The organism is Devosia sp. GW821-FHT12F11 (assembly GCF_058806655.1).
In genome coordinates this window covers 844,829-902,499 of record NZ_JBXAPX010000002.1, presented here as the reverse complement: position 1 = coordinate 902,499, position 57,671 = coordinate 844,829, and the positions used below count along the sequence as shown (strand labels likewise).

Sequence of the window (57,671 nt, the reverse complement as noted above, 5' to 3'; positions counted from 1 at the left end):
ACGGCGACGGCGACCACGACGACGCCACCGCCGATATCGGCCTCGCCTTCAAGTTCGAGGACGATGGTCCGTCGATGGATCTCAGCGGCACGCCGCCGCCGACGCTCGTTACCGACGACACCGACATCACCGACACCGACTCAGCGGACTTCTCCGGTGTGTTCGATCCGTCGTTCGGCAATGATGGCGCCGGAGCCGACACCACCTACGCGCTCGACGTCAGCGCGCCCGACGCCGATAGCGGTCTCATCGACACGCTGACCGGTGAAGCGGTACTGCTGAACCTGGTCGGTGGCGAAGTGGTTGGCACGACGGCGCTTGGCGGCGACGAGGTGCTGCGCATCTCGGTCGACGCCGATGGCAACGTGACGCAGCAGCAGAGCCGTGCGGTCGTCCACGACGATCCCGACGACACCGAGGAGAGCTCGTCACCGTCGACCTTCTCGGCTGCCAGCCTCGTCACCCTCACTGCCACCGCCTATGACGGTGACGGCGATCACGACGATGCCACCGCCGATATCGGCCTCAGCTTCAGCTTCGAGGACGATGGTCCCTCGATCGAGCGCAACGCCGACCCGGCACCGGATCTGATCGTCGACGAGACCTTGTTCGGTAGCGATGCCGCCGACTTCTCGGGCCTGTTCACCACGCTGTTTGGCAATGACGGGCCCAAGGACGCGGACGATGACGACGTGCCTGATGCCGACGCCATCACCTACGCGCTGTCAATCAGCGGGCAGGGTGACGATACAGGGCTCATCGACTCGCTGACCGGCGATGCCGTGGTGCTCGATACCGACGGCCTCGACATCATCGGCACCGTGGGTCTGGGTGGGCCGGAAGTGTTCCGCGTTTCGGCCGATCCGGATACCGGCGAGGTGACTTTGACGCTGAGCCGGGCCGTCAAGCATGACGATCCGCTCGACCCGGACGAGGAGACTTCGCCGGCCATCTTCACCGCCAGCAACCTCGTCCACCTGACGGCGACCGCCTACGACGGCGATGGCGACCATGACAGCGCCACCATCGACATCGGCGGCAGCCTGAAGTTCGAGGACGACGGCCCCGCTATCGGGCCGATCTCCGGCGGCATGGTGGACTTCGTCAATGGCGACACCGTCTCCAACCTGCTTGGAGCGGTTCCCGGTGCCGACGGCGCCAATGCCAAGATCACCGACTTCACCGAGAGCTTCGACTTCGGCTTCGCTACGGTGGTGGGCGTGCAGGAAGACGACCAGACCGTCACCTACTACGAGGATGAGAACGGCAACGGCTCGATCGACCCGGGTGAGGACAATGCGTACTTCCGGCTGAGCCTCGACACGGACGATACCGATCCGGCGAACTGGAGTTACCTGTTTGAGACGCTGCAGGATCCATCGCCAGTCAGTATCGACTTCGACTTCGACGAACTGCCCTCCGGTGCGAACCTGTTTGGTGTGGTGGGCGAGTCCGACTCTGATCCGGCAATCCTCGTCTTCGGCAAGAAGGTCGTCGTTAACGCCGCCGGCAACTACACCAACAAAAGCGACGTGATCCACACCTCGCAGGGCGGCACCGGAGCGACCATCGGCGTCAACAACCAGATGTTCGACCCCGGCGATGGCGCTTACTTCGTCTACATCGACGACCCGGTGGCGAATTACCTGTCCGGCGTACCCGGCGGGCTAAGTTCAACCGAAGCGGACGATGCCGACAACGTCCAGTACACCGGTGGCACCGTGGACGTGACCACGGCCTCGATTACCATCTCGCAGATGCAGGGCAACAAGGGCGCTACCATGAAGCTCACGACCTTCCTCGGCACCGCCGAGCAGGGCCGCGACATGGTGCTCACCCCGGATGGAACCTCGCCCAATATCGTCACAGTACGGGTGATCAAGCCGGACGGGACGGTCTATGAGTTCGATGCCGACTCCGATCCTGCCATCGGCTTTGTCGATGTGACCGGCCTCGGCACCACTTCGGTGGTCGTCTCCGGCCTCGACAAGGGCTACACGGTGGAATGGGACACCGACACGCTGCACAACCGCGTCCTGGTTGAAGGCGTGGCCGGCAAGTTCGACGTCGGCAAGTTCAGCATCGGCGAGGCCGGGGTTACCCCGGACGCCGAGCTCGACTTCCAGGTCACCATCGAGGACTTCGATACGTTCGGCGATACCGCGGTGGCTGATTTCACCATCGGTATCGACGGCGACCTCGACGGGGCGATCACCGTCTAGCGGCAACAAGCCTTAGCCGGCCGGGCAATCCCCGGCCGGCGTCTTTCGCGGCGCGTTCCTTGCCAAGGCGGTAGCCATGCCCAAGACCCTCTACGAAACCATCATCGATCGCGTCCGGAACGAGCTTCCGGCGCTTATCCTGTTCAGTTGCCTCGTCAACCTGCTGCTGCTCGTCACCGTGTTCTACATGCTGCAGGTCTACGATCGCGTGCTGTCGACCGACTCGCTCGATACGCTGATCTGGCTGACCCTCGGCACGCTCGCCGCCATCATCGTCTACGGCCTCATCGAGCATGCCCGGCGGTTGATGCTCACCCGTACCGGCGCCTGGCTCAATCTCGAGCTCACCGGCCCGGTGATCCGTCGGGCGATGGAAGCCCGGCTTGCCGGCGCCGGCCTCGAAGCCGGACCGCGCGATGTGTCCGACCTGCGCGCCTTCTTCGATGGCGATGGTCCGCTCGCCTTGCTCGATACGCCCTGGGCCGTCGTCTTCATCGCCTTCATCTGGCAGTTGCATCCGGCGCTCGGCCTCATCGCCATCGGCGGCGCCCTGGTGCTGTTCGGTCTGGCCGTCGGCAACGACATCGCCACCCGGCCGGCGCAGAAGCGCTCGATCGCCGAGTTGCGCGCCAACCACGACGCGGCGCTCCGCTATATCGATGGCGGCGAGACGCTTGCGCCGCTCGGCATGGCGCAGCCGATCATCGAGCGCTGGCAGGAACGCGAACAGCTCGCCACCGACCGCCAGCAGCACCTCGCCGAGGACACCGCGACCGTCGTCAGCATCTCCCGCGCCATCCGCATGGCGCTGCAGGTGCTGATCCTGGGCGCCGGCGCTTATTATGTGCTCCAGGGGCAGCTCACCGGCGGCGCCATGATCGCCGCATCGATCATCCTGGCCCGGGCGCTCTCGCCCATCGAGCGCTCGATCAGCGCCTGGCGCCGGCTGCTCGCCGCCGCCGCGGCGCATCGCAACCTCAAGGCCCTGTTCAAGGGCTCTGCCCCCGACCGCGAGGCGGTGCAGCTGCCACGGCCGCTCGGCCGGTTGTCCGTCGAGGCGGTGAGCTTCGCCGCGCAGGCTCGGCACGAGCCGATCCTCTCCAATGTCAGCTTCAGTCTCGAACCGGGCAGCAGTTGCGCCATTGTCGGTCCGTCCGGGGCGGGCAAGTCGACCCTCTGCCGCCTGCTGGTCGGCGCCGCGCGCCCCAGCTTCGGCCATGTGCGCATCGATGGCGCCGATGTCTTTGCCTGGGATTCCGACGATCTTGGCCGCCACCTCGGCTACCTGCCGCAGCAGGTCGAGTTGTTCCCCGGCACCGTCGGCCAGAACATTGCCCGCTTCCGCCCCATCGACAGCGACAAGCTGGTCGAAGCAGCCCAGCTTGCCGGTGTGCACCAGCTGGTACTGGGCCTGCCCGGCGGCTACGAGACCGACATCGTGGCGACCGGCAACCGGCTGTCGCAGGGCCAGCGCCAGCGCATCGGTCTCGCCCGCGCCGTTTACGGCGATCCGGCCGTGCTGGTGCTCGATGAGCCCAACGCGAACCTCGACAGCGATGGCGACCTCGCCCTCACCAAGGCGCTCGCCGAGCTCCGGCGTCGCCGCCGCACCGTGGTGATCGTCACCCATCGGCCGGTCGACCTGCAGGCCGTCGACAAAATCCTCATCATGCGCAACGGCACCGTCACCCGTTTCGCCGACCGCGACGAGGTGCTTCGCCCCTCCGGCGTTCCCGTCGAGGGCGAGGAGCCGCGGCGCATCCCGCAGCCGACGCGGAAGCTCCCCCGAGCTTCGTCCCCGGGCGTTTCACCGTTTCAATGAACCGGTGAAACGCCCCAAGTCATTGATTATATCGCGCTTTCGAACCGGAAAAGTCTGCAACTTTTCCTGAAAGCACTCCAGGAGGTCGCCGCCATGTTCGAGAACCCGACCAAGCTCTGGCAGATGGCATTGGACTGGTGGCAGGCCGAGGCCCTGCCGCTGGTCGACCAGGCCTGGACGGCCACGCACCACGCCGGTCTCTCCCCCGAAGGCGTGCTCACTGCGGCCGCCACCGTGGTTGCACTGGGCATCCTGCTGCTCATGCTCGGCCAGCGTCGCCGCCGAATCAGACCGCGGGTCGAACTGTCCCGCGCTACCCGGGGTCCGCGCTGGCTGGGCTATATCGCGGCGGTGCTGCTGGTCGGCGGCTTCGGCACCTGGGCTTATGGCGCCCGGCTTGCCAGCGCCGCCATCGCATCGGGCGTGGTGAGCCCCGATGGCTACCGCAAGACCATCCAGCATCTGGAGGGCGGGATCGTCCGTACCATTCATGTCAAGGAGGGGGACGTGGTCGCCGCCGGCGACCCCCTGGTCACCCTCGACGACACCCAGGCCCTGGCCCGCCGCCAGGAGCTGCGCGACCGCTACATTGACCTGCGCGCCCTCGAAGCACGCCTCCTCGCCGAAATGCAGGGGCGTGATGCCATCACCATCCCGGCCGAGCTGCTTGCTTTCCCGGCGGCTGACTATGCCCGAGCCATCGACGACCAGCGTGCCCTTTTCGCGAGCCGCCGCGCCTCGCAGAACGGCCGCGAACAGATACTCGACCAGCGGGTGAAACAGGTGGACGAGCAGATCGCCGGCCTGAGCGAGATGATCGTCGCCGAGGAAGAACAGATCGGCCTGCTCGAACAGGAAGCAGCGAGCGTCAAGCAGCTCTATGACAAGGGTCTCGAACGCCTGCCGCGCCTGCTCGAGCTGCAGCGCGAGGCGGCCAGCGTCGAGGCCCAGCGCGCCGCCAATCGCGCCGCCATCGCACAGAACCGCCAGTTGATCGGCGAAACCCAGATGCAGCTGCTCGCGCTGCGCGACGAAATCGTCGAGAGCGTCAGCGAGGACTTGAGCAAGGTCCGCGGCGAACTCGCAGAACTCGCGAGCCAACTGGCCTCGCGCGAGGATGTGCTGGCCCGCACCGTGGTCACCGCGCCGATCGCCGGCACCGTCATGCATGTGCGGGTCACCACCGTTTCCGGCGTGGTCAAATCCGGCGAGCCGATCCTCGAGATCGTGCCTGAGGGGTCGAAGCTAGTGATCGACGCGCGGCTCAGGCCGCTCGATATCGATGCCGTCCATCCCGGCATGCCGGCCCGCGTCATCCTCACCGCCTTCCGGCAGCGCAACCTGCCGCAGATCCACGGTGTGTTGCGCTCGATCTCGGCCGATAGCCTTATCGACGAGCGCACCGGCAGCGCCTACTTCCTCGCCAAGGTCGAAGTCGACCGGGCGAGCCTCGACGCGCTGGGGGAGGGGATCAGGATGCTGCCCGGCATGCCGGCCGAGATCATGCTGATGGGCGACGAGCAGACCCTCCTCGACTATCTGGTGAGCCCGATCACCGCCTCGCTCGACCACAGCTTCCGGCAGTAGAGCGCGATCAGGAAAAGTTGCAGACTTTTCCGGCTCGATCGCGCGACCAAGCAAAGACTCTACCAGCATACGACTTTCGGCCTACTCCCTCGGGCCCGATCGGCGGTTGCCAACGCTGCCTCGGGCTGTAACCTGATGTACGTCCCTCGGGGAGGACCGCGGGACGACAGGCTAGGGAGAGGCAACGTGAAGATCACTTCGGTGAAGACGGCGGCGACGAGCGGCCATTGCATGCATCTATGGGTCCGCATCGAGACCGACGCCGGCATCACCGGGCTCGGTGAATGCGTGCATGGCGGCTACCAGGCCATCGCCATCATCAAGGAGCTGGAGGAGCGCCTGATCGGCCGCGACCCCTTCGCCATCGACGCGATCTTCGAGGAAACCCGCCGTAGCCTGGTGTTCGAAGGCGGCTTTGCCGGCGCGCTGATCACCGCGCTCACCGGTATCGAGATCGCGCTGTGGGACCTGAAGGGCAAGGCGCTCAAGGTGCCGATCTATGAGCTGATGGGCGGCAAATTCCGCGACGACATCCGGGTCTACTGCGATTGCGAAGTCTCGCCCGGCATGAACATGGACGAGGTGCAGGCCGAGGTCGACAAGGTGCTCGAAGCCGGCTTCAGCGCACTCAAGGTCGATCTCGATATCCGCGCCTATGGCCACACCGGCTCGGAAACCGGCTGGTACGAGAAGGACAGGTTCAACATGACTCCCAACAAGTGGGAGCATGACCGCATGGTGCAACTGGCCGAGATGGTGGTGAAAGCCGCCGGCAAAGAGGTCGAGGTCGCCTGCGACCTGCACACCCGGCTCGACAAGCACTCCGCCATCCGCCTCGCCAAAGACCTCGAGCATTTGCAGCTGATGTGGCTGGAAGAGCCGATCCCGCCCGAGAACATCGACGCCATGGCCGAGATCACCCGCTCGACCAGCGTGCCGATCTGCGGTGGCGAGAACCTCTACCTGCGCCATGGCTTCCGGAAAGTCTTCGAGCAGCAGGCGCTCGACATCATCATGCCCGACATTCCGAAATGCGGTGGGCTGTCGGAGTGCCGGAAGATCGCCGAGATGGCCGACCTCTATTCCATCCCCTTCGCCCCGCACAATGTCAGCTCGCCGATCGGCACCATGGCCTCGGCCCAGGTCTGCGCCACCGTGCCGAACTTCCTGGTGCTGGAGTTCCACTGGTTCCACCGCGACTACTGGAAGACCATCACCGATGGCGGCGAGATCATTGAGAACGGCCGCATCAAGCTGACCGATCGGCCGGGCATCGGGCTCGAGCTGAACGAAGAGGTGGCGAGGCAGCACCAGTATCCGGGGACGACCTGGTTTCAGTGACCGGGACTTCCGAGCTGGCTGCCCCACCCCCTCCCAGCCTCCCCCATCAAGCGGGAGGTGCCCCGCCGGCGGGCGGGGCACGATACAGCCAAATACACCAGCCCCACCTCCCCCTTGATGGGGGAGGCAAGCGAAGCTTGGCGGCTTGCCGCCTGGCGCAGCTCGGAGGGGGGCGCCCCACGCTCGGGGCTTGCGGCTCAGCGCACCAAAGCCGGCCGCTTCGCGTCAAAGCTCCAGCCGCTGATCAAATACTGCATCGCCGCCGCATCGTTCCGGCTCCCCGCCGGCAGTGAACGATAGCGCTGGTGCGCCGCCTCGAGCTGCGCCTCGTCGATCTCCACCCCCAGCCCCGGTCGCTCCGGCACGGCGACGTGCCCGTCACGGATCAGCGGCGGCTCCACCGTCAGTCGCTGGCCGTCCTGCCAGATCCAGTGGGTATCGAGCGCGGTGATCGTCCCCGGTGCTGCGGCGCCCACCTGGGTGAACATCGCCAGCGAGATATCGAAATGGTTGTTCGAGTGGCTGCCCCAGGTGAGCCCCCAGCGCTGGCAGAGCTTTGCCACGTCGATCGAGCCGCGCGGCGTCCAGAAATGCGGGTCGGCCAGCGGGATATCGACGCTGCCGAGCGTCAGTGCGTGCCCCATCTGTCGCCAGTCGGTGGCGATCATGTTGGTCGCGACTTTCACGCCTGTCCGCAGCCGGAACTCCGCCAGCACCTCGCGGCCGGAAAAGCCGGCCTCCGCCCCGCATGGGTCCTCGGCATAGGCAAGGATCGGCTTCAGCCGGGTCGCCAGCTTCACCGCTTCATCGAGCGACCACGCCCCGTTCGGGTCGACCGTCAATCGCGCCTCGGGGAAGCGCTCGGCCAGCGCCTCGATCGCCTCGGCTTCCGCCTCGCCGGCCAGCACGCCGCCTTTCAGCTTGAAATCGCGAAACCCGTAGCGGGCCTCCGCTGCCTCGGCGAGCCGCACGACGGCCGCCGGCGTCAGCGCCACCTCGTCGCGCACTCGCTCCCAATCATCGCCACGCGCCGCGGTGCGGTAGCCGAGCGGCGTTCTGGTGCGGTCGCCGACATAGAACAGGTAGCCCAGCATCTCGACCCGGTCGCGTACCTGGCCGTCGCCGAGCAGCTCCGCCATCGGCACGCCGAGGAACTGACCCATCAGGTCGAGCAGTGCGCATTCGAGCGCCGCCACCGCATGGATGGTGACGCGCAGGTCGAAGGTCTGCGCCCCGCGCCCACCGGCATCGCGACTGGCGAAGGTTTCGCCAATCTGCCGCAGCATCGAGCGATAGGCGCCGATCTCGCGCCCCACGACCAGCTCGCGGCTATCCTCCAGCGTCCTGGCGATCGCCTCGCCACCTGGCACCTCGCCCAGCCCGGTACGACCGGCGCTGTCGGTGAGGAGCACGATGTTGCGGGTGAACAATGGCCCATGCGCGCCGCTCAGGTTCAGCAGCATGCTGTCCTCGCCGGCCACGGGCACGACGCGGAGGGCGGTAATGGTAGGGGTGGCGTGCGTCAACTTACTCTCATCTCTGCTCGGATCGCTGTCCCACCCACGGAGTCATTCCGGCGAAGGCCGGAACCCATCCTGAGATCTGGCGATGAACGCTAATATCTCAGGATGGGCCCCGGCCTTCGCCGGGGTGACGCCGTGGCTGTGGCAGGTATGGCGCCAGATGCGCTCGCCGCTACCCCTTCACCGCCCCGACGGTCAGCCCGCCGACCAGGAAGCGCTGGGCGTACATGTAGAGCACCGCCACCGGGATTGCCGTCAGCAGCGAGGCCGCCATCAGTTCGCCCCAGGGCAGGATGTCGCCCACCACCATCGACTGCAGGCCGATCGGTAGTGTCCTGAGCGATTCCGACGTGATGAACACGAAGGCGAACAGGAACTCGTTCCACGCATTGGTGAAGGCGAACAGCGCCACCGACAGCAGTGCCGGCGCCGCCAGCGGCAGGGTGATGCGGATGAAGGCATAGAGCCGGCTCGCCCCGTCGATCATCGCAGCTTCTTCGAGCTCCACCGGGATCGAGCGGAAATAGCCGATCAGCACCCAGGTGGCGAAGGGGACGAGGAAGGTCGGGTAGGTGGTCAGCAACGCGCCATAGCTGTTGATCAACCCCAGATCGCTCAGCGTCTGGTAGAGCGGGATGAAGATCAGCGTTCCGGGCAACAGGTAGGTGATCAGGATCGCCGTAGTCAGCAGCCCGGCGCCGAGGAACTTGAGCCGGGTCAGGGCATAGGCGGCGAGGGCCGCGATCGCCACCGAGATGATGGTGCTCAATGCGGCGATCAGGATCGAGTTGCCGAGCCAGTGCAGGAACGGCGAGCCGAACAGCAGCTCCTGGTACTGGTTGAGGGTCGGCGGGTTCGGCCAGAAGATCGATTGCCGCTGGCTGATCTGCGTCGTGGTTTTGAACGAGGTGATCAGCACCCAGTAGAACGGGAACAGGACGAACGCCATGATCGGCAACAGGATCAGGATACGGATACCGATCCCCATGCGTTCGCGGCCCTGCGGCTTGAACACCGGCTTCTCCGGCGAACCGGTCATCCGCTTGCGCAGCGATCGGCCCAGCTTCTCGATGCCGCGGTTCAGCATGTCGAAGGGCCAGAAGAAGACGTCGAGCACGGCGCTGAACAGCCGGCCGAAGAACTTGCCGATGCCGAGCCCCTTCTTCTGCACCCCCGCGGCGCGCTCGTCGTGCCGCATGTACTTGGAGAGCAGGTAGATCAGGAACGCCATCAGCGGCGCGACGCTCAGCGCAATCGCGCTGCCCGGGCCGTATTGCAGGGAGCCGATCGCCTTTTCATAGGCAAGGATCGAGTAGAGGCGCGTCGCGCCGCTCGGCCCGCCGCCGGTCATCAGGAAGATCAGCCCGAACTGGTTGAAGGTGGAAATGAAGCTCAGCAGCAGCACCACCAGGATCACGTAACGCATCCCCGGCAGCGTGATGTAGCGGAAGCGCTGCACGGCGTTGGCGCCGTCGACCTCGGCCGATTCATAGAGCTCGGTATCGATCGCCTTGAGCCCGGCCAGCAGCAGCAGGGTGAAGAACGGGATGCCCTTCCAGACGTTCACCGCGATGACGCTGCCCAGGGCGAGGTTCGAGTCCGACAGCCAGCCGAGCGGCTTGTTGATGATGCCGGCGCCCTGCAGGATCGGGTTGAGGCCACCGAACAGCGGGTCGTAGATCGACTTCCAGGCCAGCGCCGTAACGATCTCGGGCACGATCCAGGGCAGCAGCATGATCGCCGACATCAGGTTGCGCCACGGCAACTTGGAATGGAGGATCATGGCGATGGTCATGCCGGTGACGAACTTGATGCTGAGCGACCAGAACGTGAAGTTGATGGTGTTGCTGAGGCTCAGCAGGTAGTCGGAATTGGTGTAGAGCCGCTGATAGTTCTTCAGCCCCACCTGCACCGTGTCGCCGGTGTTGAAATTGAATGTCGTCATCGACATCAGGATGGCGCTGATGAACGGCCAGAAGATCAGGCCGGCCATCAGCAGGACCATTGGCAATACGAACAGATAGGCGATCTTCCAGTCGCGGCCGAGAATTCCTCGCACCCGCCGCGCCACGGACATCGGCCGCATCGTTCGGCCTACCGCCGTATTCACCTGAGCTTGGTCAACCATTACCTGTCCCCTCGAAAGTGCTGCATGGCGAGGCATCTGGCCTGCGCACCGGAGCCTTGATCCACTGCATGCAACGGCGCGCGTACTCTGCCTGGGAGTGCGGCCGATGACGCTGTGGCGCTAGAGTGGGGAGGGCGGTCGCGCCGCCCTCCCGCCTGGGTCGCATCGCCTTACGGCTGCATAATCCCGCCTTCTTCGAAGAGGTCGCGCATCTTCTGGTGCGCATCCTTGACGGCATCGGCGGGCGCCATGCGCCCCGAGATGACGTTGCCGACCGACTGTTCCAGCACGCCCTGGGCGCGGATGGCATCGACGCCGGCGTTCGGATTCGCCGGCCACGACTGGCCGAGGAACGGATCCTTGACGTCGACCGCTTGCTTGATCGTCGCAAGGTTGGGTTCGGCAGCCAGCAGTTCGGGCGTCCAGAGGTTCTGGTAGGCCGGGGTGAACAGCACGCTGCCCAGCGACGCGATCTTGCTGAAGTTGGCCGGATCGAGCAGGTTCAGCGCCAGTTCCTTGGCCAGCGCGGCGTTCGGCGCCCCCTTGAACACGGTCATCCAGCCGCCGACATTGCCGCCATCGCGGCTGTCGCCGTTGATCGCTGTCGGCGCCTGCAGCAGCAGGGTGTTCGCGTATACCGGATTGCCGTCGCGCTTGGCCTGGGCATAGATCGAGAAGGCGTTCTGGGTGAAGCCGATCTGGCCCGCGAGGTACGCTTCGTTGTTGCCCGTGTCGTTCCAGCTCTCGACACCCGGCGGCAGCATGGCGGCATATTTGCCGTTGCGGTCGTAGGTTTCGCGCAGGAACTCGAAGGCAGCCACCGTCTCCGGCGAGTCGAAGGTGACGATCTGGCCGGTCTCGTCGGTAAAGTGGCCACCGAAGGCCTGCACCGTGGCGATCAGGAAGCCGAAGCCGTCACCGGACTGGTTGGGGGTAAAGCCCCAGCCGTAGAAGTCGGGACCAGAGATGGCGAGGGCCGCCTCGCGGCGGTCGACGATCGTCTTCAGGGAAGCAGGATCGATGCCCTTTTCCTTGAGCTTGTCGCCACGCGCATAGTAGCCGGTCGTTGTGCCGATAAGCGGAACGGCCCACCACTTGCCATCGAGCTGTGCCGTTTTGGCGGCGTTCAGGCCCGGCATGATGTCGCCGTAGAGCTTGACCGCTTCATCGACCACGTCGGTCACATCCTCGACCAGGTCGAGCAGGTGCAGTTGCGAGATCGAGACGTTGGACGTGTAGGCGAAATCCGGCGGGTTGCCGGCCTTCACCGCCGCCGTCATCTTTCCCATGAAATCGCCGAACGACTCGGGGTTCGTGGTCGAGATGTCGAGCTCGATCCCCTTGGAGTCGGCAAACGCCTGCACGGTGTCGCGGAACGCTGTTTGTGCCGCCTCGAAATACTCGGTGCGGTGAATGACGGTGAGCTTTCCCGAGCCGCCGACCGGCAGCGGTGCGTCCGGCTTGGGGGCTGCGGCGTCCTGCGCAAAAACCGGAAGGCCGCTCCCCGCGGCGATAAGTCCGGCGCCGGTAGCAACGGTCCCCCTCAGGACGTCGCGACGGCTCAACTTCTTGATAGTCATCGTAGTTTCTCCTCCTCGTCGTTGGGCAGTCTCTCCTAGTCACGGCTCGTTGGTGGCTCTCGTGTCCACCTTGTATGACAACACGTGCAGCATTGAACAGATTTCGCTCTGCTGCAATACGTACCTCACGGTTCGGCTCTCCAGCCCTTGCAGGCCCCCCGTCCATTGCCTACCTTGTGCACAGGCATCGTGCCCGGCCAGAGGCCCGGCGCCAGCCGGTTTCCGCAACACCAGGACAAGAGCATGGATATCGATCCGACCTTGCGGTCAGTCGTGGCCGTCCGATCCACCATCCCCGACGACGCCTTCACCGCGGCCGGCCTCGGCACGTTGCGCGAAGGCAGCGGCGTGGTGATCCGCGAGAACGGTCTGGTGCTGACGATCGGCTATCTGATCACCGAGGCTGAAGAGGTGTGGATAACCACCAGCGACGGCCGCGTCGTCGCCGCGCACGCCCTCGCTTATGACCAAGAGACCGGCTTCGGTCTGGTGCAGGCGCTTGGGCCCCTCGACCTGCCGGCGCTCGAATTGGGCCATTCGGCCGACGCCCAACTGGGTGACGCGGTGATCTTCGCGGATGGCACCGGCCGGTCCATCCGCGCCACCATCGTCGCCAAGCAGGAGTTCGCCGGCTACTGGGAGTACCTGCTCGACGAAGCCATTTTCACCGCCCCGGTGCATCCCTCGTGGGGCGGCGCGGCGCTGATCGGCGCCGACGGCAAGCTGCTGGGCGTCGGCTCGCTCCGCCTGCAGATGATGCGCGCCGGGGAAACCGCCGACATCAACATGGTCGTCCCCATCGACCTGCTCCGCCCCATCCTCGACGATCTCCTCACCCGTGGCGAGGTCAACCGTCCGCCGCGTCCGTGGCTCGGCGTGTTCTCGGCCGAGAGCGACGGCGAAGTGGTGGTGATGAGCGTCGCCGACGGCGGCCCGGCCGCCAAGGCCGGTCTGCGCCAGGGCGACGTGATCTCCGACGTGCGCGACAGCGAGGTCGAAAGCCTCGCCGATTTCTATCGCAAGGTGTGGAGCAGCGGCCCGGCCGGCGCCGAGTTCCCGATGCGTGTCGTCCGCGATGGCCGCGACACCTGGGTCCGCATCAAATCCGCCGACCGCAACAGCTTCCTGCGCAAGCCGCATTTGCAGTGACTGAGGGCCGGCCGCGGAGTGCGGTCGGCCGTTCGAACTCAGCCCTCTCGCTCCCCTCCCCTCAAGGGGGAGGGAGGCGATCACGACCAAGTACGGTGCGAGCTGAAGCCCGGTCCAGCGTTCAGTTGATGGTCGGGAGCTCGATCCGCGGCCGCAGCGGCTGCAGTTCGAGGACCGGCGCCTCGCAAGCCCCCGGTTTGCCGGTCAGCGGCGGGATGCAGACGCATTGACCGCGGCGCAGCCGGCTGTCGTCCGGGCAAGCCGGGGTTGGTTCCTCGACGATATCCGGCCGGCAATTGCCGGGGTTGCCGCTGGTTCCCGGCAGGCAGACGCACTGACCACGGCGCAGGCGGCTATCGTCCGGGCAGCTCGGTTCCTCGACCACGTCCGGCTGGCAATTGCCCGGCTTGCCGTGGGTGTCCGGCAGGCAGACGCATTCACCCCGGCGCAGCCGGCTGTCGTCCGGGCAGATCGGCTCGATCACTTCGGGCCGGCAGTTACCCGGCTTGCCGACCGTGCCCGGCAGGCAGACACATTCCCCACGGCGCAGGCGGCTGTCGTCCGGGCAGATCGGCTCGATCACTTCGGGCCGGCAGTTACCCGGCTTGCCGATCGTGCCCGGCAGGCAGACGCATTCGCCGCGGCGCAGCCGGCTGTCATCCGGGCAGACCGGCTCTTCGACCACATCGGGGCGGCACTTGCCGGGGTTGCCGTGTGTGCCGGGCTTGCAGACGCACTCGCCATTGACCAGCCGGCTGTCGCGGAAGTCGCAGCTCGGCGTCGACTGGTTCGGCTCGCACTCGCCCGGATCGCCATGGGTCCCCTTGTCGCAAACGCAGGCGCCGCTATCGGTCAGGTGGCTGTCGGCGGGGCATTTCGGCGCCGTCGGGCGCGGCTTGGCGCATTGCTTGCCGTTCCATTGCGTACCCGCCTCGCAGCAGCTGCCGTCGGGCTTCACCTGCTTGACCGGGCATTGCTCGGGCTCGGGCCCCGCCCCCGGCCGGCAGACGCTGGCCGGCAGCTGGGCTGCGGCCGAGGCGGTGTATTGCACCCCCTCGGCGCTGTGCAGCACGGCGGCCGAGATCGACGCGTTCACCGTGTTGACGATGTTGCACTGAGCCGCCACCGCCACATCGGTCGGGATGTGGATGGTGATCGTCATCTCGGTGTACTTGCCCACCGGGATGGTCTTGAACGTCGACGAGCAGTGCATGTCGTTGTCGGTCGTCGGGACGCACGTCCAGTTGCTGGAAGAGACGAAGCTCGTGCCGTCCGGCAGGAGCTCGTCGACTTCGACCGTGCCGATATAGGGGTCGGGTCCCGTCGACGTCGCCCGGACCGTGAAGGTCGCGTCGTAGCCGTCACCCGCCTTGACGGTCTTGATCGCCGTCTTGGTCAGCTTGAGGCTTGGCGGGTCGCAATACACCGCGACTGGGCCGGGCCCGAGATTGATGAACAGCTGCGGCACCTTCTGGCTGGCCTGGGCGAGGTAGCCCGGGTCGCCGCCGGAGGCCGGGTTGGTGATCAGCACGGTGTTGATCACGTTGCAGTCGGCCAGTGTCACGCTGTTGGGGTTGACTTGCGACGTCGCCTGGAAGGTCCAGTTCGACAGCGCCGGCAAGGCCGCCGGACGGGTGCAGAGCCACTGATCGATCCCCGAGGGGACGCATGCGGCGCCCGAGAAGGTCGTCGGCTTGTCGTTGAAGTCCTTGACCTGGATCGGTCCCGGCTGCGGGCCGCCGCCATAGTTGAAGACGGTGATGTCGAAGTCGCAGAGCCAGTCCTCGCTGGATGGATCCGAGGCGCAGCCGGTGGCGGTCTTCTGGATGTTGAGCTTTGGCAGGCCCGGTGCGATGCAGGCGGGGTTCGGCAGGGCCTGGCCGACGGTGTCCGAATCGTTGCCACCGGGATTCGGCGGCGAGCCCGGGTTCGGCACGAGGATCGACAGGTTGTTGGTCACCGAGCAGACGTTCGGCCCATCCGGAATGAAGGTGTGGAAGGGGATGACGATAGGTACACCCGGATTGACCCCCACCGGTCCCGGCGGCGTACATGTCGTCACCGCCGTGCCCGTGCAGAACGGATACATGAAGGTGAGCTCGTTGGCCGTCACGCCCGCCGAGCTGTCGACGAACGACAGGGGCCCCAGATACGGGGTGGTCCCGACATTGCTGAGCGTCATCTGCCATTTGCAGAGGTAACCGTTCACCCCATAGAAGAAGGGCGAACAGCCGAGCGGCGTCTTCTGCATCTTGAGGTCGGTATCGAGCGCCGGCCCGGCACAGGCCGGATCCGGGATCGGCGCGGTGACCGCGTCGAAGTCGTTGCCGGCCAAGAGGTTGGTCGGCGAACCGCCGGCAGGCGTACTGATATTGGCCTTGTTGTCGAGGCCGCAAAGCGCCGGCAGGATGCCCTTCGGCACATGCGAGGTCACGAGGAACCCCGAGGTCCAGCCAGGCGGCGCGTTGACCGGTGGCGCGACGATATTGCAGGTCAGCACCGGGCCGGCCTGGACACAAGCCCAGGGCCCCAGCGTCGTCGCCGGAGCGTTGAGACCCAAAGTGTCGGTGACGGTGATCGGCCCGGAATAGTTGCCCGGCCCGGCATTCTGCACCAGCACCACGTAAGAGCAGTTCCAGGTGGCACCGGCATCGACGCAGCTCGGCGCGGCGATCTTTTCGAGGACCAGGTCGTTGCCGGGTGCCGCAAAGCAACCGGGCGCCTTGATGCCCGCCACGCCGATGTTGAAATCGTCGCTCGGATCGTCGTCATTGCCCCAGAACCAGTCGAGCTCGGCCGCGTTGGCGAGGTGGCAATAGTTCACCACCGCCTTGGGCAGCTTCACCACCTCGTGCAGCACCACGCCGTCGCCGGGATAGAGCAGCACCGGGCCGGTGACGCACTGATAGGCGGTCGGTCCGGTCGGGCCGCACGACCATGGCGGTTGCGGCCAGAAGCTCATGCTGGCGCCGGGATTATTGGCCGGCAGGTGGTCGTTGACCACCACCGGACCCCAATAGGGCACGCTGCCGGTGTTCTCGACCCGGATGGTGAAATTGCACCACCAGTCGGCGCCGCCGTCGAAGCAGAAGAACGGCTTGGCCCATTTCTCCAGCGTCAGATTGCTGAATTCATCGGGCTCATCGGGCGCGTCGGGTTCGTCCTCGTCCGGCTCATAGTTCGGCGGCGCGTAATCGGGCGGCGGGAAGGCCGGCGGCGGAACATAGGTCGCGGGTGCACTTTCGCAGACCTGCCAGATGGCGACCGCGCCGACATGCCCCTCAGCCATCGCCTGATCGTCATCGGTATTGCCGTCGTAGTCGGCAAAGAAGGACAGCGTTGGTGGGTCGTTCTGTGGCCGCACCAGCGCCAGGGCATTGCCCTGCAGGCCATGCACCTGGGTTGGCGGATCGAGCGGCGCATCGACGTTCAGGTTGTCGCGCAGCGCATCGCCGGTCGACCAGAGATACGCGCTGCAGGCGCCGCTCAGCGTCCCGGCCTCGTCGTCGAAATCCGGACCGAGCGCAATGCCGCCCGAGGCATTGGTGCCCTCCGGCGCCATGCCGATGGCGTAACTCTCAGGCGTCTCCACCCAGGTGCCTGGGGTCGTCGGATCGTCCGGGAACTCGCGCGCGTAGCGCACGACCGAGGAGGTCCTTGCCTCGGCGAACACCGAGTAGTCGTAGCTGCCCACCGGCCCGCCGCGCTGCGCGAGGATCATCCGCCCCTGCGGGTCGAAGACGATGCTGGCGATCTCGTTGCTGGAGGGCAGGTCGGCGATGTCGAGTTCCCAGCGCGCCGTGCCGAAGCTGCCGTCGGCATTGATGCGCACCGACCAGATCTGGGAGGCGACGGCGTAGAACAGCCGGCCGCCATTGACGGCGAGGCCGAACACCCGGCGTTCCGGCTGGGTGAAGCCCCAGGTTGCCGGGTCCTCGGAGTTGAACGCCGGATCGGTGACCGACATTTCGCTGCCATCGTCGGCGACCGGCTCGAGCTCGTGCGTCGGTCGCCCGGCAACGCCATGGTCGAAGGTGTCGATGATGATGCCGTCCGCCGCCAGCCGGTAGACGAGGCCGGTATCGAGGTCGGAAACGAAGAACTGCGCGCTGGCCGGGTCGAACACCAGGTTGCCCAGCCCTGCGCCGCTATTGGCTGCAATGGTGGTGAACAGCGAGATCTCGCCGGTGCTGCCATCGACCTTCCAGATGCTGCCGGGATAGCCCTCCGCCCCGCCGGCGCTGCCCCATTGGCCCGCCATGAACGTTGCCTCGGGCGCGCCGCGCTTGCTGCGCATCGGATTGCCGTCGGCATCCGGCACGACGATGTTGAGGCCGAAAGCCGATGTTGCCGCGAGGTAGATGTTGGGCGCAGCTGCGCCGCTGAACTCGGGAGCGTCATCCAGCGCCACCCCGAAGGTCTGCCCGACATCGGCTGCCGTCGCCGAGAACACCGGTTCGGCCGGGATCAGCTGACCGGCCGGTGGTCCATCCGGTTGCAACTGCTGGATCACCATCGAGCGGCCGGCCGGATCGATGAAGGTGTAATCGAGCGGGTCGCCGCCGGCCGGGGGCGTCGCCGGCGGGACGATGCCGGAGAAGCCGGTGACGACAGGCTCGCCGGGAGCAAAGATCGCCTCGTCCGCCGCATAGGCGAACGATGTCAGGAATGTCGTGGAAGCAATGACAGTCGCGACAAGTGCGCCGACGAACTGACCCCGGGTCCGCAGACCGCAAAACGACGCCATGGCCTCTCCTCGCCATTAACGCCCCTAAGCTCACGCGTCCCCTTCGCGTGCACTCCGCCCGAGGACAATAACACGCCCTCGTCGCGGCGGCACTAGTCTTGTGAGGCCGGCGAACAACTGGGAGCCGCCGGCCGCTCCGGCCACCTTCAACCGCCGTGATTTTTGAAGATCTTCAGCACCAGCACGACGGCGGCGAGTGTGATGGCGATGCCCATCGCCGGGTGCAGCATAGAGGACATGCTGGCCTCGGGATCAGTGCGCAGCAGGTACTGCACGAACGGGATGGCATAGAGCAGGGCAGTGAGCCCGCTCCACCAGCGCAGCGCCCGGACTCGCTTGTCGGTCCAGCTGCCCCAGGTCATCAGTGCGATCGGTATTGCGGCGATGAAGGCCCAGCCGGTCAGCACCAGCACGGGGGCGACGATGGCCGACCAGGTGACATAGCGAGGCGCAAGTTTTTGCGACTTGTCCTTGGGCGGGGCGGCGAAGTTGTCGGTGGTCATATCAGGTACTCCTTGGTTGGGGGGAAGGGCACCGGCGCAACATCGCGCCGGTGCCGGGTGTCACTTGCGGGTGGCGAAGGCGGCGATCAGGGCGGCCAGCAGGGCCAGCCCGGCGGCGCCGAGATAGGCGGCCGAGTAACCTCCCGCGAGCGCCGTCACCTCATCGGCTCCGGCAGCGCTGAGGCTGTTGGTCAGGCTGGTCGCCAGCGTGAACAGCACGGCCAGCCCGAGGGCGCCGCCGATCTGCTGGCTGGTGTTGACCAGCCCGCTGGCGAGCCCGCTATCGGCTTCGCTGACGCCCTGCACCGCGAGTTCGGTGCCGGCGATGAACGCCCCGCCCAAACCGGCGCCGATGATGATCGTCGGAGCCAAGAGGTGCAGCACGAAATCCGCTCCGACCGGCGCCAGCGCCAGCCAGACGAGGCCGATTGCAAGGCCGACCAGCGACACCGCCAGCGTCCGCGCCGAACCGGTCTTCGCCATCACCGGCGGCAACGCCCCGGCCGTGACGATCAGCGCCAGCGCCAGCGGCACCTGGGTGAGGCCGGTCAGCATGGCGTCATAGCCGAGGACATTCTGCATGTGCAGTGAGAGGACGAAGAATAGCCCCACCACCGTGCCGCCGATCAGCAGCACCACCAGGTTCCCCAGCGTCACCGCCCGGTTGGCAAAGATCGAGAACGACACCAGCGGGTCGGGCGAGCGGAGTTCGATCACAGTGAACAACCCGAGCAGCGCCACGCCTGCCGCCCCGAGGCCGAGCGTCACCGGCGACAGGAAGCCGAGCTCAAGCACCATCGAGAACGCCGCCACCAGCGCCACTACGCCGAGCGTTACGGTGATGGCGCCCCAGAGGTCGAGCCGCGCCCGGCTCTGCACCACGTCGCGGCTCAGCAGCGCCGGGATTGCGGCGAGCACCACAAGGCCCACCGGCACGTTGATGAAGAAGATCGCCGACCAGCCGATGCTGGCGGTCAGCACCCCGCCCAGCAGCACCCCGGCAACGCTGCCGAGGCCGGCCACGGCGCCCCAGATACCGAGCGCCTTGGCCCGGCCGTCCGTCACCGGGAACAGCTGCATCAGCAATGCCAGCGCCGCCGGCGCGAGGAGCGCCGCCGATGCGCCTTGTACGGCGCGCGCTGCGAGCAGCATTGGCCCATTGATCGACAACCCTGCCAGCAGCGATGCCGCGATGAAGCCGAACACGCCGGCGAGAAACACCCTGCGGTGCCCATAGCGGTCGGCCAGCCGCCCACCCAGCATCAGCAACCCGCCGAACGGCAGCACATAGGAGGTGATGACCCAGGTGAGGAGGTTGTGGTCGAGCCCCAGTCCGGCCCCGAGGCTGGGCAGCGCGATGTTGACGATCGAGGCGTCGAGCACCACGAGAAACTGCGCCAGCGCCAGGATGGTGAGGGCGAGCCAGCGATTGCGGCTGCGCTGCGGGGATGCCGCGTCAGCGGCGGTTGCGACTACAGTGGTCATTTCAATTCTCCTGTACTGATAGAGTGAGCAATCACTCACTATTTGGTTTCAAGAAATGGCTCCGTGTTCCCGCTGTTGAGCAGGTGAGGGCGCCACGATGAACGTCGTCATAAGTCGCCCGGCCGGGATGCCCGGCCGAATCAGATGGCCGGCACGTGCCGGATGCCGCGCGCCACCAGTCGAGCCCAGTCCTCACCGACGTCGTCGATAGCGGTGGTGGTAATCAGGTGGCAGAGCTGGCCGAAGGCGATGAAGCGTTGCACCGCCTCGTCGCTGGCGCCCGTGCGCTGTTTCACATAGGTGACGATCCGCTTGAGCCCACCCCGCATCGTGGCGCGGATCGCGGGAACGTCCGAGGCGCTTTGCGCGTGCACCTGGATCATCAGGATGCTGCGGTCGGCAATCAGGCTCGCATAGCCGTCACCCATCGCATAGAGGATCGCGTCGGCGTCGCCGCTGCTGACCGTCTGGGCGCTCTTCTCCAGCGTCTCCTCGATCCGCGTGAAGCAGCGCTCCACCGCGGCAATGAACAGTTCCTCCTTGGTGGGGAACAGCTTGAACACGTAGGCCTGGCTGATCCCGGCCCGCGCCGCGACCGCGGTGACCGGCGTCGCCTGAAACCCCGCATCGGCAAACGCCACCAGCGCCGCCTCGACAATGGCTTCTCTTCGGGTGTCCGCATCGGACAGGTTGGTACGTGTGTGCTTCATGGTGAGTGAGTGAATACTCACCAGCGAGTAGTCTGTCAACGTCCAAACAATTTGCGGGGCCTTGGCATCGAAACCACCCCCCGCCCGTTAGGCCATCGTTGAGAGGGTGCCCCTATGTCCAAAGACGATATCGCCGACCGCCTGAACCACTTCGGGAAGAATATCGAACACTGGCGCACCGAAGCCGCGCGCCTGACCCTGCTCGCCGCCCAGGCCCGAGAGCAAAAGCCCGACGAAGCACAACTAGTCCATCTCGAAGAGACAGCGACCGCTGTCTACGCCGACATCACCGAGTTCCAGCGCACCGTAGACGAGATCGCCACCAAAAGCCCGACCGCCGCCGCCGAGCTCGCCCCGGTCAGCGACGCCATCCACCTGGTGCTGCTGGAGATCACCGAGTTGGGCATCAAGCTCTACAGCTCTCGTACCGAGCTGCCTGTGGCGACGTAACAGCGGCTACGGCCTACCGCCTCAGCCCTTGGAAATCTCCGCCAGGATCCCCTTGGTCAAGCTCCCCGTCGCCGGGTACAGCGGAATCAGACACGCCTGCAGCGCGTGGTAGATGTCGCCCTTGCCGCCGAACAGCGTGTAGCTCGGCTGCAGGTCCTCGGTCAGCTGCTCGTGCCAGCCGCCGTTCTGCTCGTCGATGAACGAACTCGCGATCACGTCCCAGATGTGGCGATACCACTCCTCGTGGAAGGCGCTCGGCCGGTGCTCGCAGAGGAAGGCCGCAGCGCCGACGCCTTCCGAGGCCGGCCACCAGAGCTTGTCGCGCATGTCCGGCTTGTCGTTCCAGTCGAGGTTGTAGAAGAACCCGCCTTTGTCCTTGTCCCAGCCGAGTGCGATCGACTGGGCAAACAGCGCTTCGGCCGCATCCGGCATCCAGGCGTGCTTCTTGCCGCCCAGCGCCCAGAGCTGCAGCACCAGGCGCGACCATTCCAGCCAGTGGCCGGGCGTCGTGCCGGGCGGCCGGAACATCTGGTCGCCGAGATAGCCTTTGTCGACCTGCCAGTTGCCATCGAAGTGCTCGGCGACGCGAAAACCGTTCTCGCCGGCCTTGCGCCGGATGATCAGGTCGGCGATGCGATCGGCCTTGTCGAGATAGCGCCGCTCGCCCGTCGCCTCGAACGCCGCCATCAGCGCCTCGGTCAGGTGCATGTTGGAGTTCTGCCCGTGATAGGGCGCGATCACTGACCAGTCGGCGTTGAACTCTTCGGCAATGGCGCCGTGCCGCTCTTCCCAGAATTTGGTCTCGAGAATCTCGGTGACATCGGCCAGCATCTTGTCGGCCAGGGGGTGCCCGACCAGCTTGGCGCTCGACGAGGCCAGCAGCACGAAGGCATGGCCATAGCCTTGCTTCCGCCCATCGCGCGGCCCGTTGTCGTCCACCGTCCAGAAATAGCCGCCCGCCTTGGTATCGCGATGCCGCTCCCACAGGAACTTCATGCCGTGGTCGACGATCAGGTCCGAGCCCGGCCGGCCGAGCAGGCTGCCGATGGCGAAGCAATGCACCATGCGCGCCGTCGAGTGGATGCCGCGCACCGGATTGGCGGCGTTCAGCGGCTTGCCGGTTGGATCGAGGTCGAAGAACCCGCCCTTGGGGTTGAAGGCCCGATTCTGGAAGAACCCGAACAGCGCGTCGGCCTGCTCCAAGAGCCAGCGCCGGTGATAGCTACGGTTGCGCCAGGGTTGGGTGGTCGTCGCCGGCATATCTAGCTCCCTCGGTTTTGGTGAGCCAGTTCTACCCAGCGGGCAGCGCAGCGTCGAGGGCTACCATACGAGTATCGATCGCTGGCGATTTGCTTGTGTCGGCGCGATGTTCGCTCTCCGCCGGCTGTCATCCCTGCTTCGGCACCACGCGCCAAGTCAGGCTCCGACACGCGAGCCGACGCCCTGTAAGTACCCCAAGCTCGGTGTCATCCCTGCGAAAGCAGGGACCCAACTATCGGCTGGCGCGGGCGGCGAGTTGGGTCCCTGCTTTCGCAGGGATGACAGTCGGTGGGTGGGCGCAACCGCAACTCGGGATGGCAGCCGGTGGTGTGTTTCTAGGGCTCGAGCCGCGCCCGGATCGCCGCCTTGGTCGCGTCGTCGGCGAAGGCGCGCCCGATCGCCGCGAGGTTGGCCGCCCGGAACCGTGCCGCGTCCCAGCCGAACACCTGCTGCAGCCGCCCATACTCCTGAGTGAGCGTCAGATCAGTCGGCCCGCGCGCATCGGTATTGACCCCCACCGACACGCCGCGTCGCACCAGCGCATCCACCGGGTGATCTTCATAGCGGTCGAACACATCGATCTGGATGTTGCAGGACGGGCAGACCTCGAGATGCACGTCGCGCTCCAAGAGCAGCGCGATCACCGCCTCATCCTCGATCGAGCGCACCCCATGCCCGACACGCCGGACGCCCAATTGCTCCACCACTTCGCGCACCTTCTCGGCGCCACCTGCTTCGCCGGCATGCGCCGTGACGTTGAGGCCGCGCTCGGCGGCCTTGCGAAACACCGGGATGTGCTCGCCGAGCCCATAGCCGGTCTCGTCGCCGGCGAGGTCGACACCGCCGACCCCCTGCTCCCGATAGGTCTCGGCGATCCGCACCAGGTCGAGCCCCTGCGCCGTGTCGTCGGGCCTGAGCGTGCAGAGGATCAACAGCGCTTCGACCGGATAACTCTTTCGGCCCTCGACCAGCGCCGCCAGCACCGTCTCCACCACATCGTCAGTGGTGAGCCCGGTCTGCCGGTGCAACTGCGGCGCGAAGCGGATCTCGGCATAGATCACCCCGTCCTCGGCCAGCTGCCGCAGCAGGTCGATCGTCGCCACGGTCAGCGCCCGACGGCTCTGCAGCAGCGCCAGCGGCGGCGCGAGATAGCGGAAGTAGTCGACGAGGCTTTTGCACTTGCGCGGCGCGAGGAACTCGGCGCGATAGCGCTCTGGGGTCACGCTGGGATCGAGTGCGTTCACCGAGGCAAAGCTCATCGAGCAATCGAGGTGGAGATGTAACTCGACCTTGGGCAGCGCCCTGAGTTCGCTCTCGCTAAGCATGGTCATCGAACCCTCTGCCCAGTGGCCTTGTCGAACAGGAAGGCCCGCGCCGGGTCGAACCCGGTGTTGAGCTCCGAGCCCGCCGCAGTGTGCCGGCTGTCGCGCAGCTCGATGGTGAGCGGGTGCTCGTCTTCCGAGCGCGCATAGGCGAACGACGCTCCGCCGAGGTGTTCGATCACATCGACCACCGCCGTCAACTGCACTTCGCCCTTGGCATCAAAATGCTCCGGCCGGATGCCCAGCAGCAGCGCGGTCCCCGGCGCCGGCTCAGTCATCACCGCCATCGACGCCGTGACATTGCCGAACTCCGGCAGCGTCACGCTGAGCGCGCCATTGCTGCTCTTCGCCGCCACGGCGCGGAGGAAGTTCATGCGCGGCGAGCCGATGAAGCCGGCGACGAACAGGTTGTCGGGGTTGTCGTAGAGGTCGAGCGGCGTTCCCACCTGTTCCACCCGGCCGGCGCGCAGCACCACGATCTTGTCGGCCAGGGTCATCGCCTCGACCTGGTCATGCGTGACGTAGATCATCGTCGCGCCCAGAGTCTTGTGCAGCTTGGCGATCTCGAGCCGCATCTGCACCCTGAGCTCGGCGTCGAGGTTGGAGAGCGGCTCGTCGAACAGGAACACTTCCGGGTTGCGGACAATCGCCCGCCCGATGGCGACGCGCTGCCGCTGCCCGCCCGAAAGCTGCTTGGGCTTGCGCTCCAGCAGCTCGTCGAGGTGGAGGATCGCCGCGGCTTCGGCGACCTTCTTGTTCACCTCGGCCTTCGGCATGCCGTTCATCCTGAGGCCGAAGCCGATATTCTCCCTGACGCTCATATGCGGGTAAAGCGCGTAGGACTGGAACACCATGGCGACGCCGCGCCGCGACGGGTCGAGCTCGGTCACCTCGCGCGTGCCGATATCGATCCGCCCAGCGCTGGTGGTTTCGAGCCCGGCGATCAGCCGCAGCAGGGTGGATTTGCCGCAACCCGACGGGCCGACGAACACGACGAACTCGCCGTCCTCGATCCTGAGGTCGACGCCGTGGATGATGTCGGTGGCGCCGAACGACTTCTTGACGCCTGAAAGTGCGAGGCCGGACATGGCTTCTCCGAAAGCTAGCCTTTGATGCCAGCGCCGGCGAGGCCCTGGACATAGTAGCGCTGCAGCGGCAGCAGCAAGGCGATGGGGATGAGCGCGGTGATCACCGAGACCGCGAAAAGCTGGTTCCAGATCGTCTGGTATTGCTGCTGGAACGCCGCCATGCCGACCTGGATCACCTTGAACTGCTGGCTCGGCATCGCCAGCAGCGGCCAGAGGAACGCCTCCCACTGGAACACGAACAAGAGCAGTCCGGCGCTGATGCAGGTGGGGATCGACAGCGGCACATAAATCCGGAGCAGGATGTTGAACCAGCTGACCCCCTCGAGCCGTGCCGCCTCGAGGTAGTCCTTCGGCACCTGGCTGAAGAACTGGTAGAACAGGAACACCGCCAGCCCGTTGGCAATGCTGGGGACGATCAACGCTGCCACGTGATCTAGCCAGCCCAACTGCAGCGTGACGGTGTAGAGCGGCAGCGCGATCGCTTCGAAGGGCAGCATGAAGCTGATGATGATCAGCGTCAGGATGATCTTCTTGCCCTTGAAGTCGAACACCGCAAAAGCGAACCCGGCCGCGCCGTTGACGATCATCCCGCCGATCATCGTGACGATGGCGACGAACATCGTGTTGGCGATGATCACCCCGAAGCCGCGCTCGAACACGCCCGTATATGCCTCGAACGAGAGGGGCGAGGGCAGCAGCGCGTTGACCGTGAACGGGAAGATGTCGGCGAACACCTCGGTATTCGGCCGGAGCGACGAAACGATCGCCCACCACAGCGGCAAGACGAAGATGAACGCGATCACCGCGTAGACCAGGTGCGTGGCGCCGAGCGTGAAGCCGCGGCGGAGCTTGAGGGCAGGATCGGCCATCACTTGCCCTCCGGCTTGCCTGCGAGCAGGCGGAACTGCAGCCCGACGATCAACAACAGGATCACCACCACCACGACGATAATCGCCATCGCCCGGCCCATGTCGCCGAAGATGAAGCCCGACTTGAAAGCCTCGTACATCAGCACGTTGGTGGAATCCGCCGGTCCGCCCTGGGTCAGCATGAAGATCGGCGCGAAGAGCAGGAAATTGATCGAGACGTCCGCTACGAGGACGAACAGCAGCGTCGGCCTGAGCAGCGGCACGGTGATGAACACCAGCCGCTGCCACGGCTTGATGCCGTCGACCCGCGCCGCGTCATAGATCTCGGGCGAGATGTTCTGCAGCCCGCCGATGATGAAGATCATCCAGTACGAGATGCCCTTCCAGGTGGCGATGGCGATGATCGAGTAGAGCGCCAGGCTCTCCGAGGTCAGCCACGGCTGGCCGGGGATGCCGGCAATGTTGAGCACGCCGTTGGCGAGCCCATCCGGGCTCAGCATGATGCGCCAGATGATCACCGCGGTCGGCAGCGACACCCCGATGGGGATGAGGAACAGCACCCGGTAGAACGCCACGCCCTTGAACTTTTGCACGTAGAGCAGCGCCAGCCCGAGCGCGAGCGCGATCTGGATCGGGTTGATCAGCAGGTTGAACCACAGCGTCACCTGCAGCGATTTCCAGAACGCGGAATCGGTGAAAAGCGCGACGTAGTTGTCGAGCCCGACAAACACCTGGTTGCCGCGCAGCATGTTGAAGAAGCTGTCGCTGACCGCCAGCGCGATCGGATAGAGGCGGAACACCACAAGGCCGACCAGCGCCGGCGCCAAGAGCACCGCGAGCAGGAAGAGGGGAGTCTTGCTTCTGACCATCTAGAGCGGTTCACCTAGCCTGTCGGAGACCACCATGTAACACGGTAGCCGCGGCCCCCAACCCCGGTCCCCTCCCCGCAGGGGGGAGGGAGACCCATACTGAGATGCCGGTGTGGGCGTCTCCCTCCCCCCAGGGCGCTACGCGTCCCTTGGGGGAGGGGACAGGGGTGGGGGTCCACAGCCACCGGCATTCGAGAGACGAACCTACTGCGCGACGCGCGCCGCCGCAGACTCGAACTTCTGCACGGCGCTCGCCAATGCATCCTTCACCGCCACACCATTCGCCATGTCGACAAAGGCGGTGCGGAACGCGTCCTGCAGCTGGCCATAAGCCGCCGTCACCGGACGGGCCTTGGCGGTGTTGAGCGAGTCGTAGACGCCCAGCCGGAACACGTTGTTGGGGAAGGCATCGAAATCGGCTGCGGTGCTGATCTCGTCGAGCAGGGGCTTGCTCACCGGCAGCTGGTTCAGCGCCTTGAACCAGACGCGCGTGCCTTCATCCGAGGTGGTCAGGAACTTGGCGAAATCGAAGGCCTCGACCTGGTTGGTCGAGGCGGCGTTGACGCCGACATACCAGCTCCCGGTCGGGGTCAGCACCTTGCCGCCCTCGAAATAGGGGAACGGCGCCACGCCGAAATCGACGCCCGTCTGTGCCAGGATCGGCAGGTTCCAGGTACCACCCGCGAACATTGCCAGCTGGCCATTGCCGAACAGCGAGGCGGCCTCGCCATAGCCGAGGCTCTTCGGGCTCACTGCCCATTCATTGTAGAGGTTGGCCCAGTAGGTGCCGGCTTTCACCCAGGCCTCGCTGTCGAGGTAGCCCTTGGCGGTCACGCCATCGGGCGCGATCACGTCGGTGCCGAGCGATTCCCCCAGCGGCTGTAGCTGGTAGAGCTCGCCGAACTGCTCGACGGTGAAGCCGTATTGCGTGGTGCGGCCGCCATCCTTGACGGTCAGCTTCTGCGCCGCGTCCGCCACCTGTTCCCAGGTCCAGCGCTTGGTCGAGCCGAGCGCATCGACTTCCGCCTGCGTGGCGTTCTGCCCGGCGGTCAGCCCTTCCGGCGCGGTGATGCCGGCATCGGCGAACAGCTTCTTGTTGTAGAACAGCACCTGCGCCGAGTTGTTGATCGGCAACGCGAACTGCGTCGCGTCATACTTGCCGGCGTCGATCGCCGCCGGCACCAGGCTGGAGCTATCGATGCTCGCATCAATCGGCGCGAGGAAGCCGCGCGAGGCATAGCTCGCGACCAGCGGCGCATCGACATAGACGAGGTCGATGCCGGCATCCTTCGAGCGCAGGCGCAGTTCCGCCACCTGGAAGAACTGCGCGAACGGGTAGGGCTGCAGGTTGATCTTGGTGCCCGGATGCGCCGCCGTGTAGGCGTCGACGACGGCCTGCATGGCCGTGGTGTCGCCGCCTTCGATGACGATCATGTTGAGCGTCTTGTCCTGTGCCAGCGCCGGTGTAGCGGCCATCGCCGCCACCATGCTGATCGCCAAGGCCGTGTTCCACATCTTCATATTACGCACCCTTCTCCTGTAGCTGAAATTCTAAGCCTGTTTCGCGAACCGCTTGGCGCCCCAGACGAGGCCGGGGGTTACCAGTTCGGTGAACCGTCTCGCATCGACCGTCACGGCGACGCCGACATTCTTGACGCGCGTGTCGTGCTTTGGGTCCTGCGGGCGGAAATCGATCAGCGTCTGCCCGTAGCCCGGGCCGTCGCCGATGATCACCTCGCCCGGCAGCTGCTCGATGCCGAAGATCGTGGGATCGATCAGGTAGGCCACGGCGCAGGGGTCGTGCAGCGGTGCGCCCGGCTTGTCCTCACCGGCAAAGGCGTAATAGGTGCCGCAATAGAACGTCATGATGTCGGCCACCGGATTGTCGCCGCTGACCGCGGCGCGCACTTCGGCGACGTCGGCGCGGCTGAGCAGCGTCTGGTGCGTCAGGTTCAGCCCGAACATCACGAGCTTTGCGCCCGACCTGAAGACGATCCGCGCCGCTTCCGCATCGGCCCAGGTGTTGAACTCGGCTGCCGGGGTCACGTTGCCTTCGGTGGCCGAGCCGCCCATGAACACGATCTGCTTGAGCTTCTGCGCCAGGTCCGGCCGCAAGGCCAGCGCCAGTGCGACATTGGTCATCGGCCCGATCACCACCAGGGTGATCTCGCCCGGGTTGGCGTCGACCTTGGCGATGATCGCCTCGACCGCCCCGACCGAATCGGCCTGGCGCTCGGTCTGCGGCAGCTCGACGCCGGCGCTGTCCATGCCCGACGGGCCATGGAACGCCGCGGGAAACTCGTAGCGGTGCAGCAGCGGCAGCACGGCGCCGGCATGCACCGGCACATCGAGCCCGAACGCCTCGACGATCCTCAGCGCATTGCGCGTGGTGTTCTCCAGCGAAGCGTTGCCGCACACCGTGGTGATTGCCTCGATCCGGATCGCCGGGTGCGATGCCGCGAGCAGGATCGCCGCCATGTCGTCGTGGCCGGGATCGCAATCGATGATGATGCGGTGGGGAGTCGAAACGGACATCAGGTAACTGCTCTATGGAATGGGAGAGAGAACGTCGCGATGCGCGGGTCCGGACGCGAAAGCGTCAGGTGTCGAAACCGGGGAGGGAGGAACCCGGATCCGGCGGCCTGACGCCTCGCATCCGAGGCGGAACACTAGGCTGGACGAGCCACGGCCAACAATTTACAAATCGGCCGTTCGATTGAGTTTTCGTCAATGGTTGAGATCGGCCACCTGCTGAATGCCCTGCGCGCCTTCGAGGCGGCGGCCCGGCTCGGCAGCGTCAAGAAGGCGGCGCAGGACCTGAGCGTCACGGACGGCGCGGTCAGCCGCCAGATCAAGCATCTCGAGGATGCATTGGGGGTCGAACTGTTCGAGCGCGGCAACCGCTCGATCCGCCTCACTCCGGCCGCCGCCGCGTATGCCGCCACCATTTCCGAGGCCTTCGCCTCGATTGCGCGCGGCACCGAGCAGCTGCGCCATGCCCACAACCGCCAGACCATCATGCTCACCGCGCCCGACGCGTTCCTGCTGCGCTGGCTGGTGCCGCGGCTGCAGAGCCTCGAGGCGCTGCTTGACGGCACCTCGGTGCGCCTCACCACCTGGAGCCGTGAGATCAATCCGGCGGATCGCTCCATCGATATCTATATCGGCGTCGGTCCGGTGCCCGATATCCCCGGCATGACCGTCGCGGTCGTGGCGCCTGAAACCTTCGGCCCGGTGGTCAGCCCCATGCTGATGAAGGGCCGGGAGGACGATCTCGATTATCTGTGGAGCCTGCCGCGCCTCGATACCGTCTGGCCGCCCGACATGTGGTCCAACTGGGCCCGCGAGGCCGGCGTGACGTTGGAAAAGCGCGAGTTCATCTCCTACGACCTGCTGTTCTACACCCTGCAGGCTGCCGAAGCCGGGCTCGGCGTCACCATCGGGCCCGGTCCCGCGGTTTCCGACGCCATCAAGCAGGGCCGGATGCTCGCCCCGCTCGGCCTCGTCAGCCGCCCGGGCAGCTGGTACCTCGCCTGGCGCAACGATCGCTCGATCCGCGTCATGAACCTGGTGAAGCGCTGGTTCGAACGCGAATTCGCCGAGTGACCCTCGGAGCGCCTTCAGGAAGAGGTTCGGACGCTTCCGGTTCGAAAGCGTGACTAGGACAAGGGCGGCCGTGCAATATGTGCGTTGTCACGTCACGAGGGGGATGAGATGACCGACCTGCCCAGCTACGACCTCACCGGCAAGACCGCGCTGGTCACCGGCGCCGCCCGCGGCCTCGGCCGCGCCATCGCGCTGGCCCTTGCCAATGCCGGCGCCGATATCGCCCTGGGGCTTCGCGACAAGGCGTCCGGCGGCGAGGTGATCGCCGAGATCGAGGCGCTCGGCCGCCGCGCCGTGCCGCTGCAGATGGACGTGATGGACTTAGCCCAGGCTTACACCGCGGTCGACGCCGCCATCGCCGCACTCGGCCACCTCGATATCCTCGTCAACAATGTCGGCGGCGGCACCGAGGGCCCGATCGAGGAGTTCACCGAGGACGAGTTCGATCTCACCATCAACCTCAACGTCAAGGCGAGCTTCTTCATCGCCCAGCGCGTCGCCCGCCACATGATCGCCCGCGGCAAGGGCGGCGCCATCGTCAACATGAGCTCGCAGGCCGGCTTCATCGCGCTGCCCGGCGAGGCGATCTATTGCCTGTCGAAGGCCGCGGTCGCCCACATGACCAAATGCATGGCCGTCGAGTGGGGCAAGCACGGCATCACCGTCAACGCCGTTGCCCCCACCTTCGTCGAAACCGACGGCACTGCCGAGGCGCTCGGCCGCCCCGGCTTCCGCGCCGACGTGGTCGAGCGTATCGCGGCGCTGCATCGCGTCGGCCAGCCGAAAGAGGTCTCCGGCGCTGTGGCCTTCCTTGCCTCTCCCGCCGCTTCGCTGATCACCGGCCAGACCCTCATCATCGATGGCGGCTGGACCTCGCGCTAAGCTTTGACCGGCAGGTCAACTTTCATCGTGCTCCGCATAAGCTTTGTCGAGCAAATACAAATCAGTAACCAAGCGTAACATCGCCGCCGGGAGGCTACCCAGTTTCTGACATTGTTAACTCGGGCCCGCTTAGGTGCTGTGGTCCAACCGCCGCTTTGGGGCTCAGCCGGTGCGTGTGCTTATCGTCGATGACTCGCGTTCGAGCCTGGCCTTCATCGGCCATGTGATCGGTGCGCTCGAAGATGTCGAGATCGCTGCCTCGCTGTTGCCGAGCAAGGCGCTGGCGCTGGCCGCCGCCACCCAGTTCGATCTCGTTCTCGTCGATCACGTCATGCCCGAGATGGATGGCGTCGAGCTGACCCGACGGCTGCGGGCCGAGGAGGCCTATCGGCTGGTGCCGATCGTCATGGTCACCTCCGACAATGCCCCCGCCTTGCGGGTCCGCGCCATCGCCGCAGGCGCCACCGACTTCGTCAACAAGCCGTTCGATTCCACCGAACTGCAGGCTCGCGTCCGCAACCTCCTCGCCCTGCGCCGTTCGCAGATCGAACTCGCCGACCGCGCCGCCTGGCTCGCCCGCGAGGTCGAGAGCGCCACCCGCCACCTGGTCGAACGCGAAGAAGAGATCATCTGGCGCCTTGCCCGCGCCATCGAGTACCGCGACGGCGACACCGGCGAGCACGTTTCGCGCGTTGCCCAGGTCTCCTCGATGATTGCCGCCGCCATCGGGCTCACGCCCGAGCGCTGCCGCATGATCTACCTTGCGGCGCCGCTGCACGACATCGGCAAGATCGGCATCGCCGACGCCATCCTGTCAAAGCCCGGCAAGCTGACGCCCGACGAGCTGCGCGTCATGCGCACCCATGTCTCGATCGGGGCCCGCATTCTCGAACACGGCTCGTCCGAGGTCATCCGTACCGCCGAACTGATCGCCCAGAGCCACCACGAGCGCTGGGACGGTACCGGTTATCCCGACCGCCTCTCCGGTACCGATATTCCGATCGAGGCGCGCGTCGTCGCCATTGCCGATGTGTTCGACGCCCTCTGCTCTGAGCGTCCCTACAAGCGCGCCTGGCCGGTCGAAGAGGCTCGCGCCGAGATCGTCTCGCTCGCCGGCACGCATTTCGACCCCGCCTGCGTGGCCGCCTTCGAGGCCCGCTGGCCCGAGATCCTCGCGCTGATGTCGTCCGCTCCCGAGGACGCCCGCCTCGCCGGCTGAGCCGGCTCCTCTCCCGTCAAGTCATCTGATTTCGCGACAGCCGAAGGTGCCGGACGAGTGCCGGCACCGCGCTGTGCGCGAGTCTGTCGGCCGCCTCCCGCGCGGGAGTATCAGCAGTATTGGCGGTTCGGCGCGCATCGCTGGTGACTCCCGGCAAGCATCCGACGACTCGATGAGAGTCGCGCAACGATTCCCCTGAGTCATTCTGAAGGGGTTGGGTGATTCAGGTCGCCTCTGGTAATACTTGTGATTACTTCGTCACCATAATTCTGCCAAATACTGCTTAGCGGTAATTGAGGCTTAACAAATAGCCCTGATCATCGTGGTCATCAGGGGCGAACAGCAATTCCGTGGACGCGGGGACTGTTTTCGGGCCGGGCGACAGAACCGTCGTTTCCGCCGAGGCTGCCGTTTTGCCTCTGAGAACAAGACGTTACGTATCGCAGAAGCATACTTGTCCGGGGCCAGAACGAACCCATGTCGCGACCATCAGCGCACCCGCTCCCTCTGAGCGGCGACCTTTCCCTACGCAATATTTCCGAGCTCCATACTTGCCTCAAGCAAGCTCTGGCTGAGCATCGAGCCGTCGACCTCGACACGGCTGCCGTCGAGAGCGTCGATGTCGGCACGCTGCAGCTGCTGGTCTCAGCCACCAAAAGCGCCGCGACCGACGATCGCACTCTTAGCCTTGTTGTCGATGCCGCGACGCCGATGGGCCGCGCCCTGGTGCGCGCCGGTTTCTTCACCGCGGCCGGCCAGTCGCTGGTGCCCATCCTTTCCTCCTGGACCCTGACGCGCGAGGCCGCATGAGCAAGACCATCCTCACCATCGATGATTCCGCTTCCATCCGGCAGATGGTCGCCATGACGCTTAAGAGCGCCGGCTTGACCGTGCTCGAGGCCGGCAACGGGCTCGAGGGCTACAACAAGGCCACCACCGAGACGGTCCATGCGGTGGTCACCGACCTCAACATGCCGGTGATGAACGGGCTGGAATTCCTCAAGAAGTTCCGTCAGCACCCGGCCGGCAAAGGCATCCCGGTGATCCTGTTGACCACCGAGTCCGACGAGGAGCTGAAGCGCCAGGCCCGCGAGGCCGGCGCCACCGGCTGGATCGTCAAGCCGTTCAAGCAGGACCAGTTGCTGGCCGTGATCAGGAAGGTGACCGGCGCATGAGCTCCGACCCTACCGATACCTTCCGGCAGGAAGCTCGCGAACTGCTCGAGCAGCTCGAGCAGGGGCTGCTCGACCTCGAGCAGAACCCCGGCGATGCCGACCTGGTCAATTCCGTCTTCCGGGCGCTCCACACCATCAAGGGCTCCGGCGCGATGTTCGGCTTCACCGACGTCGCGGCGTTCGTGCATGAGTTCGAGACCGCCTTCGACAAGGTGCGCAAGGGGCTGTCGCCGATCACTCCCGAGCTGGTTGCCGTGGCGCTCGATGCCAAGGACCACGTGCATCACCTGATCGAAACGCCCGACGCAACGACCGACGCCGGCGACGCCATCCTCGCAGCGCTGCGCGGCATCGTCGAACCCGACCGCTTCCCGGCCGCCCCCATGGCGCAGAGCGCCACCGTTGCCGCCAATGTCGCGCCCGAGCCGACTGGCCGCTGGCGCATCCGCTTCAAGCTGCCCGAGGACGCGCTGGTTCATGGCACCAACCCGCTGCTGTTGCTCGGCGAGATTGCCGACCTCGGTCCCTGCGAGGTCACCGCGCTGATCGACAGCGTCCCCACGCTCGACGTGCTCGACCCCGAAGCCTGCCATCTCGGCTGGCAGGTCGATCTCACTCACCCCGACCCGACCGCCGCGCTCGACGACGTCTTCCTGTTCCTCAAAGACGGGATGGAGCTGTCGATCGAACCGCTGGCTGCGGTCGCTGCGCCCGAGCCGGTATCTTCGCCGGTGCTCGACATTCTCGCCGAAGACCCGGTGGCTGAGGTCGATGAACCCATCGCTGAGGCCGCTCCGGTGCGCGCCCAACGCGAGCTCCGGGAGCCGAAGGCCGAAACCGCCGAGCGCCCCTCGACGTCGTTGCGCGTTCCGGCCGAGCGGCTCGATGAGTTGATGGATCGGGTTGGCGAACTGGTCATTGCCCAGGCGCGGCTGTCGCAGATGGCGGCGCAGAGCTCCGACGGCAATCTGAAGACCATCGCCGAGGAGTTGGAGCGCCTCAGCTCCGGTCTGCGCGATACCACCATGGGCATCCGCATGGTGCCGATCGGTTCGCTGTTCTCGCGCTTCCGTCGCCTTGTCCACGACCTTTCCCGTGATCTCGACAAGGAGATCGAGTTCATCACCACGGGCGAGGAGACTGAACTCGACAAGACCATGATCGAGCGACTCGCCGACCCCTTGGTCCACCTGATCCGCAACTCGGTCGACCACGGTCTCGAAACCGCCGAGCAGCGCATCAAGGCGAGCAAGCCGGTAAAGGGCACCGTGCGCCTTTCCGCCGTCTATGCCGGCGCCGAGGTGGCGATCTCGGTCACCGACGACGGCGCCGGCCTCAACGCCGCCCGCATCCGGGCCAAGGCCGAAGAGCAGGGGCTGCTGACCCCGGATTCCCGCATCGCCGACCACGACCTGTTCCAGCTAATCTTCGCTCCCGGCTTCTCGACCGCCAAGGAAGTCACCTCGCTCAGTGGCCGCGGTGTCGGCATGGACGTGGTCAAGCGCACCATCGATGGGCTGCGCGGCAAGATCGAGCTCACCACCAGGCCCGGCGAAGGCACCACGGCCACGCTGCGCCTGCCGCTCACCCTCGCCATCATCGAGGGCATGCTGGTCCGCGTCGGCAATGGCCGCTACTCGATCCCGCTCTCGGCGGTCGAGGAATGCGTCGAACTGCCGGCCGAGGTCGCGACCCATTCGCGCGGCCGCAACTTCCTCGATATCCGCGGCAGCCTCGTGCCGTTCCTGCGCCTGCGCGACCTGTTCGACACGCCGGGCGAAGCCGATAGCCACCAGAAGGTCGTGATCATCTCGTCGGGCGAGGGCAGAGCCGGCCTGGTGGTCGACCAGATCATCGGCAACAACCAGACCGTCATCAAGCAGCTTTCAAAACTCCACACCGACCTCGAGACCTTCTCGGGCGCCACCATCCTTGGCGACGGCACCGTGGCGCTGATCCTCGATACCTCGCGGCTGGTCTCCTACGGCCAGGCGCATGAGGAGAAATATCGCAACACCGAGGGGAGGGCCGCGGCATGACCGCCTTCACCGAACCGATGCGCGCCCTGACCTTGCGGCTCGATGACGAGCTGTTCGCCATCGAGGCGCAGAGCGTCCGCGAGATCCTCGATCTCGTGCCGGTCACGGCGGTGCCCAACGCCTCGCCCTTCGCCGCCGGCCTTATCAACGTGCGCGGTCGCGTCGTACCGCTCACCGATCTCAAGGTGGCCTTCGGCATGCGGAGCGCCGAGCCCGACCAGGACACCCGCATCGTCGTCATCGAAACCGAGATCGAGGGCGAGCCCAGCGTCGTCGGCATTCTTGCCGACAAGGTCTACGACGTCACCGATATCGAGCCTGCCGCCATCGAGGAGGCGCCGCGCGTCGGCATGCGCTGGCGGCCCGACTACGTGCGCGGCATCGGCAAGCGCCGGGGCGATTTCATCATCATTCCCGACATCCATCGCATCTTTGAACTAGAGGGCCGCAGAAGCGGCTCGCCTAACGCATCAGAAGAAAGGGCCGCATCGTGAGGCTAACTATCAAGGCAAAGCTGGCGGCGGTGTTCGGCGCCGTCATCGTCATGTCCGGCGTCAGCATGGTGATCGCCCTGCAGAACCTCGACAAGCTGAACCAGTCGCTCGATACCATCGTCAATGTCCGCGCCGCCAACACCATGTCGATGATGGAGGTGCAGACCCACCTCGAGTCGATCGGTTCGCGCTTGCGCGCCATGATCATCAGCGACGATGCCGCCGAGATCGCCGATTACGTCACCAAGATCCGCGACGAGGGCGCCGAGATCGACAAATACGTCGCGCTTCTGAACGAGAAGGTGGTGGATCCCAAAGTCCGCGAGAACCTCGACGAGTTCGCGGCGCAGGCCAAGGCCTACGAAACCCAGGCAGAGAAGGTGATGGAGCTCGCCGGGCTCAACACCGACACCGCGGCGCTGCAGATCACCACCACTGACGGCAGCGGCGCGCTCGGCGCGCTCGAAGACGCGATGACGGCTCTCGTCACCGGCCTCTCCAACCGCGTCAGCGCCGGTGATCTCTCGGCCTTCCCCGCCTACAAGGCGGCATCCGAAGCCTTCATGACCATCACCGACGCCTTCCGCCAGCAACGCAACGTGTTGCTCGCCTCCTCGCTCCCTGCCAAGCAGGACGAGTGGTACGCCGACTACAAGGCCGGCATCGAAAGCCTCGCCCAGTTGTTCCCGACGCTCGAGCGCACCATTCCCGCCACCGAAGCCGGCCTGCTGAAGACGGCCCGCGAGGCCTATGACGGGCTTGTCGTGGCCATGGACAAGGCGGTGGAGGTCTCGATCCAGCGTGGTGATTACAACGCGCTGCTGGCGGCCAACGAAGCCGCCGAACTGCGCCGGACCGCCAACGCGACGATCGACGCCATGATCGAACGCAACAAGGAAGTGCTGAACGCCGCCGATGATGAGGCCAAGCAGTTGTACAGCGACGCCATGACCCTGCTGATTGCGCTGCTTGTCGGTTCCGTCGTCATCGCCATCGCCGCCGCCCTCTGGATCATCCTGTCGATCTCGAAGTCGCTCGGCGCTGCGCTTGGTCTCGCCAATGCCGTTGCGGCTGGCGATCTCAGCGCTGAAGCCAAGGTCAAGTCGAACGACGAGATCAAGGACGTGATCGACGCACTCAACCTGATGACCACCAAGCTCCGCGAAGTGGTGAGCGAGGTTACCGCCGCCGCCCGCAACGTCGCCTCCGGCAGCCAGGAGCTGTCGGCCACCGCCGAGCAACTGAGCCAGGGCGCCACCGAGCAGGCCTCTTCGACCGAAGAGGCGTCCGCCTCGATGGAGGAGATGGCCTCGACCATCAAGCAGTCGGCCGACAACGCCCAGCAGACCGAAAAGATCGCTCGCCAGTCGGCCGCCGACGCCAATGCCTCCGGTGAGGCCGTGGGCAACGCCGTCAACGCCATGCAGACCATCGCGGAAAAGATCATGGTGGTGCAGGAGATCGCCCGCCAGACCGACCTGCTCGCCCTCAACGCCGCGGTGGAAGCCGCCCGGGCCGGTGAACATGGCCGCGGTTTCGCGGTGGTGGCCTCCGAAGTGCGCAAACTCGCCGAACGCAGCCAGGCTGCCGCCGCCGAGATCTCCACCCTCTCGGTCGATACGGTGAAGGCGGCCCGCTCCGCCGGCGACATGCTGAGCAAGCTCGTGCCCGACATCCGCCGCACCGCCGAACTGGTGGAAGAAATCTCCGCCGGCTCGCGTGAGCAGAATGCCGGCGCGGCGCAGATCAACACTGCCATCCAGCAGCTCGATAAGGTGACCCAGCAGAACACCTCGGCGGCTGAGGAAATGTCGGCCACCTCCGAGGAGTTGGCCAGCCAGGCCGAGCAGTTGCAGAGCGCCATCAGCTACTTCCGCATCGACCAGAGCCAGCAGGCCGGCGTCCTCGCCGCCAATGATCGCGCCCCGCAGCGCGCCCGTCGCAGCGCCCAATTGCAGGAGGAGATCCTCAGCAAGGCGCCTCACCTGACGCGCAAGAAGACTCCTGCCCGCACCACCGGCGGCGGCTTCGACCTCGAGCTCGACGACATGGGCGACGATCTCGACAGCGAATTTACCCGCCGCGGCGCCGCCTGATCATCTCAACACCCCGATGTCGCCCGCCAAGCGGGCGGCATCAGGGTGGTTAGCCATCCCAGGAGTCCGACTGAAATGACGTCGTCGACCACCAAACGCCGCCCGATGCTCCGCAGCATCGCTGCCAAGATCCTCGCGATCCAGCTCATCTCGAGTCTCGCGATCGCCCTCATCGTCGGCGGCTTCGGCTACTACGGCATGGACAACATGGCGCGTGCCATGACCTCGATCTACGACGACCGCGTCGTGCCGCTGCAACAGCTCAAGCTGGTAGCCGACGCCTATGCCGTCGACATCGTCGACAGTACGCACAAGCTGCGCGCCGGCGTCATCAGCTGGAACGAGGCACGGGGCGGCATCGATCGCGCCCTCGAAGTCATCGACCAGCAATGGGGGGCCTATCTCGCGACCCAGATGACCACTGAGGAGCACGACATCGTCGCCCGGGTCGACGTCGCCAAAGCCGTGGCCGACGTCAAGGTGGGCGAGCTGAAAGCCATTATCGACACGCAGAGCCTGCCCTCGCTGACCGCCTTCGTCGAACGCGAGCTCTATCCCGCGATCGATCCGACCTCGCAGGGCATCAGCGAACTGACCTCTTACCAGTTGGTCGCCGCGCAGCATCTGCGCGCCGATGGCATGGCCCTGTTCGGCGTCCTGACCTGGTTGATCGTCGGCGTCGCCGTCGGCGTTACGGCCATCTCGATTGCCGTGGTGCTCTTCGCCACCGCCGCCATCAAGCGCAACCTCGCCTCGGCGATTGCATTGGCCAACGCCGTGGCGATCGGCGACCTTAACACCACCGCGACAGTCACCTCCGCCGACGAGGTCAAGGACCTGGTTGACGCCCTCAACGCCATGACCCAGAACCTGAGGGCCACTGCCAACATCGCCGACCAGATCGCCAACGGCGACTTGACCGTCGAGGCGAAGCCCCTGTCGGACAAGGACACGCTCGGCATCTCCCTGCAGCGGATGGTCGAGAAGCTCCGCAGCGTCATCGCCGAAGCCATCATCTCGGCCAACAACGTCTCGGCCGGTTCGCAGGAACTCTCCGCTACCGCCGAGCAACTGAGCCAGGGCGCCACCGAGCAGGCCTCGTCGACCGAAGAGGCATCCGCCTCGATGGAAGAGATGGTCGCCACCATCAAGCAGTCCGCCGACAACGCGTTGCAGACCGAAAAGATCGCCCGCCAGTCCGCTGCCGACGCCATCGCTTCGGGCAGCGCGGTCAACGACGCCGTCGCCGCCATGCAGACCATCGCGCAGAAGATCATGGTGGTGCAGGAGATTGCCCGCCAGACCGACCTCCTGGCGCTCAACGCCGCGGTCGAAGCTGCCCGCGCCGGCGAGCACGGCCGCGGTTTCGCCGTCGTCGCCTCCGAGGTGCGGAAACTCGCCGAGCGCAGCCAGGCTGCCGCGGCGGAGATTTCGACCCTCTCCGACACCACGGTGAAGACCGCCCAGTCGGCTGGCGAGATGCTGACCCGCCTGGTCCCCGATATCCAGCGCACGGCCGAGCTGGTCGAGGAGATCACCGCCGGGGCCCGCGAGCAGAATGCCGGCGCCAGCCAGATCAACACCGCCATCCAGCAGCTCGACAAGGTCACCCAGCAGAACGCCTCGGCGGCCGAGGAAATGTCGGCCACCTCTGAGGAGCTGGCGAGCCAGGCCGAGCAACTGCAGAACGCCATCAGCTACTTCCGCATCGAGGCAAGCCGCGAGGTCGCCGCCGAGGCCCCGAAGAAACCGGCGGCAAGACGCAGCAACGCCATCCGCAGCGAGCTCATGGCCAAGGCTCCGCATATGACGCCGCGGGCTCGCGCGACCGGCAAAGGCGGCAATGGCGGCTTCGATCTCGATATCGACGATGCCGGCGACGAGCTCGACACCGAGTTCACCCGCCGCGGCGCAGCCTGAGGAGAGCCGCGATGGCCGAGAAAGCCCAATACGTGACCCTCGGGGTGAACGGCGAACTGTTCGCCGCCCCCGTGGACAAGGTCCAGGAGATCCTCGAGATGCGTCCGGTGGCGCGCCTGCCGCAGGCCCCCGTCAACCTCCTCGGGATGACCGATGTGCGCGGGCAAGGCATCCCGGTGCTCGACCTGCGTCTGACCCTCGGGCTGCCTGAAGCCGAGGACACCGAGAACACCCGTATCGTGGTGCTCAATGTCAGCGGCGGCGCCGGCCCGATGACCGTCGGGCTGCGCACCGACCGGGTCTTCGAAGTCACCGTGCTCGACGCCGCAGAGCTCGAACCGCCGCCGGCCATCTCCGGCGACTGGCGCGGTCACGCCGTCGCCGGCATCGGCCGCCGCAACGGCAGCTTCGTCACCGTGCTGGATCTCGACCGGTTATTGGGCAGCGTGGCTGAGGCGGCGTGATGCTTGTGCTGACAGCCGCCCCCCTTCCATCCTCCCCCACAAGGGGGGAGGTGCCCGCCGGTGCGTTGGGCACGACCGAGCCACACACTCGACTCTTCACCTCCCCCTTGACGGGGGAGGCAGGGAGGGGGTGGGGCAGCTCGCACCGAAGTTCTCCGAGGGCACGCAATGCCTAGCCCCGCCCTCAAACCCCAGTCCGACGCCGCCGACGATCACCTCAGCGCGCTCGATTTCGGCCGTATCGCCAAGCTCATCGAGGGTGAGGCCGGTATCAAGCTGCCGCCGGGCAAGCGACTGATGGTCGAGGGCCGGCTGCGCAAGCGCATGCGGGCGCTCGGTCAGCCCGATTTCGCCAGCTATTGCAGCTTCCTGTTCAAACAGGGCGGGCTCGAGCGCGAGCTCACCCATCTGATCAACGCCGTCACCACCAACAAGACCGACTTCTTCCGCGAGGCCGAGCACTTCGATTTCCTGGTCGAGCACATGGTCCCCACCTTGCTCAAGACCCGCGAGCGCAACCCGCTGCTGAAGATCTGGAGCGCCGCCAGTTCCACCGGGGCCGAGGCCTACACCCTCGCCATGGTGCTCGACGACCTCGTGGCGCAGCGCCACGATTTCCGCTTCGCCATCCTCGGCACCGACATTTCGACCGCCGTGCTGGCGCAGGGGCGTCGCGCCGTCTACCCGGCTGAAATGATCGCGCCGGTGCCGCCCGAAATGCAGGCGCGCTACCTCATGCATGCGCGCCGCCCCGGCGCCCGTCGCGAGGTGCGCATGGTGCCCGAGCTCCGCCGTCAGGTGCGCTTCACCCATCTCAATCTGATGGACCAGAGCTATCCGTTCGATCGCGATGTTGACGTGATCTTCCTGCGCAACGTGCTGATCTATTTCGAGAAGGCCGACCAGGATGCCGTAGTCGCCCGCCTCGTCGATCACCTCCGCCCCGGTGGCTACATTGTGCTCGGCCACTCGGAGTCGATGATCGGCACCTCCCTCGCCGTACGGCAGGTCGCCCCCGCCGTGTTCCAGAAGCTCTGAGACCCTGTCGATGTCTGCTCCTGCCGAAACCGACCGCAAGATCCGTGTGCTGATCGTCGACGATTCCGCCGCCGTGCGCACCACGCTCAGCGACATCATCGCGTCCGATCCCGAGCTGGAGGTGATGGCGACGGCGGCCGATCCCTATATCGCGGTGGAGCGCATCCGCGCCGAAGTGCCCGATGTCATCTTCCTCGATATCGAGCTGCCGCGCATGGACGGCATCACCTTCCTTCGTAAGCTGATGTCGCAGCGCCCCATCCCGGTGGTGATCTGCTCGTCGCATGCCGGCGAAGGCAGCGACACGCTGATCGAGGCTTTGGAGGCCGGCGCCGTCGACGTGGTGTCAAAGCCGCGCGTCGACACCGCCCAGTTCCTGCACGATTCCCGCGTCCGCATCTGCGAGGCGGCCCGTTCTGCCGCCCTTGCGCGGCTGAAGGGGCGCGTCCGTCCGCCGGCGCCGAAACTCGCCGTCGAAAGGAAGCTCACCGCTGACGCGGTGATCCCGCAACGCTCCGCCGCCCGTGCGGCTTCTGCTGCCGCCTCCATGCCCACCACGGCGCCGGTGATCTGCATCGGCGCCTCCACCGGCGGCACCGAGGCGCTGCGCGACGTGCTGGAAGCCCTGCCTGTCACCACGCCTGGCATCGTCATCGTCCAGCACATGCCCGAGCGCTTCACGGCCGCGTTCGCCCGCCGCCTCAACGGCATCTGCCAGATGCAGGTGAAGGAGGCCGAGGATGGCGATGTGGTCGAAGCCGGACGCGTGCTGATCGCCCCGGGCAACCACCACATGACGCTGCAGCGTTCGGGTTCGCGCTACACCGTCGGCATCGTCGACGGGCCGCACGTGTCGCGCCATCGCCCTTCGGTCGACGTGCTGTTTCGCTCCGCCGCCTATGCCGCCGGCAAAAACGCGCTCGGCATCATTCTGACCGGCATGGGCGACGACGGCGCCCGCGGCCTGCTTGAAATGAAACAGGCCGGTGCAGCCACGCTCGCCCAGGACGAAGAGAGCTCGATCGTCTTCGGCATGCCCAAGGAAGCCATCGCGCTGGGCGCCGCCGACAAGGTGGTCTCGCTCCGCCGCGTGGCCACCGAAATCACCACCTACGCCGCCCGTGCCCCGCAAAAGGACACCGCATGACCTCGTCCTCAGCCACTGAGCTCTCCGTTATCCTCCCCCGCGTGGCGGGGGAAGGGGCCCATGCGGAGCATGGGGGAGGGGGCGGCCAATCTCTCGGGCATAGCGCCGACGTCCTCTCGTCCCGCATCCTCACCCTCGCGTCCGACCTCGCGGCCCCCCGCGACGCCATCGACGGCGCCTTCGTCGCCGTCGGCGGCCGCCTTGCCGAGTGCGCCGAAATCCTGTCGCGCCTCACCGAGACTTTCGAGACCCTGCCGGTCGACCTCGAAGGTCCTGACCTCGCCGAGGCCACCGATCGCCTCGCCGTCGTCGGCCGCCGCGCCGGCGAGATTTCCGTCACCCTGGGCGCCGAGCAGGCCGATCTCAACCGGCTCGTCGACGCCCTGCGCGGCGCCGCACACCCGATCTCGGAACTGCGCCGCACCGTCAAGATGATGGGCATCGTCGCCATCAATGCCCGCGTCGTCGCCGCCAGCGTCGTCACCGACACCGAGGATTTCGGCGTCTTCACCACCGATATCGCGCAGCTGTCGGACTCCGCCGCCACCACCATCCAGCGCTTCTCACGCACCTATGAGGCGCTCAGCATCGTCGTCGGCGAAGCTGCCACCGCGCGCGCCGGCTTCGAGACGGCGCATCGCGATACACTCTCCACCCTCGCCACCGAGCTCGAGCGCGACCTCGCCGAAGTCACCGAGCAGCGCCTCACCTCGGTCCGCTCCAGCGCCGTCACCGGCCAGATGTCCCGCGCCATCGCCGACAAGGTCGCCACCGCCGTCATGGCCCTGCAAGTCGGCGATGCCACTCGCCAGCGTGTCGAGCACGTCGAAGCGGCTTTGCAAAATCTCTCGACCCTTATCCTCCCCCGCGGGGCCGGAGAGGAGGCCCTTGGGGAGCTTGGGGGAGGGGGTGGCCAGACTCTCGTTGCCCCCATCACCAAACTGCAGCGCCAGCAGCTCGCCGGCGCGCGCGAAACCCTCGTGTTCGAAATGGCCTCCGGCGCCGAGGCGCTTACCCAGCTGGCCGAGGACGTCGAGGCGGTGCTCGAGCATGCCCGCCAGGTCTACGGCTCGGCTGAGAACCGCTCGGCCCTTTCCGAACTGCACGGCGCCGTGCGCCGCGCCGTCACCGTGCTGCGCGATTGCGAAAGCGAGCGCGAAAAGCTCGACCGCGTCGCCGGCGCGGTATCAGAGACCGTCGGCGTCCTGCTCAACCACGTCGAAGCGGTGCAGGAGATCGAGTACAAGATGCGGCTGGTCTCGCTCAACGCCGCAGTCAAATGCGCCCAGCTCGGCCCACGCGGCCGGGCCCTCGACGTCATCGCCCAGCAGCTCAGGACCCTCACCGGTGAGACCGTCGTCTCTGCGCATGAGGCGGTCGAGCGCCTCAACGAAGCCGCGCGCTACTCCGCCGCCTTCACCAACGCCACCGGCGCCGGCGCCGGCCGCGTCGGCGATCTCGAGCGTGAAGCTGCCGCCTCGCTCACCCAGCTCGAAACCGTCGGCATGCGGATGAAGAAGGCGCTGGTCCAACTCTACGACGACGGCCCCAGGGTCGCCGATTGCCTGAACCAGGCTGTCGACTGCCTCGCCAACCACGGCGCCATCTCTGAGGCCCTGAGCGATATCGAGCTGTCGATTGCCGCCGTGATCCTGCCTCCGGAGGTTGCGGACGGGACTGACGCGGAGCACAGGGGAGGCGGCGGCATCGACCCGGAACTCACAGAGTTCCTCGCCACCCTGCGGAAGCGCTACACCATGGACGTCGAGCGCCGCGTCCACGATGCCTTCACCGGCATTGAAGTCGCCACCGAACCGGCCGCCGAGACCTCCGAAGCCGCCCTTGACGATCTGTTCTTCTGAGCGATCGACTGCGGATCTCACGGCGATGGCCTCGCCATCGTTTGTTGGTGGATCAGAGCACTCGCTTCGCCCTTCCCACCGGCTGTCATCTCAGCGAAAGCTGGGACCCATCCAACCGCTTGCGCTGGGGCGAGTTGGGTCCCCAGTGCTTTCGCTGAGATGACGTCGCGTGTGGGGCAGTTTCTGGCGATCAACTCGACCAACGGTGCAACGCCCGTCTCGCCCCACCACGCCCAACATGTGATTTGACGTAGTGGGAACCAGGTCCGACATATAGGCGTTTACACGTATATTGAGGCGGCGGACCGCCCGTTACGTGAGTCTGTCGGGGGGGCCAATCCGATGAGTGATATGGACGACCGTGAGCTCGGTGAGCTCCTGGCGATGTTGCGCGGCAGCGACGAGCACTTCGACATCCAGCGCCTCAGCAGCTTCTCCGATGCCACATTGCTTGTGCTCCTCGATCCGCTGGGCGACGGCCGACTGGTCACCAATGTCCCGAGCTTCGTCGCCGTCCGTGACGAACTGCGCCGCCGCGGCTTGCTGCCACGCGATCACTGACGGAATTTCGTGGCCCCGCAGCACCCTAACGCTGCCGACGATCTGCCAAATCCGCCATCGTCGCCCCACCTAGACTCGCGATGAGACTTCCGGTAACGTTCCCAACAGATGCCGGGAACGGCACGGGAGGTTGCATGGGCAGACGGCCCACCATCATTGATGTGGCAAAGCTTGCCGGCGTGTCGAAGAGCACTGCCGCACGCGCTCTCTCCGATTCCCCTGACGTCAACGACATCACCCGCGAAAAGGTGCGGAAGGCCGCGCTGGCCACCGGCTATGAACGCAACCACCTCGCCGTCGGCATGCGCTCGGGCCGCTCCGGCCTGTTCGGCCTCGTCATCCCCGACATTACCAACCCATTCTGGGCCGAAGTCGCCCGCGGCGCCCAGGACATCGTCGGCGAGAACGGCGCCTCGCTGCTGGTGTTTTCCTCGGACTGGGATCACGATCGCGAAGCCAGTCACCTGCGCGCGCTGCGCCAGGCCCGGGTCGAGGGCGCCATCGTCAACCCGGTCTCCGACAATGCCGAGGATTTCGGCCGCTTCGGCGTGCCCTTCTCGCTGATCGGCTCGAGCGCCGAACGCTTCCCGGATACCCCGAGCATCGGCTCGGACATCCGGCAGGCCGTGCGGCTGGGGCTCGATCATCTGGTCGCCCGCGGGCACGCGGCGCCTGCCCTGATCCTCGGGCCGAAGTCCCGCCTCGCTCGCGCCCGGTTCCTGCGTTCGGTCCACGAGCACTGCGTCGAGCGCGATATCGATCCGGCCGTTCTGCTGGTCGAGGATGGCGACTACACCTTCGAGGGCGGCCATGCTGCGATGCAGCGCCTGATGGCGCGCCAGCGCAGCGGCCACCTCACGGTGTTCTGCGCCAACGACCTGATGGCGCTTGGCGCCATGCTGGCGGTCCGCGAGGCCGGCCGCGAATGCCCGAGCGATGTCTCCATTCTCGGCTTCGACGGGGTGCCGGCCGGCGCCTTCTCGTGGCCCGGTCTCACCACCATCGAGAAGCCGGCGCGTGAGCTCGGCCGCCGCGCCGCCCAGGCGCTGTTCGATGAGATCGCCGGCCGTCCGCAGGATGGCCGCACCTATTTGCCGTGCCGCCTGATAGAGCGAGGCTCACTCGCCGATTTCAGGGTGCAAACGCCCCTGCGCGTCGCAGGAGCGGGGAGGAGCTAGAAGCATGTCGAGCGTCGAGCAAAACGCGACGGTCATTCCACGAGTCGCCGGGAACGTTCCCAATACGCAGCGCTTCGCCAATGGTGTTCGGCGCTGGTGGCCCTACTACGTCATGCTCGCCCCCGGCCTGCTGTTCTTCCTCGTCTGGCACTACTTCCCGATCTGGGAAGCCAAGATGGCATTCGAGCAGGTGCGCATCATTCCACCCAATCTCTGGGTCGGGCTGAAGCACTTCCAGACGCTGTTCGCCTCGCCGGTGTTCTACCAGGTGCTGGCCAACACGCTGATCATCTCGACGCTGAAGATCCTCTTCGTCTTTCCCGTGCCGATCATCGTCGCGCTGCTCCTGAACGAGGTGCGCAGCGGCCGGCTCAGGAAGTTCGTCCAGTCGGCGATCTACCTGCCGCATTTTCTGAGCTGGGTGGTGATCGCCGGCGTGTTCATCGCCATCCTGTCGCCGTCCGATGGCGCGGTGAACCAGATCACCGGCTTCTTCGGCGCCAAGCCGACCGCCTTCATGACCGACGGCAACTCGAGCCGCTGGGTTCTGGTGTTCTCCGAGATCTGGCGTTCGGCCGGTTGGGACAGCCTGCTTTACCTCGCCGCGATCATCGGCATCGACCAGTCGCTCTACGAGGCGGCCGAGCTCGATGGGGCCAACCGCTGGCAGAAGGTCTGGCACGTCACCATCCCCGGGATCGTCCCCACCATCGCGACGCTGTTCATCCTCAACATGGGCATGTTCCTGTCGGCCGACCTCAACCAGGTCATCAACTTCCTCAATGACGTGAACCGGGGGCAGATCGATATCCTCGACACCTACGTCTACCGCATCGGTCTGCGCACCGGCGAATACTCGCTGGCCACCGCCGCCGGCCTGTTCAAGGCGGTGTTCGGCATGATCCTGATCCTCTCGGCGCACTTCGTGTCCAAGCGCCTCACCGGCAAGGGAGTCTGGTGATGGCCGCGCCGCGTGGAACCGCGATCCGTCGCACGCCGCTCGAGCGCATCGAGTACGCCATCATCGTCACGACACTGCTGGCGATGGTGGTGGTGATGCTGCAGCCGATCCTCAACCTGCTTGCCGTATCCTTTTCCGATCCGAGCCAGGTTGCGGGCAAGAGCGGCCTCGACATCTGGCCTTCGGGCTTCTCGCTCGATGTCTGGATGCTGCTGCTGCAGCACCCCAATGTGCAGCGCGGTATCCTCAACTCGATCTTCATCACCGCTACCGCGACCTTCATCGGCGTCGTCGGCACCGCACTGATGGCCTGGGGGCTGAGCCGGCCCAACCTGCCCGGCCGGCGGATAATCTTCCTGCTCGTGCTCGTCACCATCGTGTTCGAGCCGGGCATCATTCCCGACTACTTCCTGATGAAGCGGATGGGGCTGCTCGACAGCTACTGGAGCGTCATCCTCTACAAGGCGGTGAACGCCTGGTACCTGATCATCCTCGTCCGCTTCTTCGAGGAGATCCCCGAGGAATTGCTCGAGGCAGCCGAACTCGACGGCGCCAACGCTTTCCAGATCTTCTTCCAGGTGGTGCTGCCACTGGCCAAGCCTGCCTTGGCGACCATCGCCCTGTTCTACCTCGTCTTTCACTGGAACGAGTTCTTCCGAGCGATGATCTACCTGAACGACCAGACCAAGTACCCGCTGCAGGTGGTGCTGAGGCAGTTTGTGGTCGAAGGCGACAAGCTCGCCATCGTCGGCGCCGACAACGCCGCCAACAATATCGGCGTGGCGCAGATCAACCTGAAGGCGCTGAAGGCCGGGATGATCATCATCACCATCCTGCCCATCCTCGCCATCTATCCGCTGATCCTCAAGTTCTTCACCAAGGGGACGATGAGTGGAGCGCTGAAGGGATGAGGCAGATCCAACCGGTTCCCACGGCGGCTGTTGCCCCACCCCCTCCCGGCCTCCCCCATCAAGGGGGAGGTGTCGATCGAGTTTGGAGCACCGCTTCGTCAAATCCACCGACCCCCACCTCCCCCTTGATGGGGGAGGCAAGCGGAGCTTGTCGCGTCAGCGACTTAGCGAAGCTCGGAGGGGTGGGGTCGGCGCTCCGACCCAACGGCCATCCCTATGAACAACAACAAGCATAACGGAGGAGAATCCATGCTTAAGACCCTGCTTCTGACAACCACGGCGCTGGCGCTCAGCCTGTCGCTGGCCATGCCGGCCAGCGCCCAGACGGTGATCCGCCTGGTGTCCAAGGACCTGCTCTCGACCAACCCGCCCGACGTTGCGCATATCGAGCGCATCGAGAAGGCGCTGAAGGCGCAGGGCACCGATCTCGACATCCAGATCGTCGACCTGCCGTCCTCGGGCTATGCCGACGCGCTCGGCGTCATGCTGCTCTCGGGCGATATCCCCGACCTGATCTACTTCCAGGGCGGCGACGCCAAGATGGCCGACCAGGGCATTCTCGAAGACCTGAACCCCTGGATCGAGAAGTCGCCCAACCTCAAGGCGGCGCTCTGGCCGCACAATGTCGAGCGCCTGAAGAACTACCCCTATCTGCTCTATGTGTACCCGCCGCGCGCGCCGCAGCCGGTGATCCGCAAGGATTGGCTGGATAAGCTCGGCATCGCCGCCCCGACCACCGTCGATGAGTACGAAGCCTTCTTCAAAGCCATCCACGACGCCGATCTCGATGGCGACGGCACCCCGGGCAACACCTTCGGTGTCACCACCGCCGACAACACCAACGAGCTCGACTCGATCTTCAACCAGGCGTTCGGCATCACCGGCACCTGGATGAAGGACGCGGCCGGCGAGTGGGTGAACTCGCGCATCACCGACCAGGAAAAGGCCAAGCTCACCTGGTACGCCAAGCTCGGCGCCGAGGGCCTCTACGACAAGGAATACGTCACCTCGAAGTTCGACGTGAAGGAAGACAAGTTCTATACCGGCAAGGCCGGCGTGATCTTCGGCTCCTCGGCGGAAGTCATCGACATCTATGGTGGCAAGATGCGCCAGGCGCATCCGGACGCCAATATCGAGCTGGCGCTGCTGCCGATCCCCAAGGGCCCGGGCGGCCAGGGTCTCTCGGCGACTGACGTGTCGAAGGAAAGCCGCGGCTTCGCCATCTCGACCACCTCTGAGCACAAGGAAGAAGTCGCAAAACTCCTCGACTTCATGGCGTCGACCGAAGGCCAGATGATGGACCGGATGGGCTTTGAGGGCGAGGAATACACCAAGTCCGGCGACACCTACACCATCACCGACAAGATGAGCACCTGGTACGCCCGCTTCTTCGCGGCCGCCAACTTCGTGCCGCCGGTGGAGTGGAAATCGGCTGCCGCCCAGGAGTCGCTGAAGAACATCACCACCTGGTTCAAGCCGGACAACGCCTTCGTCTGGCCGGCCGACTACGCCGCCGACCTCGACGCGACCGAGAACGTCTACCGCGCCTGGGTCTACAAGTTCATCTCCGGCGAAGCCTCGATGGACCAGTGGGATGCCTTCGTCGCCGAGTGGAAGGCCGCCGGTGGCGATCGCCTCAACGAGTACGCCCGGACCAAGCTGAACGGCTAAGGCCCGGCCTGACCGAAGGCCGGTGAGGTCCTCCCCCTCATCCGGCCTTCGGCCACCTTCTCCCACGAGGGGAGAAGGCCCGACTGAGACGTCTCGGCTCATCGCCTTCTCCCTTGATGGGAGAAGGTGCCCGAAGGGCGGATGAGGGTGGGGCAACACGAACGGAACAGTGCCTTGAACGACACCAGTACCTCCCTTCGCGGCCGCGTCCGCGCCATGCTCCACGGCATCGCCCTGGGCGACGCGCTCGGCGCTCCGGTCGAGAAGCTCTCGGCCGCCGATATCCGCGCCCGCTACGGCCGGGTCACCTCGCTTGAGGCGCGCTGGCACAAGATGGATCTGCCGCCCGAGCAGCGAAATCACCGCATCCGCGGCAACGGCATCGTCACCGACGACACGCTGATGACCCTGGCGCTGATGGATATCTACGCCGAAGCCCGCCGCCACCTCGACGCCTGGGACATGGCCGACGGCATGGTGCGCCAGATCGCCTGGATGCCGCGCTGGATCCCTGAGATGCAGCGCGAGGCCAACCTCATCGACCGCCTGTTCTACCCCGAAAAGTGGATCTTCCAGCGCCACCAGTTGGCCAATTGCGACCCCCGCCAGGGAGGCATCGGCAACATGGTCAATTGCGGTGCTGCCATGTACATCGCCCCGGTGGGCGTGGTGAACGCCTGTGATCCCAAGGCCGCTTACGACGAGGCGATTGCCTTCGCACAAGGCCACCAGGAGAGTTTCGGGCTCGAAGCCGCCGGCGCTTTCGCTGCTGCCGTCGCCGCCGCCTTCACTCCAGGTATCAGCATCGAAGAGATCGTCGAGCGGGTCATTGCGCTCAGCAAGGACGGCACACGCGAGGCGATCCGCGCCATCGCCAACGTCGCCTCGCGCCTCAAGGGCGCCGACCACGCCGAGGTGGTCGCGGCCTTCCACGCCGCCATCGCCCCGTTCTCGCCGATGGGCGACGACGTCAACCACACCAAGGCGCGCGCCGGCCGGCTTTCGCTGGCCTACCAGCCGTCGCGGCTGGGCTCGATCGAGGAGCTGCCGCTGGCGCTCGGCTTCGCCCTGGTCAATGGCGGCGACTTCCGGACTTCCATCGAAGACGGCATCAATTCCGGCCGCGACACCGACTCGATCGGCGTCATGGCGGGCGCCATCCTCGGGGCAATGCATGGCGAGAGCGTCGTCCGCGATGCCGACAGGCAGACCCTCGACAGCGCCAACCGCCTCGATCTCACCGCCGCGGCCGATCGCTTTACCGCCACCGTCACTGATATCCTCCTCGCCGACCGGCGGGCCCGCGAAGCTGCCGAACGCAGCCGCGACAGCCTCCTCGCCGATCTCCCGACCGCCAGCGTCGTCAATCTCTGACCACCGGACCGTTCATGCCCCTGACCACGACTGAAATCTTCGATCGCATCTATGCCGGCTTCATCGGCAAGGCCATCGGCGTCCGCCTGGGCGCGCCGGTCGAGCCGACCATCTGGAGCTATGATCGCATCCGGAACACCTATGGCGAGGTCACCCAGTACCTGCGCGACTTCAAGAATTTCGCTGCCGACGATGACACCAACGGCCCGGTCTATTTCATCCGCGCGCTGCGCGACTACGGCCTGACCGCCACCGCCGCCGATGTCGGCCGCACCTGGCTCAACTACGCTGCCGAAGAGCACGGCATGTACTGGTGGGGCGGCTTCGGCAATTCCACCGAGCACACCGCCTACAAGAACCTCAAATCCGGCATGGAGGCCCCTGCCTCCGGCTCTATCGCCACCAACGGCACCACCGTCGCCGAGCAGATCGGCGGGCAGATCTTCATCGACAGCTGGGGCTGGGTGAACCCGGGCAACCCGACGCGGGCTGCCGCCATGTCGGCCATGGCCGCCTCGGTGGCCCATGACGGCGACGGCCTCAACGGCGCTCGCTTCTGCGCCGCCGCTATCGCCCAGGCCTTCGTCGCAAAATCCATCGACGAAATCGTCGAGACCGGCCTGTCGACCATCGACGCCAACTCGACCTACGCCCGTGTCGCTCGCGCCGTCATCGACTTCCACAAGGCCAACCCGTCCGACTGGCGTCTTTGCCGCGACATGCTGACCGCCGACTGGGGCTATGACCGCTATCCCGGCGTCTGCCACATCATCCCCAACGCCGGCGTCACCGTCATGGCCATCCTCTATGGCGAGGGCGAGCTGACCCGCACCGCCGAGATCGCCACCATGGCCGGCTGGGACACCGATTGTAACGCCGGCAATGCCTGCGCCATCGTCGGCACCTTCCAGGGCGTGCAGCCGAGCTGGGACAAGTATCGCAAGCCCATCAACGACTTCGTCATCGCCTCCGGCGTTATCGGCACGCTCAACGTCGTCGATATCCCGAGCTTTGCCCGTGAGCTCACCGTCCTCGCCCTCCGCCTCGACGGCAAGGAGCCGCCGGCGTTGTGGGTCGAGGATTTCGAGCGCCGCGGCGTGCGCTTCGATTTCGATGCGCCCGGCGCCACCCACGCCTTCCGTACCGAGCCGTTCAACCAGATCGAGGTGAAGTCGGCGACCGACAAGCAGGGCCCGAACTCGCGCGGCTCGCTTGAGGTCCTCCTCGATAGACTCGAGCGCGGGCAGGGCGGTCGCATCTTCTGGAAGCCGTTCTACCGTCGTGCCGATTTCGACGACGAGCGCTACCGCCCGATGTTCTCCCCGCTCGCCGATGCCGGCCAGACGGTGAAGTTCAAGCTTGAGCTCGACCCCTGGAACGGCGACGGCAACCTGCGCGTCGCGCCCTATATCCGTCGCGCCATTTCCGGCGAGATCGTCGAAACCGGCGCCTGGCATGTCCCGAGCTCCGCGGGCTGGCAGGATTATGAATTCGTGATCCCTGAGGGGGACGAGGCGATCGACGAGATCGGCGTACTGGTCGAGTATTTTGGCCGCCTGAAATTCCTCGGCCGGCTTTACCTTTCCGAGTTCTCGGTATCGGGCAAGGGCAAGCTCGCCATCGACCCGAAGGTCGAGAAGCAGGAATGGGGCGGCATCACCCGCTTCACCTGGAACCGCGGCCACTGGTCGCTGCAGGATGGCGTCATCCACGCACACACCGCCGAAGACGCCGATGCCTGGACCGGCAACGGTTATCTGCGCGACGTGACCGTCACCGCCGACCTGACTCCGCTTGCCGGCAAGTCGCATCTGGTTGCGGCGCGTGTGCAGGGCACCAGCCGGTTCTATGCGGCCGGCTTCGAGAATGGCGAAGCGGTGATCCTGAAGCAGGACCACGGCACCACTGTGCTGGCGCGGGCCCCGTTCGCAGTGAAACCGGGTGAGGCGCACAAGCTGGCGCTGACTGTGGTCGGCGATAAGCTGACGCTCAGCGTCGACGGCAAGGAGCTGATCTCGGCGACCGATAGCCAGTTCCGCTACGGCCAGGCCGGCCTTCGCATGGCCTCGACAGGGCGGATGACGGTGGCGCGGCTGGAAGTGGTCGAAGTCTGATGCTGGTGCGCGTGGCCACCCCCCTCCCAACCTCCCCCACAAGGGGGGAGGTGTCTGCCGGTGCGTGGGGCACCGTCGCGCCAACAACTCGATCGGCACCTCCCCCCTTGTGGGGGAGGTTGGGAGGGGGGAGCCACACGCGGTGACGCTGCAGTTCAACCCCCTCGCCACCGGCCCGCTCGATGGCATCCGCGTCATCGATCTCAGCCGCCTCGTCGCCGGCAACATGCTGTCGCTGCAGCTCGCCGATTTCGGCGCCGACGTCATCAAGATCGAGCCGCCGCAGGGCGACCCGCTGCGCGAGTGGCGCGATGACGGGCACTCGCTCTACTGGAAGACCTACGGCCGCAACAAGCGCTCGGTGCAGCTCAACCTGCGTGAAGCCCCGCACATGGCGGCGCTGAAGGCGCTGCTGAGCACCGCCGACGTCTTCATCGAGAATTTCCGCCCCGGCACGCTCGAGGAGATGGGCCTCGCGCCCGATACGCTGCTTGCCGCCAATCCGAACCTGATCGTCGTCCGCATCTCCGGCTTCGGCCAGACCGGCCCCTATGCCCAGTTCCCCGGCTTCGGCACCATTGTCGAAGGCATGTCTGGCTTCGCCTATCGCACCGGCTTCCCGGATCGCGAGCCGGTGCTGCCGCCACTGGCGCTGGCCGACATGATCGCCGGCGTCTACGGCGCCAACGCCACCGTCACCGCGCTGTTCGCCCGCTTCCGTGGCAAGGCCAAGGGGCAGGTCATCGACCTCAGCCTGCTCGAACCCATGTACTCGGTGCTCGGCCCCGAGGCCGCGATCTATGCCGTGACCGGCAAGGTCAAGGAACGCTCCGGTTCGGCCTCCAACACCGCCTCGCCGCGCAACGTCTATCGCTGCTCCGACGGCAAATATGTGGCGCTGTCCGGTTCGACCCCGCAGGTCGCCCGCCGCATCTTCGAGGTGATCGGCAAGCCGGAGATGAACAGCGACCCGCGTTTTGCCACTAACTCCGATCGGGTGAAGCATCGCGATCTCGTTGACGCCGCCGTCGGTGAATGGTTCGGGCGTCACACCCATGACGAGGCGCTCGCCATCACGCGCGAGGCCGGTGCCACCGTTGGCCCGATCTACTCCATCGCCGATATCGCCGGGGATCGGCATTTCATTGACCGCGGCATCATTGTCGATGTCGAAGACAAGGATTTCGGCGCCCTGCCGATGCACAACATCCTGCCGCGCCTCAGCGAGACCCCCGGCACCTTCCGCCGCCCGGCGCCCGACCTCGGCGAGCATACCGCCGAAGTGTTGCGCGAAGCCGGCGTCGATCCTGCTACGGTGCTCGGATGAAGCTCCGCTCGCTCCTCTACGTCCCCGCGCATTCCGAGCGCTTCGTCGCCAAGGCGCATGAGCGCGGCGCCGACGCCATCGTCCTCGATCTCGAGGACGCGGTGCCGGAGGCCGACAAGGACGCTGCCCGCGCGGGCCTCGCGACCACCGTCCCCGCCGTCGGCCGCAACGGCGCCGCCGTCTTCGTCCGCATCAATGCAGGGTTTCGTCAGCGCGAGGATGCGCTCGCCGCCTGCCTTGCCGGCGCCACCGGCGTGATGGTGGCCAAGGCCAGTTCTTCCGCCGGGCTCGACGCGCTCGCCGGCGCGCTCCGCGCCGAAGAGGCCAAGCTCGGCCGCTCCGCCATGCGCTTTCTCGCGCTGGTCGAAGGCGCCGCCGCACTGCTCGACGCGCGGCTCATCGCCGCCAATCATCGCGTCATCGGCCTGCTGCTCGGCAGCGAGGATCTTGCCACTGAGCTCGGCGCCACCCCGACGCCCGACGTCCTCCGCCATCCCAAGCTGCTGCTGCACTATGCCGCCAAGGCCGAAGGCAAGCTCAGTTTCGGCCTGTTGCAATCAAGCGCCGACTACACCGATCTCGAGGCGCTGGCCGCTGCCGCCGCCGAGGCCAAGGCACATGGCTTCGATGGCGCCACCTGTGTCCATCCCTCCGCCGTCGCGGTACTGAATGCCGGCTTCTCGCCGAGCGACGCCGAACGCGACTGGGCCCAGCGGGTCGTCGCCGCTGCAGCGGAACTCCCCGGCGCCTTCCAGCTCGATGGCAGGATGGTCGACGCCCCGATCGTCGCCCGGGCGCGGAGGATTCTCGGGAGTTAGGGCGGTCCTGGGGGCACCAACTGCTCCCCCTACTCGATGTCCATCGCGGGTGCGGGTGCACTGCGGGGGGCCCGAAACGTCCTAAGCGGCTATCCCCGTGAACTCGAGAAACGCCTCGAGCGGGAGCGGCTGTGACAAGAGGTACCCCTGCAATTCGTGGCAGCCGAGCGCCATCAGGTAATCGCGCTGCCGCTCGGTGGCGACGCCCTCGGCGGTCACCTTCATGTTGAGCGACCGCGCGAGGTCGATGATGGTCCTGACGATCACCTCGGCATCGGTGGATTCGCCCAACTGGCCGACGAACGAGCGGTCGATCTTCAGCTTGTCCACATTGTAGCGGCGCAGGTAGTTGAGCGACGAATAGCCGGTGCCGAAATCGTCGAGCGCCAGCCGGATGCCTGCCGCCCGCAGCCGGGTGAGCCCGGCTTCTGTGGCCTCCGACGTATCGAGCAGCACGCCCTCGGTGATCTCGAGCTGCAGCCGCGTCGGGTCGATCCCCAGTTGCCGCAATTGCTCGATCACCCGGTCGACGAAGCGGCGGCTCTTCAGCTCTACCGGCGAGACGTTCACCGCCACCCAGGGGATGGTCGTTCGCACCAGCATGCGACAGGCTTCCTCGAGCACCCATTCGCCGAGCCTCTCGATCAGCCCGCGTTCCTCCGCCACGCCGATGAAGATGTCCGGCGCCAGCCGGCCGCGCTCGGGATGTTCCCAGCGCACCAGCGCCTCGGCGCCCGCCACGGCACGTCCATCGGCGGCGAAGATCGGCTGGTACTCGAGCATCAACTCACCGCCGACGTCGAGCGCCCGGCGCAAGTCCTGCTCGATCCGCCGCTTCTCTTCGACCGTCTCGGCCATGGGCGGTGCAAACACCTCCCAGCGGCTCCGGCCGCGCGCCTTGGCTTCGTAGAGCGCGATGTCCGCCTCGCGCAGCATGCGGAAGGCGTCCGATCCCGGCTGCCACGGCGCGATGCCGAAGCTGGCGGTGATAAACGCCGGGTCGTCGAACAGCCGGAAGGGGCGGCCGAACTGCAGCTGGATCGCCCGGCACATCGATTCCGCCGCGCCGGCCGCCGGCCCCGAGAGGAGGATGGCGAACTCGTCGCCGCCCACCCGTGCCAGTGTCCCCGCCGGCCCCACCAGCTGGAACAGCCGGTTGGCCAGTTGGCGCAGCAGGTCGTCGCCCGCCACGTGCCCCAGGGTGTCGTTGATGTGCTTGAACCGGTCGAGGTCGATCAGCACCAGCGTTGCCGGCGTTCCCTCGGCTGCACGCTCGGCGAGCGCGGCGAGGTCGCGCTCGAACTGGGCCCGGTTGGGCAGCCCGGTCAGCGAGTCGTGGTAGGCGAGGAAATGGATATGCGCCTCGGTGCGCCGCCGTTCCGTGATGTCGCGCGCGCTGCACACCAGCCCGATAATCTGGCCCTCCGGGTTGCGCAGCGGCAGCTTCGAGGTCGAGAGCCAGAGCTGCGTGCCGTCCGGGCGCACCACGTATTCCTCGTGGTCGATCAGCGCCTTCTCGCCACGGATGACGCTCATGTCATCTTCGTAATAGCGCCGCGCCAGCGGCATTGGATGCACGTCGAGATCGGATTTGCCGATCAGCATATTGGGGTCGCCATGCCCGAGGTCCGCCGCCACCGCGCGGTTGGCAATGACGAAACGGGCGTCCTTATCCTTGATGTAGAGATAGTCCGGCACCTGGTCGATCATAGTGCGCAGCCAGCTGCGTTCCACCTGGGCCCGCTGTTGCTCTCCGGCCAGTTCAGCCGCGAAGCGCTGCAGTCGCTCGTTGGCGGCTGCCAATGCGGCAAGCGATTCCGGCGGCTCGGGGCGAGCGACGTGCCGGACGGGAGACCGCTTCACAACCATCGGGGCCTCTGAACCTGATAGTTCGTGCGATTGTCATGCTAGGCAGCAATGAATAAGCAACTCCTAATCGTCTCTAAGTACAAGGCCCGTTGTCAGCGGCCCGTCGCAGCAGCGGAGCGATAGTCGCTGGGCGAGATGCCGTTGAGCCGGCGGAATGCCTTGGCGAAATAGTTCCCGTTGGCGAATCCCGTTGCTGTGGCAATGGCGGCAACTGGCAGGTCGGTGGCGATCAGCAGCCGCGTTGCCCGCTCCATCCGTGCCGCGAAGACGAAATCCGATGGGCTCTGCCC

The 57,671-nt window shown here is 66.1% G+C and carries 44 protein-coding genes (2 of these 44 running past the window's edge); 28 read left to right on the top strand and 16 right to left on the bottom strand.

Annotated elements, in window-relative coordinates; all coding sequences use genetic code 11:
• From AC1ROK_RS09915 to AC1ROK_RS09900, 4 genes are all read left to right on the top strand, one after another.
• Nucleotides 1-2,222: the 3' portion of a DUF5801 repeats-in-toxin domain-containing protein gene (locus tag AC1ROK_RS09915; protein WP_492846286.1), read on the top strand. It extends 3,703 nt beyond the left edge of the window; the window shows 2,222 of its 5,925 coding nt (coding positions 3,704-5,925); its start codon lies off the left edge, out of view; the stop codon is at nt 2,220-2,222.
• Nucleotides 2,223-2,298: 76 nt separating this feature from the next.
• Nucleotides 2,299-4,044 (top strand): type I secretion system permease/ATPase, encoded by a 1,746-nt coding sequence (locus AC1ROK_RS09910; RefSeq protein ID WP_492846284.1) that lies wholly within the window; start codon nt 2,299-2,301, stop codon nt 4,042-4,044.
• A gap of 93 nt (nt 4,045-4,137) precedes the next feature.
• Nucleotides 4,138-5,631 carry an HlyD family type I secretion periplasmic adaptor subunit gene (locus tag AC1ROK_RS09905; protein WP_492846282.1) on the top strand — a complete coding sequence of 498 codons (1,494 nt, stop codon included), beginning with the start codon at nt 4,138-4,140 and terminating at the stop codon, nt 5,629-5,631.
• A 186-nt stretch (nt 5,632-5,817) separates the two neighbouring features.
• Nucleotides 5,818-6,972 carry a mandelate racemase/muconate lactonizing enzyme family protein gene (locus AC1ROK_RS09900; protein ID WP_492846280.1) on the top strand — a complete coding sequence of 385 codons (1,155 nt, stop codon included), beginning with the start codon at nt 5,818-5,820 and terminating at the stop codon, nt 6,970-6,972.
• Between the two features lie 197 nt (nt 6,973-7,169).
• Here the strand turns inward: AC1ROK_RS09900 and AC1ROK_RS09895 are convergent, their stop codons facing one another.
• The 3 genes from AC1ROK_RS09895 to AC1ROK_RS09885 form a co-directional block, all read right to left on the bottom strand.
• Nucleotides 7,170-8,498: an enolase C-terminal domain-like protein gene (locus tag AC1ROK_RS09895; RefSeq protein WP_492846278.1), complete on the bottom strand. Its 1,329-nt coding sequence runs from the start codon at nt 8,496-8,498 to the stop codon at nt 7,170-7,172.
• Nucleotides 8,499-8,667: 169 nt separating this feature from the next.
• The gene (locus tag AC1ROK_RS09890; protein ID WP_492846276.1) at nt 8,668-10,623 is read right to left on the bottom strand and encodes an ABC transporter permease; all 1,956 of its coding nucleotides are present in this window, start codon (nt 10,621-10,623) and stop codon (nt 8,668-8,670) included.
• 170 nt (nt 10,624-10,793) lie between these two features.
• Entirely contained in the window at nt 10,794-12,203 is a 1,410-nt protein-coding gene (locus AC1ROK_RS09885; RefSeq protein ID WP_492846274.1) for an ABC transporter substrate-binding protein, read from the bottom strand.
• A 243-nt stretch (nt 12,204-12,446) separates the two neighbouring features.
• On the opposite strand from AC1ROK_RS09885, the gene AC1ROK_RS09880 reads away from it, so the two are divergent.
• Nucleotides 12,447-13,352, top strand: coding sequence for a S1C family serine protease (locus AC1ROK_RS09880; protein ID WP_492846272.1), 906 nt, complete (start codon nt 12,447-12,449; stop codon nt 13,350-13,352).
• A gap of 121 nt (nt 13,353-13,473) precedes the next feature.
• Here AC1ROK_RS09880 and AC1ROK_RS09875 read toward each other — a convergent pair whose 3' ends face one another.
• The 4 genes from AC1ROK_RS09875 to AC1ROK_RS09860 all read right to left on the bottom strand — a co-directional run bounded on the left by AC1ROK_RS09875 (nt 13,474) and on the right by AC1ROK_RS09860 (nt 20,818).
• Entirely contained in the window at nt 13,474-18,099 is a 4,626-nt protein-coding gene (locus AC1ROK_RS09875) for a hypothetical protein (RefSeq protein ID WP_492846270.1), read from the bottom strand.
• 146 nt (nt 18,100-18,245) lie between these two features.
• Nucleotides 18,246-18,602: a hypothetical protein gene (locus tag AC1ROK_RS09870; protein WP_492846268.1), complete on the bottom strand. Its 357-nt coding sequence runs from the start codon at nt 18,600-18,602 to the stop codon at nt 18,246-18,248.
• A gap of 60 nt (nt 18,603-18,662) precedes the next feature.
• Nucleotides 18,663-20,087 carry a DHA2 family efflux MFS transporter permease subunit gene (locus AC1ROK_RS09865; RefSeq protein WP_492846266.1) on the bottom strand — a complete coding sequence of 475 codons (1,425 nt, stop codon included), beginning with the start codon at nt 20,085-20,087 and terminating at the stop codon, nt 18,663-18,665.
• Nucleotides 20,088-20,227: 140 nt separating this feature from the next.
• Complete coding sequence (locus tag AC1ROK_RS09860) at nt 20,228-20,818, bottom strand: TetR/AcrR family transcriptional regulator (RefSeq protein ID WP_492846264.1); 591 nt, start codon at nt 20,816-20,818, stop codon at nt 20,228-20,230.
• Between the two features lie 93 nt (nt 20,819-20,911).
• On the opposite strand from AC1ROK_RS09860, the gene AC1ROK_RS09855 reads away from it, so the two are divergent.
• A complete protein-coding gene (locus AC1ROK_RS09855) occupies nt 20,912-21,247 on the top strand; it encodes a hypothetical protein (protein WP_492846262.1) in 336 nt (111 codons plus the stop codon).
• Nucleotides 21,248-21,268: 21 nt separating this feature from the next.
• Here AC1ROK_RS09855 and AC1ROK_RS09850 read toward each other — a convergent pair whose 3' ends face one another.
• The 7 genes from AC1ROK_RS09850 to AC1ROK_RS09820 all read right to left on the bottom strand — a co-directional run bounded on the left by AC1ROK_RS09850 (nt 21,269) and on the right by AC1ROK_RS09820 (nt 29,190).
• Entirely contained in the window at nt 21,269-22,507 is a 1,239-nt protein-coding gene (locus AC1ROK_RS09850) for an AGE family epimerase/isomerase (RefSeq protein WP_492846260.1), read from the bottom strand.
• Between the two features lie 335 nt (nt 22,508-22,842).
• A complete protein-coding gene (add, locus tag AC1ROK_RS09845) occupies nt 22,843-23,838 on the bottom strand; it encodes an adenosine deaminase (RefSeq protein WP_492846258.1) in 996 nt (331 codons plus the stop codon).
• Nucleotides 23,835-24,917: an ABC transporter ATP-binding protein gene (locus tag AC1ROK_RS09840; protein ID WP_492846256.1), complete on the bottom strand. Its 1,083-nt coding sequence runs from the start codon at nt 24,915-24,917 to the stop codon at nt 23,835-23,837. Before AC1ROK_RS09840 ends, add begins: the two co-directional genes overlap by 4 nt.
• 14 nt (nt 24,918-24,931) lie before the next feature.
• Nucleotides 24,932-25,786 carry a carbohydrate ABC transporter permease gene (locus AC1ROK_RS09835; protein ID WP_492846254.1) on the bottom strand — a complete coding sequence of 285 codons (855 nt, stop codon included), beginning with the start codon at nt 25,784-25,786 and terminating at the stop codon, nt 24,932-24,934.
• Nucleotides 25,786-26,655, bottom strand: a complete 870-nt coding sequence (locus AC1ROK_RS09830) for a carbohydrate ABC transporter permease (protein WP_291311022.1) — start codon at nt 26,653-26,655, stop codon at nt 25,786-25,788. Before AC1ROK_RS09830 ends, AC1ROK_RS09835 begins: the two co-directional genes overlap by 1 nt.
• A gap of 204 nt (nt 26,656-26,859) precedes the next feature.
• A complete protein-coding gene (locus AC1ROK_RS09825; RefSeq protein ID WP_492846251.1) occupies nt 26,860-28,176 on the bottom strand; it encodes an ABC transporter substrate-binding protein in 1,317 nt (438 codons plus the stop codon).
• A 30-nt stretch (nt 28,177-28,206) separates the two neighbouring features.
• Nucleotides 28,207-29,190: a nucleoside hydrolase gene (locus tag AC1ROK_RS09820; protein WP_492846249.1), complete on the bottom strand. Its 984-nt coding sequence runs from the start codon at nt 29,188-29,190 to the stop codon at nt 28,207-28,209.
• A 195-nt stretch (nt 29,191-29,385) separates the two neighbouring features.
• Between AC1ROK_RS09820 and AC1ROK_RS09815 the strand changes: the two genes are divergently transcribed.
• The 22 genes from AC1ROK_RS09815 (at nt 29,386) to AC1ROK_RS09710 (ending at nt 55,512) form a co-directional block, all read left to right on the top strand.
• Nucleotides 29,386-30,261 (top strand): LysR family transcriptional regulator, encoded by an 876-nt coding sequence (locus tag AC1ROK_RS09815; protein ID WP_492846247.1) that lies wholly within the window; start codon nt 29,386-29,388, stop codon nt 30,259-30,261.
• Between the two features lie 108 nt (nt 30,262-30,369).
• Nucleotides 30,370-31,143: an SDR family NAD(P)-dependent oxidoreductase gene (locus AC1ROK_RS09810; protein WP_492846245.1), complete on the top strand. Its 774-nt coding sequence runs from the start codon at nt 30,370-30,372 to the stop codon at nt 31,141-31,143.
• A gap of 169 nt (nt 31,144-31,312) precedes the next feature.
• The gene (locus AC1ROK_RS09805; protein ID WP_492846243.1) at nt 31,313-32,362 is read left to right on the top strand and encodes an HD-GYP domain-containing protein; all 1,050 of its coding nucleotides are present in this window, start codon (nt 31,313-31,315) and stop codon (nt 32,360-32,362) included.
• 477 nt (nt 32,363-32,839) lie between these two features.
• Nucleotides 32,840-33,172 (top strand): STAS domain-containing protein, encoded by a 333-nt coding sequence (locus AC1ROK_RS09800; protein WP_492846241.1) that lies wholly within the window; start codon nt 32,840-32,842, stop codon nt 33,170-33,172.
• Nucleotides 33,169-33,537: a response regulator gene (locus AC1ROK_RS09795; RefSeq protein ID WP_055876504.1), complete on the top strand. Its 369-nt coding sequence runs from the start codon at nt 33,169-33,171 to the stop codon at nt 33,535-33,537. Before AC1ROK_RS09800 ends, AC1ROK_RS09795 begins: the two co-directional genes overlap by 4 nt.
• Nucleotides 33,534-35,576 (top strand): chemotaxis protein CheA, encoded by a 2,043-nt coding sequence (locus tag AC1ROK_RS09790; RefSeq protein ID WP_492846239.1) that lies wholly within the window; start codon nt 33,534-33,536, stop codon nt 35,574-35,576. Before AC1ROK_RS09795 ends, AC1ROK_RS09790 begins: the two co-directional genes overlap by 4 nt.
• Complete coding sequence (locus tag AC1ROK_RS09785; protein WP_492846237.1) at nt 35,573-36,070, top strand: chemotaxis protein CheW; 498 nt, start codon at nt 35,573-35,575, stop codon at nt 36,068-36,070. Before AC1ROK_RS09790 ends, AC1ROK_RS09785 begins: the two co-directional genes overlap by 4 nt.
• Nucleotides 36,067-38,166 (top strand): HAMP domain-containing methyl-accepting chemotaxis protein, encoded by a 2,100-nt coding sequence (locus AC1ROK_RS09780; protein ID WP_492846235.1) that lies wholly within the window; start codon nt 36,067-36,069, stop codon nt 38,164-38,166. Before AC1ROK_RS09785 ends, AC1ROK_RS09780 begins: the two co-directional genes overlap by 4 nt.
• A 75-nt stretch (nt 38,167-38,241) precedes the next feature.
• Entirely contained in the window at nt 38,242-40,086 is a 1,845-nt protein-coding gene (locus AC1ROK_RS09775) for a methyl-accepting chemotaxis protein (RefSeq protein ID WP_492846233.1), read from the top strand.
• Nucleotides 40,087-40,097: 11 nt separating this feature from the next.
• Nucleotides 40,098-40,550: a chemotaxis protein CheW gene (locus tag AC1ROK_RS09770; RefSeq protein ID WP_492846231.1), complete on the top strand. Its 453-nt coding sequence runs from the start codon at nt 40,098-40,100 to the stop codon at nt 40,548-40,550.
• Between the two features lie 168 nt (nt 40,551-40,718).
• The gene (locus tag AC1ROK_RS09765) at nt 40,719-41,588 is read left to right on the top strand and encodes a CheR family methyltransferase (RefSeq protein ID WP_492846229.1); all 870 of its coding nucleotides are present in this window, start codon (nt 40,719-40,721) and stop codon (nt 41,586-41,588) included.
• A 10-nt stretch (nt 41,589-41,598) separates the two neighbouring features.
• Entirely contained in the window at nt 41,599-42,735 is a 1,137-nt protein-coding gene (locus tag AC1ROK_RS09760) for a protein-glutamate methylesterase/protein-glutamine glutaminase (protein WP_492846227.1), read from the top strand.
• On the top strand, nt 42,732-44,597 hold the full coding sequence (locus AC1ROK_RS09755; RefSeq protein WP_492846225.1) for a hypothetical protein: 1,866 nt from the start codon (nt 42,732-42,734) through the stop codon (nt 44,595-44,597). Before AC1ROK_RS09760 ends, AC1ROK_RS09755 begins: the two co-directional genes overlap by 4 nt.
• A gap of 342 nt (nt 44,598-44,939) precedes the next feature.
• The gene (locus AC1ROK_RS09750) at nt 44,940-45,158 is read left to right on the top strand and encodes a hypothetical protein (RefSeq protein WP_492846223.1); all 219 of its coding nucleotides are present in this window, start codon (nt 44,940-44,942) and stop codon (nt 45,156-45,158) included.
• Between the two features lie 134 nt (nt 45,159-45,292).
• Nucleotides 45,293-46,336, top strand: a complete 1,044-nt coding sequence (locus AC1ROK_RS09745) for a LacI family DNA-binding transcriptional regulator (protein WP_492846221.1) — start codon at nt 45,293-45,295, stop codon at nt 46,334-46,336.
• A gap of 4 nt (nt 46,337-46,340) precedes the next feature.
• Nucleotides 46,341-47,297 carry an ABC transporter permease gene (locus AC1ROK_RS09740; protein WP_492846218.1) on the top strand — a complete coding sequence of 319 codons (957 nt, stop codon included), beginning with the start codon at nt 46,341-46,343 and terminating at the stop codon, nt 47,295-47,297.
• Entirely contained in the window at nt 47,297-48,208 is a 912-nt protein-coding gene (locus AC1ROK_RS09735; protein ID WP_492846216.1) for a carbohydrate ABC transporter permease, read from the top strand. Before AC1ROK_RS09740 ends, AC1ROK_RS09735 begins: the two co-directional genes overlap by 1 nt.
• A gap of 249 nt (nt 48,209-48,457) precedes the next feature.
• Nucleotides 48,458-49,879, top strand: a complete 1,422-nt coding sequence (locus tag AC1ROK_RS09730; protein ID WP_492846214.1) for an extracellular solute-binding protein — start codon at nt 48,458-48,460, stop codon at nt 49,877-49,879.
• A 174-nt stretch (nt 49,880-50,053) separates the two neighbouring features.
• Nucleotides 50,054-51,253: an ADP-ribosylglycohydrolase family protein gene (locus tag AC1ROK_RS09725; protein ID WP_492846212.1), complete on the top strand. Its 1,200-nt coding sequence runs from the start codon at nt 50,054-50,056 to the stop codon at nt 51,251-51,253.
• Between the two features lie 14 nt (nt 51,254-51,267).
• Nucleotides 51,268-53,367 carry an ADP-ribosylglycohydrolase family protein gene (locus AC1ROK_RS09720; protein WP_492846210.1) on the top strand — a complete coding sequence of 700 codons (2,100 nt, stop codon included), beginning with the start codon at nt 51,268-51,270 and terminating at the stop codon, nt 53,365-53,367.
• Between the two features lie 142 nt (nt 53,368-53,509).
• The gene (locus AC1ROK_RS09715) at nt 53,510-54,694 is read left to right on the top strand and encodes a CaiB/BaiF CoA transferase family protein (RefSeq protein ID WP_492846207.1); all 1,185 of its coding nucleotides are present in this window, start codon (nt 53,510-53,512) and stop codon (nt 54,692-54,694) included.
• Nucleotides 54,691-55,512, top strand: coding sequence for an HpcH/HpaI aldolase/citrate lyase family protein (locus AC1ROK_RS09710; protein ID WP_492846205.1), 822 nt, complete (start codon nt 54,691-54,693; stop codon nt 55,510-55,512). The genes AC1ROK_RS09715 and AC1ROK_RS09710 overlap by 4 nt, the downstream gene beginning before the upstream one ends.
• Before the next feature lie 81 nt (nt 55,513-55,593).
• Here the strand turns inward: AC1ROK_RS09710 and AC1ROK_RS09705 are convergent, their stop codons facing one another.
• Nucleotides 55,594-57,381: a putative bifunctional diguanylate cyclase/phosphodiesterase gene (locus AC1ROK_RS09705; protein ID WP_492846203.1), complete on the bottom strand. Its 1,788-nt coding sequence runs from the start codon at nt 57,379-57,381 to the stop codon at nt 55,594-55,596.
• A gap of 92 nt (nt 57,382-57,473) precedes the next feature.
• Nucleotides 57,474-57,671, bottom strand: partial view of a helix-turn-helix domain-containing protein gene (locus AC1ROK_RS09700; RefSeq protein ID WP_492846201.1) — the 3' portion only. 666 nt of this gene lie beyond the right edge of the window; the window shows 198 of its 864 coding nt (coding positions 667-864); its start codon lies off the right edge, out of view; it ends in the stop codon at nt 57,474-57,476.

Bases quoted from the DNA above. Each gene is read 5' to 3' on its own strand.
- AC1ROK_RS09910 (WP_492846284.1), top strand. From the start codon at position 2,299: ATGCCCAAGACCCTCTACGAAACCATCATCGATCGCGTCCGGAACGAG.
- AC1ROK_RS09905 (WP_492846282.1), top strand. From the start codon at position 4,138: ATGTTCGAGAACCCGACCAAGCTCTGGCAGATGGCATTGGACTGGTGG.
- AC1ROK_RS09890 (WP_492846276.1), bottom strand. From the start codon at position 10,623: ATGGTTGACCAAGCTCAGGTGAATACGGCGGTAGGCCGAACGATGCGG.
- AC1ROK_RS09885 (WP_492846274.1), bottom strand. From the start codon at position 12,203: ATGACTATCAAGAAGTTGAGCCGTCGCGACGTCCTGAGGGGGACCGTT.
- AC1ROK_RS09880 (WP_492846272.1), top strand. From the start codon at position 12,447: ATGGATATCGATCCGACCTTGCGGTCAGTCGTGGCCGTCCGATCCACC.
- AC1ROK_RS09875 (WP_492846270.1), bottom strand. From the start codon at position 18,099: ATGGCGTCGTTTTGCGGTCTGCGGACCCGGGGTCAGTTCGTCGGCGCA.
- AC1ROK_RS09870 (WP_492846268.1), bottom strand. From the start codon at position 18,602: ATGACCACCGACAACTTCGCCGCCCCGCCCAAGGACAAGTCGCAAAAA.
- AC1ROK_RS09865 (WP_492846266.1), bottom strand. From the start codon at position 20,087: ATGACCACTGTAGTCGCAACCGCCGCTGACGCGGCATCCCCGCAGCGC.
- AC1ROK_RS09855 (WP_492846262.1), top strand. From the start codon at position 20,912: ATGTCCAAAGACGATATCGCCGACCGCCTGAACCACTTCGGGAAGAAT.
- AC1ROK_RS09850 (WP_492846260.1), bottom strand. From the start codon at position 22,507: ATGCCGGCGACGACCACCCAACCCTGGCGCAACCGTAGCTATCACCGG.
- add (WP_492846258.1), bottom strand. From the start codon at position 23,838: ATGACCATGCTTAGCGAGAGCGAACTCAGGGCGCTGCCCAAGGTCGAG.
- AC1ROK_RS09840 (WP_492846256.1), bottom strand. From the start codon at position 24,917: ATGTCCGGCCTCGCACTTTCAGGCGTCAAGAAGTCGTTCGGCGCCACC.
- AC1ROK_RS09835 (WP_492846254.1), bottom strand. From the start codon at position 25,786: ATGGCCGATCCTGCCCTCAAGCTCCGCCGCGGCTTCACGCTCGGCGCC.
- AC1ROK_RS09830 (WP_291311022.1), bottom strand. From the start codon at position 26,655: ATGGTCAGAAGCAAGACTCCCCTCTTCCTGCTCGCGGTGCTCTTGGCG.
- AC1ROK_RS09825 (WP_492846251.1), bottom strand. From the start codon at position 28,176: ATGAAGATGTGGAACACGGCCTTGGCGATCAGCATGGTGGCGGCGATG.
- AC1ROK_RS09820 (WP_492846249.1), bottom strand. From the start codon at position 29,190: ATGTCCGTTTCGACTCCCCACCGCATCATCATCGATTGCGATCCCGGC.
- AC1ROK_RS09815 (WP_492846247.1), top strand. From the start codon at position 29,386: ATGGTTGAGATCGGCCACCTGCTGAATGCCCTGCGCGCCTTCGAGGCG.
- AC1ROK_RS09810 (WP_492846245.1), top strand. From the start codon at position 30,370: ATGACCGACCTGCCCAGCTACGACCTCACCGGCAAGACCGCGCTGGTC.
- AC1ROK_RS09800 (WP_492846241.1), top strand. From the start codon at position 32,840: ATGTCGCGACCATCAGCGCACCCGCTCCCTCTGAGCGGCGACCTTTCC.
- AC1ROK_RS09795 (WP_055876504.1), top strand. From the start codon at position 33,169: ATGAGCAAGACCATCCTCACCATCGATGATTCCGCTTCCATCCGGCAG.
- AC1ROK_RS09790 (WP_492846239.1), top strand. From the start codon at position 33,534: ATGAGCTCCGACCCTACCGATACCTTCCGGCAGGAAGCTCGCGAACTG.
- AC1ROK_RS09785 (WP_492846237.1), top strand. From the start codon at position 35,573: ATGACCGCCTTCACCGAACCGATGCGCGCCCTGACCTTGCGGCTCGAT.
- AC1ROK_RS09775 (WP_492846233.1), top strand. From the start codon at position 38,242: ATGACGTCGTCGACCACCAAACGCCGCCCGATGCTCCGCAGCATCGCT.
- AC1ROK_RS09770 (WP_492846231.1), top strand. From the start codon at position 40,098: ATGGCCGAGAAAGCCCAATACGTGACCCTCGGGGTGAACGGCGAACTG.
- AC1ROK_RS09765 (WP_492846229.1), top strand. From the start codon at position 40,719: ATGCCTAGCCCCGCCCTCAAACCCCAGTCCGACGCCGCCGACGATCAC.
- AC1ROK_RS09760 (WP_492846227.1), top strand. From the start codon at position 41,599: ATGTCTGCTCCTGCCGAAACCGACCGCAAGATCCGTGTGCTGATCGTC.
- AC1ROK_RS09755 (WP_492846225.1), top strand. From the start codon at position 42,732: ATGACCTCGTCCTCAGCCACTGAGCTCTCCGTTATCCTCCCCCGCGTG.
- AC1ROK_RS09750 (WP_492846223.1), top strand. From the start codon at position 44,940: ATGAGTGATATGGACGACCGTGAGCTCGGTGAGCTCCTGGCGATGTTG.
- AC1ROK_RS09745 (WP_492846221.1), top strand. From the start codon at position 45,293: ATGGGCAGACGGCCCACCATCATTGATGTGGCAAAGCTTGCCGGCGTG.
- AC1ROK_RS09740 (WP_492846218.1), top strand. From the start codon at position 46,341: ATGTCGAGCGTCGAGCAAAACGCGACGGTCATTCCACGAGTCGCCGGG.
- AC1ROK_RS09735 (WP_492846216.1), top strand. From the start codon at position 47,297: ATGGCCGCGCCGCGTGGAACCGCGATCCGTCGCACGCCGCTCGAGCGC.
- AC1ROK_RS09730 (WP_492846214.1), top strand. From the start codon at position 48,458: ATGCTTAAGACCCTGCTTCTGACAACCACGGCGCTGGCGCTCAGCCTG.
- AC1ROK_RS09720 (WP_492846210.1), top strand. From the start codon at position 51,268: ATGCCCCTGACCACGACTGAAATCTTCGATCGCATCTATGCCGGCTTC.
- AC1ROK_RS09710 (WP_492846205.1), top strand. From the start codon at position 54,691: ATGAAGCTCCGCTCGCTCCTCTACGTCCCCGCGCATTCCGAGCGCTTC.
- AC1ROK_RS09705 (WP_492846203.1), bottom strand. From the start codon at position 57,381: ATGGTTGTGAAGCGGTCTCCCGTCCGGCACGTCGCTCGCCCCGAGCCG.